The 57278-nt window shown below is 64.5% G+C and carries 50 protein-coding genes (1 of these 50 running past the window's edge); 20 read left to right on the plus strand and 30 right to left on the minus strand.

Annotated features, from left to right (window positions below):
* Positions 1-10: 10 nt before the first annotated feature.
* The 3 genes from secA to SAS01S_RS05850 form a co-directional block, all read right to left on the minus strand.
* Positions 11-2752, minus strand: a complete 2742-nt coding sequence (secA, locus tag SAS01S_RS05840; RefSeq protein ID WP_066806152.1) for a preprotein translocase subunit SecA — start codon at positions 2750-2752, stop codon at positions 11-13.
* A gap of 81 nt (positions 2753-2833) precedes the next feature.
* A complete protein-coding gene (locus SAS01S_RS05845) occupies positions 2834-3091 on the minus strand; it encodes a hypothetical protein (RefSeq protein ID WP_066806153.1) in 258 nt (85 codons plus the stop codon).
* Positions 3092-3256: 165 nt separating this feature from the next.
* Positions 3257-3973 carry a TonB family protein gene (locus SAS01S_RS05850; protein ID WP_084238566.1) on the minus strand — a complete coding sequence of 239 codons (717 nt, stop codon included), beginning with the start codon at positions 3971-3973 and terminating at the stop codon, positions 3257-3259.
* 95 nt (positions 3974-4068) lie between these two features.
* On the opposite strand from SAS01S_RS05850, the gene argJ reads away from it, so the two are divergent.
* The 3 genes from argJ (at position 4069) to SAS01S_RS23320 (ending at position 6244) form a co-directional block, all read left to right on the plus strand.
* Positions 4069-5295, plus strand: coding sequence for a bifunctional glutamate N-acetyltransferase/amino-acid acetyltransferase ArgJ (gene argJ / locus SAS01S_RS05855; RefSeq protein WP_066806155.1), 1227 nt, complete (start codon positions 4069-4071; stop codon positions 5293-5295).
* A gap of 19 nt (positions 5296-5314) precedes the next feature.
* Positions 5315-5926, plus strand: coding sequence for a glutathione S-transferase family protein (locus SAS01S_RS05860; protein WP_066806265.1), 612 nt, complete (start codon positions 5315-5317; stop codon positions 5924-5926).
* Between the two features lie 153 nt (positions 5927-6079).
* Positions 6080-6244 carry an SEC-C metal-binding domain-containing protein gene (locus tag SAS01S_RS23320; RefSeq protein ID WP_218016253.1) on the plus strand — a complete coding sequence of 55 codons (165 nt, stop codon included), beginning with the start codon at positions 6080-6082 and terminating at the stop codon, positions 6242-6244.
* A 35-nt stretch (positions 6245-6279) separates the two neighbouring features.
* Here SAS01S_RS23320 and SAS01S_RS05865 read toward each other — a convergent pair whose 3' ends face one another.
* The 12 genes from SAS01S_RS05865 to pdhA form a co-directional block, all read right to left on the minus strand.
* A complete protein-coding gene (locus tag SAS01S_RS05865) occupies positions 6280-6669 on the minus strand; it encodes a hypothetical protein (protein WP_066806156.1) in 390 nt (129 codons plus the stop codon).
* Between the two features lie 67 nt (positions 6670-6736).
* Positions 6737-7060 (minus strand): thioredoxin TrxA, encoded by a 324-nt coding sequence (trxA, locus tag SAS01S_RS05870; protein WP_066806158.1) that lies wholly within the window; start codon positions 7058-7060, stop codon positions 6737-6739.
* Positions 7061-7121: 61 nt separating this feature from the next.
* Entirely contained in the window at positions 7122-10547 is a 3426-nt protein-coding gene (gene addA, locus SAS01S_RS05875; protein WP_066806160.1) for a double-strand break repair helicase AddA, read from the minus strand.
* Entirely contained in the window at positions 10528-13494 is a 2967-nt protein-coding gene (addB, locus tag SAS01S_RS05880) for a double-strand break repair protein AddB (RefSeq protein ID WP_066806162.1), read from the minus strand. Before addB ends, addA begins: the two co-directional genes overlap by 20 nt.
* Positions 13487-14248 (minus strand): nucleotidyltransferase family protein, encoded by a 762-nt coding sequence (locus SAS01S_RS05885; protein WP_066806164.1) that lies wholly within the window; start codon positions 14246-14248, stop codon positions 13487-13489. The genes addB and SAS01S_RS05885 overlap by 8 nt, the downstream gene beginning before the upstream one ends.
* Positions 14245-15216, minus strand: coding sequence for an aminoglycoside phosphotransferase family protein (locus SAS01S_RS05890; RefSeq protein ID WP_174544941.1), 972 nt, complete (start codon positions 15214-15216; stop codon positions 14245-14247). Before SAS01S_RS05890 ends, SAS01S_RS05885 begins: the two co-directional genes overlap by 4 nt.
* Positions 15213-15653: a tRNA (adenosine(37)-N6)-threonylcarbamoyltransferase complex ATPase subunit type 1 TsaE gene (tsaE, locus tag SAS01S_RS05895; protein WP_066806168.1), complete on the minus strand. Its 441-nt coding sequence runs from the start codon at positions 15651-15653 to the stop codon at positions 15213-15215. The genes SAS01S_RS05890 and tsaE overlap by 4 nt, the downstream gene beginning before the upstream one ends.
* Positions 15653-16009: a CcdB family protein gene (locus SAS01S_RS05900; RefSeq protein ID WP_369405715.1), complete on the minus strand. Its 357-nt coding sequence runs from the start codon at positions 16007-16009 to the stop codon at positions 15653-15655. Before SAS01S_RS05900 ends, tsaE begins: the two co-directional genes overlap by 1 nt.
* Complete coding sequence (locus SAS01S_RS05905; RefSeq protein ID WP_066806171.1) at positions 15952-16200, minus strand: type II toxin-antitoxin system CcdA family antitoxin; 249 nt, start codon at positions 16198-16200, stop codon at positions 15952-15954. Before SAS01S_RS05905 ends, SAS01S_RS05900 begins: the two co-directional genes overlap by 58 nt.
* Before the next feature lie 49 nt (positions 16201-16249).
* Positions 16250-18592 carry a sensor histidine kinase gene (locus SAS01S_RS05910; protein ID WP_066806173.1) on the minus strand — a complete coding sequence of 781 codons (2343 nt, stop codon included), beginning with the start codon at positions 18590-18592 and terminating at the stop codon, positions 16250-16252.
* Between the two features lie 137 nt (positions 18593-18729).
* The gene (locus SAS01S_RS05915) at positions 18730-20148 is read right to left on the minus strand and encodes a pyruvate dehydrogenase complex E1 component subunit beta (RefSeq protein ID WP_066806175.1); all 1419 of its coding nucleotides are present in this window, start codon (positions 20146-20148) and stop codon (positions 18730-18732) included.
* Between the two features lies 1 nt (position 20149).
* Entirely contained in the window at positions 20150-21196 is a 1047-nt protein-coding gene (gene pdhA, locus SAS01S_RS05920; RefSeq protein ID WP_066806177.1) for a pyruvate dehydrogenase (acetyl-transferring) E1 component subunit alpha, read from the minus strand.
* Between the two features lie 166 nt (positions 21197-21362).
* Between pdhA and SAS01S_RS05925 the strand changes: the two genes are divergently transcribed.
* From SAS01S_RS05925 to SAS01S_RS05945, 5 genes are all read left to right on the plus strand, one after another.
* Positions 21363-22667 (plus strand): MFS transporter, encoded by a 1305-nt coding sequence (locus SAS01S_RS05925; protein ID WP_066806179.1) that lies wholly within the window; start codon positions 21363-21365, stop codon positions 22665-22667.
* Positions 22664-23584, plus strand: coding sequence for a cysteine synthase A (gene cysK / locus SAS01S_RS05930; RefSeq protein WP_066806180.1), 921 nt, complete (start codon positions 22664-22666; stop codon positions 23582-23584). The genes SAS01S_RS05925 and cysK overlap by 4 nt, the downstream gene beginning before the upstream one ends.
* Before the next feature lie 138 nt (positions 23585-23722).
* Positions 23723-25126, plus strand: a complete 1404-nt coding sequence (locus SAS01S_RS05935; protein WP_245656763.1) for a cell wall hydrolase — start codon at positions 23723-23725, stop codon at positions 25124-25126.
* A 273-nt stretch (positions 25127-25399) separates the two neighbouring features.
* Positions 25400-26899, plus strand: a complete 1500-nt coding sequence (locus SAS01S_RS05940; RefSeq protein ID WP_169804901.1) for an ArnT family glycosyltransferase — start codon at positions 25400-25402, stop codon at positions 26897-26899.
* 626 nt (positions 26900-27525) lie between these two features.
* Positions 27526-28593 (plus strand): hypothetical protein, encoded by a 1068-nt coding sequence (locus SAS01S_RS05945; protein WP_169804902.1) that lies wholly within the window; start codon positions 27526-27528, stop codon positions 28591-28593.
* Here SAS01S_RS05945 and SAS01S_RS05950 read toward each other — a convergent pair.
* The 4 genes from SAS01S_RS05950 to hisI all read right to left on the minus strand — a co-directional run bounded on the left by SAS01S_RS05950 (position 28488) and on the right by hisI (position 31742).
* The gene (locus SAS01S_RS05950) at positions 28488-30302 is read right to left on the minus strand and encodes an acyl-CoA dehydrogenase C-terminal domain-containing protein (protein ID WP_066806184.1); all 1815 of its coding nucleotides are present in this window, start codon (positions 30300-30302) and stop codon (positions 28488-28490) included. The two genes, SAS01S_RS05945 and SAS01S_RS05950, sit on opposite strands and share 106 nt — an antisense overlap.
* A gap of 2 nt (positions 30303-30304) precedes the next feature.
* Positions 30305-30733 (minus strand): MerR family transcriptional regulator, encoded by a 429-nt coding sequence (locus SAS01S_RS05955; protein ID WP_066806185.1) that lies wholly within the window; start codon positions 30731-30733, stop codon positions 30305-30307.
* Between the two features lie 47 nt (positions 30734-30780).
* Entirely contained in the window at positions 30781-31275 is a 495-nt protein-coding gene (locus tag SAS01S_RS05960; RefSeq protein WP_245656764.1) for a hypothetical protein, read from the minus strand.
* A 104-nt stretch (positions 31276-31379) separates the two neighbouring features.
* Positions 31380-31742 (minus strand): phosphoribosyl-AMP cyclohydrolase, encoded by a 363-nt coding sequence (hisI, locus tag SAS01S_RS05965; protein WP_066806187.1) that lies wholly within the window; start codon positions 31740-31742, stop codon positions 31380-31382.
* A gap of 142 nt (positions 31743-31884) precedes the next feature.
* Here hisI and purF point away from each other — a divergent pair, with 142 nt between their 5' ends.
* The 3 genes from purF to SAS01S_RS05980 all read left to right on the plus strand — a co-directional run bounded on the left by purF (position 31885) and on the right by SAS01S_RS05980 (position 34455).
* Positions 31885-33342 carry an amidophosphoribosyltransferase gene (purF, locus tag SAS01S_RS05970; protein ID WP_066806188.1) on the plus strand — a complete coding sequence of 486 codons (1458 nt, stop codon included), beginning with the start codon at positions 31885-31887 and terminating at the stop codon, positions 33340-33342.
* 1 nt (position 33343) lies between these two features.
* Positions 33344-34051, plus strand: coding sequence for an SDR family NAD(P)-dependent oxidoreductase (locus tag SAS01S_RS05975; protein ID WP_066806190.1), 708 nt, complete (start codon positions 33344-33346; stop codon positions 34049-34051).
* Positions 34052-34134: 83 nt separating this feature from the next.
* The gene (locus SAS01S_RS05980; protein WP_066806192.1) at positions 34135-34455 is read left to right on the plus strand and encodes a GIY-YIG nuclease family protein; all 321 of its coding nucleotides are present in this window, start codon (positions 34135-34137) and stop codon (positions 34453-34455) included.
* Positions 34456-34565: 110 nt separating this feature from the next.
* Here SAS01S_RS05980 and SAS01S_RS05985 read toward each other — a convergent pair whose 3' ends face one another.
* The 5 genes from SAS01S_RS05985 to SAS01S_RS06005 all read right to left on the minus strand — a co-directional run bounded on the left by SAS01S_RS05985 (position 34566) and on the right by SAS01S_RS06005 (position 41334).
* Positions 34566-35792, minus strand: a complete 1227-nt coding sequence (locus SAS01S_RS05985; RefSeq protein ID WP_066806193.1) for a class I SAM-dependent methyltransferase — start codon at positions 35790-35792, stop codon at positions 34566-34568.
* A 50-nt stretch (positions 35793-35842) separates the two neighbouring features.
* Complete coding sequence (locus SAS01S_RS05990; RefSeq protein ID WP_066806195.1) at positions 35843-37216, minus strand: cryptochrome/photolyase family protein; 1374 nt, start codon at positions 37214-37216, stop codon at positions 35843-35845.
* A 175-nt stretch (positions 37217-37391) separates the two neighbouring features.
* Positions 37392-38429 (minus strand): 2-oxoacid:ferredoxin oxidoreductase subunit beta, encoded by a 1038-nt coding sequence (locus tag SAS01S_RS05995; RefSeq protein WP_066806196.1) that lies wholly within the window; start codon positions 38427-38429, stop codon positions 37392-37394.
* Complete coding sequence (locus tag SAS01S_RS06000; protein WP_066806199.1) at positions 38426-40294, minus strand: 2-oxoacid:acceptor oxidoreductase subunit alpha; 1869 nt, start codon at positions 40292-40294, stop codon at positions 38426-38428. The genes SAS01S_RS05995 and SAS01S_RS06000 overlap by 4 nt, the downstream gene beginning before the upstream one ends.
* Before the next feature lie 128 nt (positions 40295-40422).
* The gene (locus tag SAS01S_RS06005; protein WP_066806207.1) at positions 40423-41334 is read right to left on the minus strand and encodes a histone deacetylase family protein; all 912 of its coding nucleotides are present in this window, start codon (positions 41332-41334) and stop codon (positions 40423-40425) included.
* A gap of 52 nt (positions 41335-41386) precedes the next feature.
* On the opposite strand from SAS01S_RS06005, the gene SAS01S_RS06010 reads away from it, so the two are divergent.
* The 6 genes from SAS01S_RS06010 (at position 41387) to SAS01S_RS06035 (ending at position 47540) form a co-directional block, all read left to right on the plus strand.
* On the plus strand, positions 41387-42361 hold the full coding sequence (locus tag SAS01S_RS06010) for an alpha/beta hydrolase (protein ID WP_066806208.1): 975 nt from the start codon (positions 41387-41389) through the stop codon (positions 42359-42361).
* Positions 42362-42542: 181 nt separating this feature from the next.
* Positions 42543-43025: an RNA pyrophosphohydrolase gene (locus SAS01S_RS06015; RefSeq protein WP_066806209.1), complete on the plus strand. Its 483-nt coding sequence runs from the start codon at positions 42543-42545 to the stop codon at positions 43023-43025.
* 79 nt (positions 43026-43104) lie between these two features.
* Positions 43105-44001, plus strand: coding sequence for a DUF481 domain-containing protein (locus SAS01S_RS06020; protein WP_066806210.1), 897 nt, complete (start codon positions 43105-43107; stop codon positions 43999-44001).
* 61 nt (positions 44002-44062) lie between these two features.
* A complete protein-coding gene (locus SAS01S_RS06025) occupies positions 44063-45265 on the plus strand; it encodes a hydrolase (protein ID WP_066806211.1) in 1203 nt (400 codons plus the stop codon).
* Positions 45262-46278, plus strand: a complete 1017-nt coding sequence (locus tag SAS01S_RS06030; RefSeq protein ID WP_066806213.1) for an arginine N-succinyltransferase — start codon at positions 45262-45264, stop codon at positions 46276-46278. The genes SAS01S_RS06025 and SAS01S_RS06030 overlap by 4 nt, the downstream gene beginning before the upstream one ends.
* Positions 46278-47540: an N-succinylarginine dihydrolase gene (locus SAS01S_RS06035; protein WP_066806215.1), complete on the plus strand. Its 1263-nt coding sequence runs from the start codon at positions 46278-46280 to the stop codon at positions 47538-47540. Before SAS01S_RS06030 ends, SAS01S_RS06035 begins: the two co-directional genes overlap by 1 nt.
* 15 nt (positions 47541-47555) lie before the next feature.
* Here SAS01S_RS06035 and SAS01S_RS06040 read toward each other — a convergent pair whose 3' ends face one another.
* Entirely contained in the window at positions 47556-49784 is a 2229-nt protein-coding gene (locus SAS01S_RS06040) for a S9 family peptidase (protein WP_066806217.1), read from the minus strand.
* A 195-nt stretch (positions 49785-49979) separates the two neighbouring features.
* Between SAS01S_RS06040 and SAS01S_RS06045 the strand changes: the two genes are divergently transcribed.
* Entirely contained in the window at positions 49980-50360 is a 381-nt protein-coding gene (locus tag SAS01S_RS06045) for a VOC family protein (protein ID WP_066806219.1), read from the plus strand.
* 18 nt (positions 50361-50378) lie between these two features.
* Here SAS01S_RS06045 and SAS01S_RS06050 read toward each other — a convergent pair whose 3' ends face one another.
* A complete protein-coding gene (locus tag SAS01S_RS06050; RefSeq protein ID WP_066806221.1) occupies positions 50379-50927 on the minus strand; it encodes a DNA-3-methyladenine glycosylase I in 549 nt (182 codons plus the stop codon).
* A 136-nt stretch (positions 50928-51063) separates the two neighbouring features.
* Between SAS01S_RS06050 and SAS01S_RS06055 the strand changes: the two genes are divergently transcribed.
* Entirely contained in the window at positions 51064-52266 is a 1203-nt protein-coding gene (locus tag SAS01S_RS06055; protein ID WP_066806223.1) for a serine hydrolase domain-containing protein, read from the plus strand.
* 30 nt (positions 52267-52296) lie between these two features.
* On the opposite strand, the gene SAS01S_RS06060 is transcribed toward SAS01S_RS06055, so the two are convergent.
* From SAS01S_RS06060 to SAS01S_RS06075, 4 genes are all read right to left on the minus strand, one after another.
* On the minus strand, positions 52297-53844 hold the full coding sequence (locus tag SAS01S_RS06060) for an N-acyl-D-amino-acid deacylase family protein (protein ID WP_066806224.1): 1548 nt from the start codon (positions 53842-53844) through the stop codon (positions 52297-52299).
* A gap of 193 nt (positions 53845-54037) precedes the next feature.
* Entirely contained in the window at positions 54038-54418 is a 381-nt protein-coding gene (gene rplS / locus SAS01S_RS06065; RefSeq protein WP_066806226.1) for a 50S ribosomal protein L19, read from the minus strand.
* A 1-nt stretch (position 54419) separates the two neighbouring features.
* Positions 54420-55151: a tRNA (guanosine(37)-N1)-methyltransferase TrmD gene (trmD, locus tag SAS01S_RS06070; protein WP_066806227.1), complete on the minus strand. Its 732-nt coding sequence runs from the start codon at positions 55149-55151 to the stop codon at positions 54420-54422.
* The gene (locus SAS01S_RS06075; RefSeq protein WP_066806228.1) at positions 55148-55876 is read right to left on the minus strand and encodes a metallophosphoesterase family protein; all 729 of its coding nucleotides are present in this window, start codon (positions 55874-55876) and stop codon (positions 55148-55150) included. Before SAS01S_RS06075 ends, trmD begins: the two co-directional genes overlap by 4 nt.
* A 199-nt stretch (positions 55877-56075) precedes the next feature.
* Between SAS01S_RS06075 and SAS01S_RS06080 the strand changes: the two genes are divergently transcribed.
* Positions 56076-57278, plus strand: the 5' portion of a protein-coding gene (locus tag SAS01S_RS06080) for an Hsp70 family protein (protein ID WP_066806229.1). The gene runs 93 nt beyond the window's last position; only the first 1203 of its 1296 coding nucleotides appear in the window; it begins with the start codon at positions 56076-56078; the stop codon falls past the right edge of the window.

A 57278-nucleotide genomic window follows, 5' to 3' on the forward strand; every position in this document is an offset into this window, starting at 1 on the left:
TTGACCCCCACTACGCGATCTGGCCGTGGCAGTGCTTGTACTTGAGCCCCGAGCCGCACGGACACGGGGCGTTGCGGCTGACCTTGCCTTCCCAATCCTTCGGATCCTCGCCCAGATCGGGCTGTTCGGGCCGAACGATCGACAGCGGCGGCAGACCGAGATCGCCCAGCGCACGCGACGCGCCGTCGATATCCGCACTGTCGTCATCGCCCGAGAACGGGTCGAAATGCTGGGTGATGAAATCGGGCAGTTCGGGAAGTTCGGGCGGCGGCTGGAAGCGGAATTCGGCGGTCGCCAGCACCTTGGTCACGTCCTCGCGGATCGATCCCAGCATGCGCTCGAACAACGCGAACGCTTCCTGCTTATATTCGTTGATCGGCGTCTTCTGGGCATAAGCGCGCAAATGGATGACCTGGCGCAGCGCATCGAGCGTCGCGAGATGCTCTTTCCAGTGATGATCGAGATTCTGGATCAGGATCGATTTTTCGATCGTCGTCCAGGTTTCGGGCTCGATCTCGGCTGCCTTGGCATCGACCAATGCCGCCGCCGCCTCGTTCAGCCGCTCCTCGACCATCTCGACATCGACCGCTTCTTCCTTGAGCCAGTCGTCGATCGGCGGTTCTATCCCGAGCATTTCGGAGACCTTGGCCTTCATCCCCTCGACATCCCATTGCTCGGGATAGGAATTGGGCGGGCAATGATCGCTGACGATCGTGTTGATCGTCTCCGTCCGCATGTCGACCACCACGTCGCCGACGGTTTCGGCATCCATGATGTCGTTGCGCTGCTCGTAGATGACCTTGCGCTGGTCGTTCATGACGTCGTCATATTCGACGACCTGCTTGCGGACGTCGTAGTTGCGCGCTTCGACCTTCTTCTGCGCGGTCTCGATCGCCTTGGACATCCAGCGCGACGGCGGCAATGCTTCGCCGTCTTCCAGGCTCGATCGCATCATCTTGGCGAACAAGGTGTTCGGACCGAAGATGCGCAGCAGATCGTCGTCGAGGCTGAGGTAGAAACGCGACAAACCGGGGTCGCCCTGGCGGCCCGAACGACCGCGCAACTGGTTGTCGATGCGCCGGCTCTCATGCCGCTCCGTGCCGAGCACGAACAGGCCGCCCGCCGCCAGCACTTCCTGCTTCTCGACCGCGATCTCCTGACGAATGCGCTCGATCGCGGCGTCGCGCTCAGGCCCTTCGGGGACATCGTTCAATTCGTCCTCGATCCGGAAATCGAGATTGCCGCCCAGCTGAATATCGGTGCCGCGGCCGGCCATGTTGGTCGCGATGGTGACCGCGCCCTTGCGGCCCGCCTGGGCAACGATATGCGCTTCCATCTCGTGATAGCGCGCGTTCAGCACCTTGTGCTCGACCTGTTCCTCATGGAGGAATTCGGACAGCATTTCGGACTTCTCGATCGACACGGTACCGACCAGCACCGGCTGGCCCAGTTCAGCCTGGACCTTGATCGCCTTGGCGATACCCCGAAACTTGTCGTGGATATCCTTGTAGAACGTGTCTTCCTCGTCAATGCGGCGCACCGGCACGTTGGTCGGGATCGACACGACGTTCATCTTGTAGATGTCGTAGAATTCCGCCGCCTCGGTCGCGGCGGTGCCGGTCATGCCCGCCAGTTTGGGATACATGCGGAAATAATTCTGGAAGGTGATCGAGGCCATCGTCTGGTTCTCAGGCTCGATCTCGACACCTTCCTTGGCCTCGACCGCCTGGTGCAGGCCGTCCGACCAGCGCCGGCCGTCCATCATGCGCCCGGTAAACTCGTCGATGATGATGACCTTGCCGTCCTTGACGATGTAATCGATGTCGCGCTTGAACATCATGTTGGCGCGCAGCGACTGGTTCAAATGGTGAACCACCTGGGTATTCTCGAAATCATAGAGATTGGTGCCTTCGAGCAGCCCGGCGGTCTCGAGCATTCGCTCCACCGTTTCGGTCCCCTCCTCGGTCAGGATGATCGATTTCTGCTTCTCGTCCTTTTCGTAGAGCTCGGGCGCGAGCTGTTTCACCACCGCATCGACGCTCTTGTACAGTTCGGACTTGTCGTCGGTCGGCCCGGAAATGATCAGCGGCGTGCGCGCTTCGTCGATCAACACCGAATCAACCTCGTCGACGATCGCCATCGAGAATGGGCGCTGGACCATCTGGTCGCGCTCGTACTTCATATTGTCGCGCAGATAGTCGAAGCCGAATTCGTTGTTGGTGCCGTAAGTGATGTCGGCGGCGTAGGCTTCCTTACGCTGATGGTCGGTCAAGTTCGGGATGATAACCCCGACGGTCAGACCCAGGAAGGTATACACCTGCCCCATCCACTCAGCGTCGCGCTTGGCCAGATAGTCGTTGACCGTGATGACATGGACGCCGGCGCCCGGCAGCGCATTGAGGTACACCGCCAGCGTCGCCACCAGCGTCTTGCCCTCACCCGTCCGCATCTCGGCGATCTCGCCGCGATGGAGGACGATACCACCGACCATCTGGACGTCATAATGGCGCTGGCCGAGGACCCGACTGGCCGCCTCACGCACCGTGGCAAACGCCTCGGGCAAAAGGTCGTCGAGCTTCTCGCCATTGGCCAGGCGCTCACGGAACAGCACGGTCTGATTGGCGAGGGTCGCGTCGTCCATCGCCTGGAGCGCGGGCTCGAAACTCGCGATCGTGTTGACGATGCCGCCGAGCGACTTGACGTACCGGTCGTTGGACGACCCGAAAATGGATTTGGCGAGTCCGCCGAGCATGATGATTTCCTGTTATATGGAGTGCGCGCGAGCCCGCGGGGCCGCGCTGATTAGATAGAAAAGGACGTGGTTGCGCGGGCGCTATTCGCGCCGACGGCTCGCAAAGGCGGGAATCGCGTCCGACAGAGCGAAAACCGGCAGCGCCGAAATCACGGCATGGACCGGCCCGGCGATCGCCTGGATCGGCCGCGCCGCGACCTGACGCCGCACCTCGGCGGTCGCCTTGACCGCCGTCGCCACCACCGCGCTGCTGAGCGTGGTCGGCACCTGCGCCGCACGGGCGCCGGCCGTGCCGCTGAATGCGGACAACAAGGCAGACAGGAGCAGGATCAGGTTCAAGCGAGCGCTACTTCATCGATTATGACGGACGGTGACATAGGGTCGCGTCTGGCAAAGGTCTATCAAATACTCTCCACGTTTTCGCGGTTGCGTCTGTCTTGTCGGACCCGTGGCATGGTTTTTCTGCGCACCTTGGCGATCGCCGGCGCGCCGAATGGCTGCCTGTCAAAAGGTGTAATGAATTCCAGGCACCGTGTAGGTCGAGGCAATCGCCTTGCCGGATGCGTCGCGCGCGGGCTTGAATCGGCCGTTGCGGGTGAACATCGCACACGTCGCTACATTAAGGGCAGGCGACGCGTCGCTCTTGATGATTGAACAGCCAGAGACCATTCCGCTGGGTGCCACGTCAAGGCGCACGGAGACGGTCCCACTTCCCTTCCTAGCCGACGCCGGAACCTCGGAGTCGCGGACCCAACTGCCCGGATTTTGGAGCGGAGTTACCGGACTGCCTCCCTGCGGTGCAGCAGCGGTTACCGGTGTGATCGCGCCGTTGGGCGCCGGTTCGGGCGGTGGCGTTTCCAGCTTCCACATCATCGACGAGCTCCATTTGCTCGGCGTCGGCTTGTTCTTCTTGTTTCGTGGCACTTCGAACCGGCCATTGGCGGTCATGAAATTGCACGTCGTTTCGTCGAGCAGCGGCGATTCGGAGCTCTTGGTGACCTTGCAATCGGTCACGCGTCCGGTGTCGTCGATCGACAAAGTGAAGCTGACCCGTCCCTGCTCGCCGGTCGCGCGCGCCGCTGGAGGATAGCCGTCTTGGGGAATCCAGCTGCCCGGATTGCCGATCGGCTTCGCGGTCGGGATCGGCTCGTCGTCATCCTGCGCCTGAGCAACGCTAGGAAACGCAAAAGCGGCCAATGCCAGAACAATGGCAATACGCATGTTTTTCTCCCCAATTGGCGTCACGCTAGCCCAACCCGACCCGACTTGTCACCGCCGCCTTTGCCTGTCCGGCACACGGCTCTATGAGGGCCGCCATGACCGATCGCTCCCCCCTCGCCCCCGCCGCCTTTCCCGACCTGCCCGACGTTGCGGGGATCACTCGCCGCGTCGCGAAAGCGCAGTACAAGACCTGGGATCGCTGCGACCTGACCTATGTCGAGCTGGCGTCCGGGACGGCGGTCGCCGGCGTGTTGACCAAGAGCCGCTGCGCGTCGCCCGAGGTAGATTGGTGCCGCGCTGCGCTCGTCCTGGGCCGCGCCCGCGCGCTTGTCGTCAACGCCGGCAATTCGAATGCCTTTACCGGCGATCGCGGACGCCACGCGGTAGAAGGGCTGGTCGCCAGCGTCGCGCGCCATTTGGAGTGCCAGCCGTCAGACGTGTTTGTCGCTTCGACCGGTGTGATCGGCGTGCCATTGCCGCTGGACAAGGCCGAAGCCGGGCTCGCCGCCGCCTTCGCCGCAGAACCGTGTGGTTGGGAAGACGCGGCCGCTACGATCATGACCACCGATACCTTCGCCAAGGCGGCGGTGACGCGCGCGGTGGTCGACGGCAAGCCGGTCAGCCTGGTCGGGATCATCAAGGGGTCGGGCATGATCGCGCCTGACATGGCGACGATGCTCGGCTTCATCTTCACCGACGCTGCGGTCGATCCCGCCTGGCTGCAGGCAGCGCTCGCCCGCGCCAATACGCGCAGTTTCTCGTGCATCACGGTCGATGGCGACACCTCGACCAGCGATACCGTGCTTGCCTTCGCGACGGGCGCCGCCGGCAATGTCGCGATCGCGCATGACGACGATCCTGGGGCCGACGCGTTCGCCGCGGCGCTCAACGACCTCTGTCTGCAACTCGCGCACCTCGTCGTACGGGACGGCGAAGGCGCCACCAAGTTCATCGCGATCGAAGTGACTGGCGCCGAAAGCGACGCCAGCGCGCATCGCATCGGAATGAGCATCGCCAACTCGCCTTTGGTCAAGACAGCAATCGCCGGAGAGGACGCCAATTGGGGCCGTGTCGTCATGGCGGTGGGCAAAGCCGGCGAGCGCGCCGAGCGCGACCGCGTGGCGATCCGCTTCGGCGAGACCCAGGTCGCCCTGAACGGTCTCGCGGTCGAAGGATATGACGAGGCGCCGGTCGCCGCGCATCTCAACGGCAAGGAGATTAATATCGGAGTCGATCTCGGCCTGGGCGATGGGCGAGCCACGGTGTGGACCTGCGATCTCACGCACGGCTACATCTCGATCAATGCCGATTACCGTAGTTGATTTGGCGGAGCAGAACGACATGTTGACGATCTGGGGCCGGCTCAACTCGCATAATGTCAAGAAAGTCGCCTGGTTCGCCGAGGAACTGGGACTGTCCTTCGTCCGCCACGATATCGGCGGGCAATTCGGCATGAGCGACGCCTATCTGGCGATGAATCCCAATGCGCTGATCCCGACCATCGACGATAACGGCTTCATCCTGTGGGAATCGAACGCGATCCTGCGCTATCTCGCCCCGCGCCACGGCGGCGCGCGCTGGTGGCCCGACGAACCGCAATTGCGCGCGCTCGGCGATCGCTGGATGGAGTGGCAGAACGGCTATGCGCCGGTACAACTCGACGCGTTCGTCAATCTCGTGCGCACTGCGCCCGACAAACGCGACATGGCAGCAGTCGCGCGCTCGGCGCAGCGTTGCGGCGAGCTGATGGCGATCCTCGACCGCTATCTCGCGCAGACGCCGTGGCTGTCGGGCGAGGATTTCGGCGTCGGCGACGTGCCGATGGGCGTCTATGTCCACACCTGGTTCACGCTCGATATCGAGCGGCCCGACCTCCCCAACCTCGCCGACTGGTACAACCGCCTGCAATCGCGGCCCGGTTATGCCAGCCAGGTGATGATCCCGCTCACTTGACGGCGTCGCCGAGCGCGGCCACAGGGGCCGCCCGCCGCGATCCCGTGGCGCGACCAAGGGAGGCCATCATGCATCGCATCGACCAACTCGCCGACCTGCCCTGCTTTCGAGGTCAGCTCGAAACGGCGTAAGGGCTATCCGTCCGAAACACGCGTGAAGCGCGGCCTGCGCTTCGTTCATGGCGACATAGAACTCGTCGAAAAACTCGGGCGCAACGATCCGTGCCCGTGCGGGTCCGGCCGTCGGTTTCAAGTCGTGTTGCCTGACCAGCGGCCGCTTTCGATGGCGCTGAGCGCCACGATTATTACCGGTAGATAGATGGGGCCGCGTCCGCGAGGGCGCGGTTCCCTCGCTCAAATGCCCTGCGCTCTGCGTCGTGTCAGTTCCTGTTCGACATAGATTCGCACGCGGATGTTGTGCTCGCGATCGATGCCATCGGCGAAGGCTTCCAGATCGTCGTCCGACGACCGCAATACGCTGCTCACGAGGCCGTCGAACTCGTCCTGATCGACCGGTGGATTGCCACGGATCATCGACCGCTGCAGCACCGTATGCGCGATCACCGCCAGCATCGCGCGCCGGTAGGAATCGTCCAGCAGGATAGCGAGGTCTTTGGGGGTGATGTCGAACGAGAAATCCGAGGTGGCGATACTGGAATCGACCGGCAGCGAGTATATCAGTCGGCCGCCGACATCGTCGACGTGCGGCTCGTAACCATCACCCATGCGGCGAATCGAAGTCATCGGTCTCCCTTCGAAAAAGGCCGCACCCTATGGATGCGGCCCCTTTTTCGTTACGATGACGGCAGGCTCAGGCAAGTTCGCCTTCCAGCCAGGCCTTGATCCGACCCTTGGGCTCGGCGCCGATCTTGGTCGCTGCCGGGCTGCCGCCCTTGAACAGGATCATCGTCGGGATGCCGCGCACGCCATACTTCGCCGGGGCGTCGGGATGATCGTCGATATTGAGCTTGGCGATGGTCACCTGCTCGCCGAGCTCTTCCGAAATCTCTTCCAGGCTCGGCCCGATCATCTTGCACGGGCCGCACCATTCGGCCCAGAAATCGACCAGCACCGGCTTGTCGGACTCGAGCACGTCCGCCTGGAAACTGTCGTCGCTGATATGCTTGGTTGCCATTGGGGAATCTCCTTTGGTGTAAATGTAGGCGCGGCGTGGCCCATGCTCAACGGGTGGCGTGCTAGCTTTGCTCCGTGATGACAAAGCCAGGCTTGTGTCCCGCCAGCACGTCATCGGGCAGATCGAACAGGCGCGGCGCCGCGGTGTAGAGCAACGCCGCTTCGATCCGTCGCCCGGGGAAGATGACGCGCAGCGCCTCGGCATAGGCCGCCATCTGGCGCAGGTGGAAAACCGGCACTTCGTCCAGCCCCAGCGGTACACGCCGGCCGGTCTTGAAATCGATCACACGGACGCGATCCGGTTCGACCAACAGCCGGTCGACGGTGCCGGCGATGACGTATCCGCCGGGTACCACCGCCGAAATAGGCGCCTCCCCCAGTGAATTGGCGCCGAACAGATCGCCATGCGCGGGATCGTCGAGCACCGCGAGCACCGTTGAGATCAAGTCGCTCCGGATGGCGGCATCGGCGACCTGACCGACGTTAGCCAGCCAGCGTTCGGCGGCCGCTGTGCGACGATCGGGTGCCAGTGCCGGCAATCGTTCGAACAGCGCATGGATCAGCCGTCCGCGTTCAGCCGCGGTGCGCATGGCCACCGACGGCGGCGGATCGGACACATCGTCCTCGCCGACCGACGAGGGCGCGAGCGGGCGTGGCGGCCGCGCTTCGATCGGCGCGGGCAGGAATGCCCAATCCGGCAAGGCGACGCTGCGCGTCTCCGCGACGCGCGATGGCCGCGCGCGCACGGGAGGCTGCGGATCGTGCCCGGCAAAGGAACGGCGTGGACCCTCGCTTTCGCGCTCGGCCGCCCCCAGCGCCGTGAGCGCCGCTTCCGCCGCCGCATACCAGCTGTTGGTCGACGGCACCCCTTTCGACCGTGGCCCGAGTGACCCTGCGATCTCCAGCCGCTCCTCGGCGCGCGTCGCCGCGACATAGAACAGCCGCCAATGCTCGGCGAGTTCGCGCGCGTCCGCCGTCGCGATCGCCTCCGCCAATGCCCCAGAGCGCTGTTCCTTGCGCGGACGGAACACGGGCAGTTTGGTATCCTGGTCGGCTTGCCAGTCGAGCGTCGAGCGCGGCCGCGCCTCCGGATCGGCGGTGGCGTCGGCCAGGATCACCAGCGGGGCCTGCAGCCCCTTGGCGCCGTGCGCGGTCATCACGCGAACCGCGTCGAGCGGCTGCGACGGATCGCGCACGATCTCGACATCGCCGCGGTCGAACCAGTCGAGGAAGCGTTGCAGCGAGGGGATCGCGACGCGTTCGAATTCGAGCGCGGCATTGAGCAACTCGTCGATTGGATCGCGTGCCTCCTGCCCCAGGCGGCGGATCAGCTTGCGCCGCCCGTCGAGGGCCCCCGTCAGCATTTCCTCGAGGAAGACATAGGGCGTAGTGAAGTCCGCGCGTCGCAGCATCGCAGCGAGCGGCGCTATGCGCTCTGCTGACTGCGTCGCCTGGAGATGCGCCCACAAGCCGCCGCGACGCTTCATCGCCGCATGCATCAGCTCGTCCTGTGTCCAGCCGATCAGTGGCGAGACGAGCAGGCTGGCGAGCGCTAGATCGTCCTGCGGCTGCAGCACGAAACGGATCGCCGCGAGCAGATCCTGCACCGCCAGCGGCGCGGTCAGCCGCAAGCGGTCGACACCCGCGACCGCTACGCCCTCGGCATAGAGCCGCGCCACGATCAACGAGGCAAGTTCGCCGCGGCGCTTAACCAGGATCATCACATCCTCGGGGCGGAGCGGCCGGCCCTTGCTCTCGAGGATCAGCGGATCGTTGGGGTCGAGCCATGCCTTGACCTGAGCCGCGATACGCGTTGCATGTGCGCGCACCGCATCGGCGACCCAGCCCTCCTCGCCTTCATCCTCTTCGCCGGCCAGGGTCGGCGCCCACAGATTGACCTGACCCGGACCCTCGACCTTGCTCGAATGCCGTTGATTGTCGTCCACGCCCAGCCCGCCGCCGGGCAGCACGCCGATCGCGGCATCGATGAAATCGAGGATCGGCTGGGTCGAGCGGAACGATGAAGTCAGCGCGAGCTGCTCGAATGGCGTCGGCTCGATCTCGCTAATGTCGCTCGTCACCTCGGCGAGGTCGCGGAAATGGCGTTCGGCCCAGCGGAAATTGAGCGGGTCGGTGCCCTGGAAGCCGAAGATCGCCTGTTTATAATCGCCGACGGTGAACAATGTCCGCCGCCGGTCGCCGCGGCTTCCCAGGCCGGAGAAAAAATCGCTCGCGATCGCGTCGACGATTTCCCATTGGCGCAGATTGGTATCCTGCGCCTCATCGATCAGGACATGATCGGTCGCCTGATCGAGCTTGAAGCGGACCCAATCGCCCATTCCGTCCTGGCGCAACAAGGCGACCGCGGCGTCGATCAGGTCGTCGAAATCGACCGCGCCGATCCGGCGCTTGGCGGCGCGATAAGCGAAGGCGTAATCGCGCCCGACGGCGAGACCAGCCGCGAGCAGATCGGCATAGTTCGCCAGATGGCGCATCTGGATCAAGCGCGAGACTTGCTCATGGAAGTCGGTCGCGATCGGCGCGTAATCCTCATCCTGCGGCGCCTGCCCCTTGGCGAACGACCGCAGCTCACCGTCTTGCCGCGCCCAGACGCTATGTAATTCGCCGAGTGTCGCCGTCCGCTGCTCCGCGTTCCTCGCCAGCCACGTGGCGATGATGTCCGCACGGGCCAGCCCATTCTTGGTGCCCCACGCCTGATTGAGCTCGCGCAAATGCTCGAGCAGGTCATCGTCCAACTCGTCACAGCCAGCCGCGATCGCCGCCTCGACATCGTCGACTCCAATCAGTGCACGGCGGACATAGGGGCCGACTCCCTCGCCCATCGGCAGCGCCGCCATCGCCGCCGGCGCGCGCGCGCAGGCGCGGAGGAAAGCTTCCGCCCCTTCCTCGCCAAGCCGCAGGCTCAGCGCGCCAACAGCGCGCACCGCGCCGTCGCGCCCCTCCCGCTCGGCATCGACCAGCAGTTGCGCCAGCGTCTCCCGCGCCAGCGCCGATTCCTCGCGCGCCTCGAGCGGACGGAAGCCCGGCGTCAGTCCCGCTTCGACCGGGAAAGCGGCGAGCAGTGACTGGCAGAAACCGTGGATCGTCTGGATGCGCAGCCCGCCGCCCGGTGCGTCGAGCACCTTGGCGAACAAGGTCCGCGCCCGGGCGATCAGCGCCGGGGTCGCGCGCTCGCCCAGCGAGGCGAGGTCGGCCCGGATGTCAGCCTCGGACGCGCGCACCCAGCGCGCCAGCCGCTGGTTGATCCGCCCGGCCATTTCCGCGGCGCCAGCTTTGGTGAAGGTCAGGCACAGGATCGCGCCAGGATCGGTCCCGCCGAGCAGCAGACGATAGACGCGTGCCGCCAGCACCTGGGTCTTGCCCGTGCCTGCCGACGCCGCGAGCCAGACGTGCGATGACGGATCGCTCGCGTGCGCCTGCTCGTCGACCAGCCGCGGCAGGATCGAGTCAGCGCTGCTCACGGCCATACCATTCGTCGCGGCGCATCAACTGGTCGTAATCGCCGAACGGCGCGAATTCGGGTTTCAATTTGGCGGTGAACGGCGCCCCGCCGGTCAGCCAAGCTTCAGCCGCCTCGGTGAAATTGCGCCGCGCCTCGGCGACGAATTCGTCGACCGGGATAGGATCCTTCTTCTTCGGGTCGCACGGCGAATCAACGTAGCCGAACGCGCCCGATCGATTGCGGGCGAGCGACCAATATTCAAACCCTTGCGCTTTGCCCGAGACCCCGGCGAACTTGCCTGCCTCGGCAATCATCCCGAGCAAGCCGAGCTGCAGGCTGAACCCCGCGCGCACGGCTGCGGTCGAGGGCGGCTGTCCGGTCTTGTAGTCGACCACCACCAGCCCGCCGTCATTGAGACGGTCGATCCGGTCGAATCTGCCCGACAGCTCCACTCCGGCCAATTGCAAAACGCCCTTACCCTCGACCGCGAGGATGGTCCGTTCACCCGCGCGGTCGGTCACTTCGCGCGCGATCCAGTCGACCGCTTCGATCAGCCGCGGCCCCCACAAGGCACGGATCATCGGATGCGTGCGAACGTCGCCCAGCAAGGCCTCGGCGCGCGGGCGCAGCGTGTCGGGATTGGCGCCGTCCTCGCGAAACCAGCTTTCCAGGATCGCGTGGACCTGATTGCCGCGCCAGGCAGGGCTTGGTTCGGCGTCGACCGGATCGATCGCGCCCAGCCGCAGCATCCGCCGTGCGTAAAAGGCAAAGGGGTCAGCCTTGAGCCGATCGACTTCGGTAACCGAGATCTGGCGCGGCCGGTCCTCGACCGCCGGCGATGGCTCGGGCCGCGACGCCGGCTCGTATACGCCCGGATTGTCGATCGACGCCGCCCATGCCGCCAGATCGGGGTCGCGGACGAAGCGATCCCCCGCCAGAGCTTCGAGCCGAAGCCAGAATCGCGAGGCCAGCGTCGGCGACCGCCCGTCGCGGCGCGCGCGCGTGATCAGCACTTCCGGCGCGCCCAGTGCATTGGCGAAATCGTGCGCGGCAACACCGATGCTACGATCGAGCCCCGGCAACCCCAGTTCGGCGCGGATGCGCGGCGCCAGCCACGGATCCGGCGCGGCGATCGCCGGCCACGTTCCCTCATTCAAACTGCCCAGGATCGTCAGGTCCGCGGTCTGTAATCGCGCCTCGATCAGGCCGTAGATCGCAAGGCGCGGATGCCCGCCCTGGGGCGGACGGATTGCGGCTTCCTCCATCAGCGTACGCAACAGCGGCGCGACGCTGGCAGGATCGACCAAGGCCGGCCCATCCACCGCGCGCAGTTCGAGGTCGGCGAGCAATTCGGCCGCGGCGCGGCCCGCCGGCCCCGCCCACACCGCGAAACCGCACAGGGCTTCGGCCGTTTCGCGCAATGTAGCGATCATCGCCGCCAGCGGTTGCTCGCCATTGCCGAAGCAGTGCGCCAGGGGTTCGAGCAACCCCCGCATTTCCGGCCAGACATGGCGCGCCGCCGCGCGGATCGACGCCTCGCGCTCGTCACCGTCGAGCAGATGCGCATCGACGCCCGCCAGCCCCGGCGCAGGACGCGGCCCACGCAGCGCACGGTCGAGCGCCCGCACGCCATCGAGCCACAAGGTGCGCGGTTCGCCGCTCTGGACGAGCGGGTGCTTGAGCAGTGCCAGCAACGCGAGCGGCGCAAAGTCCTGAGAGGCGGCCTCGGCCAGCATCGTCAGTAACGTCCCCGGCGCCCGCGTTGCGAGCGGGCGGCCGGCGGTATCGTCGACATCGATCCCCCAGCGCGCGCAATGCGCCGCAACGCGCTCGGCCAGCGTGCGATCGGGCGTGACCAGGGCAGCGGTACGCCCCTCGACTTCCAAGGCACCGCGCAACGCCAGCGCGATCGCTTGCGCTTCGTCAGCAGGCGTCGCCAGCTCGACCGCGCGAATCCCGGTCAGCCGTCGGTCGGGCGCCTCCAGATCGGTCCACTTGCCGGTGAAATCAGCGGGCGCGAAGGCGTTGGCGATTGCTTTGCCGCGCGCCACCGACGCGTCGTGATCGCTGCCTTCGCGCCAGATACTCACTTCACCGCGTCCCACGCTCATCCGCTCGAGCAGCAGCTTCAACTGGAATTGCGGATGGGTCTCGATCGACCGCGCCTTGAACCCGCTGGCATCCGGCTCGTGCGGCCCGAGCGCGTCCCATTCCTCGGCCGGCATCGCGGTGGCGAGGTCCTGGAACACGACCAGTGCCTCGTCGAGTTCGGCGACACGTCGCAACAGGGTCGCCACGGCCGGCGCCGGGTCGGTGATCCCGGCGGCACAGATGAAACCTGCGGGCGGCGTCTCTTTCCACCGCGCCGCCAACCGACGCAGCATGATCGCGCGGCGCGTTGCCGCATCCATTGCGCCCAGCCGCGCCAACTCCGCCGGCCAGCGGTCGATCACGATACGGAACAGGTCGAGCGCACGCTCCCAATGGCTGGTCAATTCGCGCCCAACGTCGAGCTCGGCGAGTTTCGTCGCTGCGACTTCCTCGACCAGCAACTGGTCGAGCGTCCGCGCCAGCGCACCGGCCAGCCGCACGGCCTCGTCGGCGGCCACTGGCTCGCGCTGCCGCGCACGCTCTTCGCTAACCAACCGCGCCAGGATCATCCGCCGCGCCAACGGATCGACCGGCGGCGGCAACGGCTCCAAGTCGTCGGCCGGATCGAGCATCGCGCCCGCCGCTTCATCGAGTGCTGGATCGCCGATCGTCACCAGCCGGGGCAACAACAGCCCGCCGCCGCTCGCACGCACGAACGCGTCCTGGACCGCGCGCCGCCCGCGGTTGTTCGGCAGGAGGACGAGACCCCGCGCAAGTCGCATCGGGTCACCGCCGAACCGCTTCATCAGCCCGGCGACGAGCGCATCCGCGAATGCGCGCTGCGCAGGGATCGTATAGAGCGCGAGGCCGCGCTCAGGCATCGATCAATAAAGCCTCGGTCTTGGCGATGGCCGGTGGCGTTCCAACGTCGAACCACAGCCCTTGATGGACAAAGCCATAAGCGCGACCCGCCTCGATCGCGCGGTTCCAGAACAGGTTGGTCGAGAACGGCCCCTCCGGCCAGTCATGGATCAACCGCGGCGAGAGGATCTGGACGCCGGTGTAGACGAATGGCGCCACCCTGCCCGGCTTGCGGCGACCGGTGATGCGGCCATTGGCGTCGAGGTGAAAATCACCCAGCCCGCCATGATTGTGCGCGCGCGCCAGCGGCACCATGAGCAGCAGCGCATCCATTGCATCGTCATCCCAGCGCGATGCCAGCAACTTGATCGTGTCCGCCGGGCCATCCACCCATAGATTGTCGGCATTGGCGACGACGAACGGCTTATCGCCGATCAGGTAGCGTGCCTTGACGATGCCGCCGCCGGTTTCCATCAGCTGATCGCGTTCGTCGGAGACGATGATGTCGACGCCCTTCACGCGGTTCTTGAGGTGCGCTTCGAGCGCATCGGCGAGATAATGGACGTTGACGACCGCGCGCTTGATCCCCGCCGCGCGCAAGCGATCGAACACGTGATCGAGCAAGGGCTGGCCGGCAACCTGGATCAGCGGCTTGGGTCGCGTCGCGGTCAGCGGACGCATGCGTTTGCCGATCCCCGCCGCCATCACCATTGCGGTTTCGGGGACCGTGCCGCCCGGGTCCGGCCGCAGCGACAAGGTGCGTTTCGCGGTCATACGCGAGCGATCTCCATCGGGTCGCCGCGCTGGTCGGCAGGGATATTGGCATCGAACCACGTCTTTACCGGCGCCAGTGCCGGATGGTCGAGGTCGCGGTTGAGATAGCGCCAGACGCGCGGGCACATCGCCGGATAGCGCGGCTTGCCGTCGCGCCGCCACAAGCGGGTGAAGATGCCGACGATCTTCGCGTTCCGCTGCGCGCCGAGGATGTGATAGGCGGCGTCGAAATCGTCCCCGGCACCGGTCACGCGGCGATAACGATCGAGCATCGCCGCCTCGATCTCGGGCTCGACGTCGCGCCGCGCGTCCTGCAGCAGCGACACCAAATCATAGGCCGGATGGCCGGCCAAAGCGTCCTGAAAATCGAGCAGCCCGAGCGCTTCCGTCCCGCCGATCAGCATCAGATTCTCGGCATGGTAATCGCGCAGCACGGTCACGGGCTCAGCCGCCAGTGCATGGTCGAACACCTCGCCCCAGGCTTTGGCGTAGCCCTCGGTATCGACCGTCACGCCGATCGCGGGGCAGTACCATTCGGTCAGCAGATCGGCTTCGCGCTGCAGTTCCTTGCGATCATAGGGGCGCCACGGGCCGGCGGGTTCGTCGCGCAAGCGGATCAGGATGTCCACCGCCGCCTCGTACATCCGCAGCAGACTTTCGGGCGCGGCATCGACCGTCTCGCGCATGCGGGCGTCGCCGAAATCTTCGATCAGGACCAGTCCCTGCTCCAGGTCGGTGCCTAAGATCACCGGCGCAGGGAAACCGCGCGCGACCAGCCATTGCGCGACTTGGATGAACGGGCGCGGATCCTCGTGCGGCGGCGGCGCGTCCATCAGGATCGCGCTGCGGCCGTGGTCGGCGACCCGGAAATAGCGGCGGAACGAGGCGTCGCCGGCAAGCGGCAGCACGTCACCCTCTCCCCAGCCCAGCTTGGCGAGGAAATCGGCGGTCCCCGCCGGTGGATTCATGTCAAGGGCCATCGGCCCTCCCATGCCGTGGGCACCGTTGCTGTCAAGCGGCGTCCGCCATCGGGTGCGAAGTCCAGGGTCAACGCCAAGGCATCGGGCCATCGGCCAGGCGCACGCTCGGGCCATTCGATCAACAGCACTGACTCCTCGGGCGCTTCGTCGAGCCCGAGTTCGTCGAGTTCGTCGACATGCTCGATGCGATAGAGGTCGACATGCATCACCGGCAGCCGCGTCTCGGGCGGCGCGTACGGCTGAACGATCGCGAAAGTCGGCGACGGCGCGTCCTCTTCCAGTCCGAGCGCTGCGAGCAGACCCCGCGCAATGCTCGTCTTGCCCGCCCCGAGAGGACCGGCAAGAGTGATCACGTCGCCCGGGCGGACCGTAGCGGCGAGAAGGGCGCCGAATTCCTCGCTCGCGGCTGCGTCGACGAGCTGCATCAAAAGCCGCTGATAAGCATGTCGAGCGCGCCGACGATTACGTGATGATCTTCGGCCAGCGACGCTACGCGCGTCCCGATCATCCTGGCTGGGATTGTCGCCGCACCCTGGGTCGCCATAAAAAATTCCCTGCCGTCGATCTCGAAGCGCGGATTCAGCTTGGCGATCCGTATCGGCATATCCCCGGGGCTCAGGAGCGGGACGACGAAACGCGTCTGCAGCCGGTCAAGGAAATTGCACTGGCAGTCGAGCAGCAACTCCTCCCCATCCCTGGGTCGAAAGACATCAAATTGCGCCATTAGAATTGGCGGAAGCGCTCGAGCGGTAGCCCATTCTTCTCGACGAACCTGTTCCATTCCTCGAATGCCTCGGCATTCTCTTCCTTGAAGCGCCGCTCGCGCTCCGCCTTGACCTCACGCGCCAGCCCTTCCTCGCTCGCGCGCGAAACGTTGATGCCGAGTTCCTTGGCTTCTTCGACCAGGCGTGCGTCGAGCGACACATTGGTCGGCCGGCGGAACGGCGCCCGATCTTCACGCACTCTAGCCATCACAATCTCCTATGCGCATAGATTATGCGCATCGAATTGGCGACGCAAGCTATCGCGGTAGCTCGACAATCAGCAATGTTCCCTCGCCAGGCTCCGAAAGCAACTGGATCGTCCCGCCATGCGCTTCGGCGAATTGCCGCGCGATTGGCAGGCCCAGCCCCAAGGCGCGGTCGTCGTCTGGCCGCTCATGTCCGCCAAAGCGATCGAAGGCATGCTCGATTGCGTCGGGTGTCATTCCCGGACCATCATCGGATACGACGATCCGCGCTGTCCGAGCATCGCCATCGGTATGGAGCAGCACGCGCCCGCCCTCCCCGATCCCACCCACGGCATTGCGCAGGAGGTGCTCGATCATCTGGCGCAATTTCTTGGCGTCGCCTTTCACCATCCCGGTCGACGGCACGACCTCAATCGCGAAATCGACCTTCTTGCGCTTGGCGATCGGCGCGATCGTCTCCGCGGCATTATAGGCGGTGGTTTCCAGATCGACGGCCAATCGCTCGATCTTGTTTTGATCGGCCTCAGTCAAATCGAGCACGTCGTCGACCAGTGCCGCCAGCCGCGCGACCGATTCGAGGATCGCGTCGACATAGCCGTCGGCCTGCTTGGTGAGCTTGCCGGCATAACCCTCGCCCAGCATTTCGGCGAAACCCTGGATCGAGGTCAGCGGAGTGCGCAATTCATAGCTCATATTGGCGACGAACGCAGTCTTGACCTGATCGGCCGCCTCCAGCGCTTCGTTGCGGTCACGCAGCGCCTGTTCGATGTGCCGGCTGTCGGAAATGTCGAGCATGGTGAATAATGCGTTGCCGTCGGGCAGCGGCACGCCGGCGAATTCGAAATGGCGGCCGTCGGCGAACGCGACCCGGCCGCCGCGCTGTTGCCGCCCAACCGCCGCCGAGCGCACGATCTCGGCGATTACGCTTGCCCGGGCCGGTTGCGCGAGCCGCGCGGCGCCCTTTTCGACCAGCGCATCGATCCGCGGATGGCTGGTCAGGAACTCCTCGTCGAATTCCCACAACTGGCGGAATTTGTTGTTCCAGATCTGCAACCGGCCATCGCCCGCGAATACACCCAGGGCTTCGAACAAATTATCGAACGTGGCGGTGCGGACGCGAAGCAAGGTATCGCGCGCGCTGGCGAGCTGAACCTGCTCCGTGCGATCCTCGAAAATCAGCAAGAGCCCGCCGTCGGGCAACGGATTGCCGACCAAACGCAGATGTACGCCGCCCGGCAAGGTCCAGGTTTCCTCGATCGCGCCGGTCGCCGCCAGGAACCAGTCGCGGCGCTCCGCTTTCCAACCTGGGAAATCGCGGACTTCCGGCAGTCGATTCGCCTCACGCATCCGTTCGAGCACGCGATCGAACTCCGGACGGTCGGCGAGCCATTCGCTGCGCATCGCGAACATGCGCTGGAACGACTGATTGCAGAAAGCGAGGCTGCGATCGGCGGCGAATTGCGCGACGCCCGCGGACAGGCGATCGAGCATCGCGCGCTGCGCGTCAGAGAACCGCTTCAGCCCTCCCCGCGCTTGCTCGAGATCCTCGATATCGATGGCGAATCCGGCGACGCCTCCCGGCGGCGCCGGCAGCGGTACGTCGTGGATACGGAGCATGCGCCGCGCGCCGCCGATCGTCGCGGGCATCGATTGGACGTTGGGGCGATCGGTATCGCGGGCAACGAGCGCGCTGGCCAGCGGACCGCCGATTCCCGATCCCTCGATCAACTCGACCTGGCGCGCCACGACATCCTTGGCGTCGCTCGCCTCGACTGCGCGGACATAGGCCGAATTGACCATCGCAAGCCGCATGTCGGGTCCGCGATACCACATGGGCAGCGGCGCCGCCTCGATCAGCCCGCGCAGGGCCGCGAACGCCTGGCCGAGGTCGGCGGCTTCGCCGCGCAACTGGCCAATCTGCGCCTGGCTTTCGGTCGCGTCGAAGAACCAGACGATCACGCCGCCCGGCGACCCCACTTCGCGAGGCGCGCGCTGGCCACGAGCCGAGAGCATGCGCGTCGAGCCCTGCGGGCGTATCGTCAGCGTGAATGGCTCGCCTGCCTTTTGCGCCGCCGTGACCGCGTCGCCAAGCAGCACCGCGTCCTCGCTGGTCAGGCCGGTACCCGGCGACACCAGTTCCGCCAGATACTTGGGCGGGGGCACCACTCCCAGCCAGTCGGCCAGCCGATCGGGCAATTCGAGCCGGCCATCGGCGCGCACTACCATCGCCAACGCCGGGGCGGACGCCAACAGCGCGTTCAATTTGTCGTTGCCCGCCAGCGTCGCTGCCGCGGCGGCGCGGGCGCGCAATCCGGTGTATAGGATCCAGCACGTCGCAACGATCGCCAGAGCGAGAGCCGCCCCGACAAGGCCGAGGGTCGTTGTCGACACCATCAGAAACGGCCCCCGATCATCACCAGTCCGACTAATCCCGTTCGCGCTTCACCTGTCGAGCGCCTGCATCTTCGTAGAGAGAAGTGCAGGCATTCGACAAGCGGGACCCGAACGGGATCGGGCCGATCACAGCGATATCAGCGATAACAGACCTTCTTGACCATCTCGACGACCTTGGCGGCAGAGATCAGCGCGAGCTTTTCGAGGTTCGCGGCATAAGGCAGCGGCACGTCCTCGTTAGCGACGCGCAGCACCGGCGCGTCGAGGTCGTCGAACCCCTCCTCCATGACGAACGCCGCCACTTCGGACGCGATCGAACAAGTCGGCCAGCCTTCCTCGACCACGACGATGCGGTTGGTCTTGGCCAGGCTCTTGAGCACCGTCTGGCGATCGAGCGGGCGGAGGGTGCGCAGGTCGACCACTTCAGCCTCGATGCCTTCCTTGGCGAGTTCGTCGGCAGCTTCCAGGCTGATGCCAACACCGATCGAATAGCTGACGATCGTGACGTCCTTGCCTTCGCGCATGATCCGCGCCTTGCCGATCGGCAGCACCCAATCCTCAACCTGCGGGACTTCGAACGAGCGGCCGTAGAGCAACTCATTTTCGAGGAAGACGACCGGGTCTTCGCTGCGGATCGCGGCCTTGAGCAAGCCCTTGGCATCGGCCGCATCGTACGGCGCGATCACGATCAGCCCCGGAACGCTGGCGTACCAGGGGCCGTAATTCTGCGAATGCTGCGCGCCGACGCGACTCGCCGCGCCATTGGGGCCGCGGAACACGATCGGGCAGCGCATCTGGCCGCCCGACATGTAATTGGTCTTGGCGGCCGAATTGATGATGTGGTCGATCGCCTGCATCGCGAAGTTGAACGTCATGAACTCGACGATCGGACGCAGGCCGCCCATCGCAGCACCCGTGCCGACGCCGGCAAAGCCATATTCGGTAATCGGTGTGTCGATCACCCGTGTCTCGCCGAATTCGTCGAGCAGGCCCTGGGTGACCTTGTAGGCGCCCTGATATTGCGCAACTTCCTCGCCCATCACGAAGACGCGGTCGTCCTTGCGCATTTCCTCGGCCATCGCGTCGCGCAGCGCCTCGCGCAGCGTCAGCTTGACCATCTCGGTGCCGGCGGGGACCTCAGGGTCGGCGACCTCGGCGTCGTGCTTGGCCGCCTCGAACATCTGGCGCGCGCCAGTCTCAACCAGATGTGGCTCTGGCGTGCCGCTCTCGGCCGCTTCCTGCGCGACTTCCGGGTCCTCGACCTTTGCACCAGGCGCCGGAGCAGGTGCGGGCGCTGCCTTGGATACTTCTTCGCCCTCGGCGGCCAGCGTTGCGATGACGGTGCCGACCTTCACATTGTCAGTGCCCTCGGCGACCAGGATTTGCGCGATCGTGCCTTCGTCGACCGCCTCGAATTCCATCGTCGCCTTGTCGGTTTCGATCTCGGCCATGATGTCGCCGGACTTGACCGTGTCGCCTTCCTTGACGAGCCACTTGGCGAGCGTGCCTTCTTCCATCGTCGGCGACAGTGCCGGCATCTTGATCTCGATCGCCATCTCAGTACGACTCCACCAGCACGTCGGTATAAAGCTCGCCCGGTTCGGGCTCCGGCGTCTGCTCGGCGAAGTCCGCCGCCTCGTTCACCTGCTTCCTGATCGCGGCTTCCGCTGCTTTCAGTTCGTCTTCCTTGACGCCCAGTTTCTCGAGCAAGGCCTTGGCGTGCTCGATCGGGTCGGACTTGTCGCGCACCGCCTGGACTTCCTCACGGCTGCGATACTTCGCCGGGTCGGACATCGAGTGGCCGCGATAGCGATAGGTCTTCATCTCGAGGATGAGCGGCCCCTTGCCCGCGCGGACCCAGGCCAGCGCTTCCTCGGCCGCCCCGCGGCACGCCAGCACGTCCATCCCGTCGACTTGGATACCCGGGATGCGGAAGCTCTCACCGCGGCGATAAAGCTGGTCCTCGGCGCTGGCGCGGTTGACGCTGGTGCCCATGGCATATTGGTTGTTCTCGATCACATAGATGATCGGGAGTTTCCACAGCTCGGCCATGTTGAACGATTCGTAGACCTGGCCCTGATTGGCCGCACCATCGCCGAAATAGGCGAGACAGACCCCGCCATCGTTCGAATATTTGTGTTTGAAGGCGAGACCGGTGCCCAGCGACACCTGCGCGCCGACGATGCCATGCCCGCCGTAGAACTTCTTCTCGGTCGAGAACATGTGCATCGAGCCGCCCTTGCCCTTCGAGATGCCGGCGGCACGACCGGTCAACTCGGCCATGATCAGCTTGGGATCGATGCCGTAAGCGAGCATGTGACCGTGATCGCGATACCCGGTGATCACGCTGTCCTTCTCGCCGTCGAGTGCCGACTGCAACCCGACGGCGACCGCTTCCTGGCCGATATAGAGGTGGCAGAAGCCGCCGATGAAGCCGAGGCCGTAGAGCTGGCCCGCTTTCTCCTCGAAGCGGCGGATCAGCAGCATCTGCTTGTACAGTTCGAGCAGTTCCTCCTTCGACGCCTGATAGGGGTGCGGCTCGTCGGGCCGCGGACGGTTGGTAACTGGGGGCTCGCTCTTGGCGCGCGCTGGGGCTTTTGCCACGATGGGGAAACCTCGTTTCCGTAGGGGAGAAAGGGCGGCCTATAGGCCGGGTGTGCTGACGTTTTCAATCGTGCGCTGCGCGATTGTCGATCCGTACGATAACTTCATAACCAACAAGCAACGCCACGGTTGCGGAATACGGCGCGCTCCGCCTAAGGCGAGCCAGATGTTCCCCGCCGACCATCCCTTCCGCATCGCCAATTTTCGCGCCTATTGGTTGTCGCGTTTCGCCGGCACCGTCGCGCTTTCGGCCATGTCGATCATCATTGGCTGGCAGGTTTATAGCATCGCGCGAGACGTTCATCACCTGAGCATCAAGGACGCAACTTTCCTGCTCGGCATGATCGGGGTGGCGCAGTTTGTGCCGCTGTTCCTGCTGACGCCGATCGTCGGCCTGGTCGCCGATACGTTCGACCGCCGCTGGATCGTGCGGCTCACCACGGCGCTGCTGGTGATGACGACTGTGATGCTCGGCACGTTGACGTGGCTTCACGCGCTGAGCCTGCCGATGCTGTTCCTCGCCGCCGTGATGATCGGCTTGGCGCGTGCCTTCTCTGGTCCGGCTTATTCCGCCCTCGCCCCCAACCTGGTCCCGCGCGAGGTGCTCCCGACCGCGATCGCGGTAAGCTCGATCGCCTGGCAGGTCGGCGTGATAATCGGCCCGAGCTTGGGCGGCTTCCTCTACGCGATTCACCCTGATGCCGCCTACGGCACGTCGACCGCACTCTTTCTCATCGCGCTGGCGATGATTTTCCTGATCGGCAAGGTGCCCCAGCCGCAAGCGCAAGCCGATCATCGCCCGCTTCACCGCATCGTCGAGGGGTTCCGCTACGTCCGCAACAACCGCCTAGTGCTCGCATCGATCACGCTCGACCTCTTCGCGGTCATGCTTGCCGGCGCGACTGCCCTGCTACCAGTGTTCGCGCGCGACATTCTGCATGTTGGCAGTCAAGGATTGGGATTGCTCGCGGCTGGTATGGGAATCGGCGCGACCTCGACCGCATTGTTCTTCTCCTTCCGTCCGATGAAGACCAATGTCGGGCTCAAGATGCTGATCGCGGTCGTGGTATTCGGGCTCGGTATCCTGACCTTCGGCACCGCGCATCTGACCCTGCCGAGCCACGCTTTCTATCTTGCACTCGCTGGTCTGATCGTCGCGGGCTGCGCCGATATGGTATCGGTCTATGTCCGCTCGTCGTTGATCCAGCTCCACACGCCCGACGCGATGCGGGGACGCGTCTCCGCGGTATCGCAGCTGACCATCTCGGCATCCAACGAACTTGGCGACGCGGAGAGCGGCCTGCTTGGCTCGCTTTTGGGGCCGGTCGGCGCAGTGGCGTTCGGCGGCGTCGGCGCGATCGTCATTACCATCCTCTGGGCGCGCGTCTTTCCCGAACTCAGGCTTGCAAAGTCGTTCGACCCGCCCGAAATCCTCGAAAGTGCCCCCGAACACGGAGTGATACAGCCATGAAGGCCAACACCATCCTGGAAACGATCGGCAACACCCCGCACATCCGCGTCCAGCGACTGTTCCCGGATAGCGAAGTGTGGATCAAATCCGAGCGCTCCAACCCCGGCGGGTCAATCAAGGACCGCATCGCCCTGAGCATGGTCGAGGCGGCCGAACGCGACGGCAAGCTCAAGCCCGGTGGCACGATCATCGAGCCGACCAGCGGCAATACCGGTGTCGGCCTGGCAATGGTCGCCGCGGTCAAGGGCTACAAGATCGTCCTGGTGATGCCCGAATCGATGTCGATCGAGCGCCGCCGCCTGATGCTCGCTTATGGCGCGACCTTCGACCTCACGCCGCGCGAAAAGGGCATGAAGGGTGCGATCGAGCGCGCGCTCGAACTGATCGAGCAGACGCCCAATTCATGGATGCCGCAACAATTCGAAAACCCTGCGAACATCGACGTGCACGTCCATACAACAGCCCAGGAAATCCTCAACGATTTCGCCGATTCGCCGATCGATGTGCTGATCACCGGGGTCGGTACCGGCGGACACATTACCGGCGTCGCCGAGACGCTGAAAAAGAGCTGGCCGAACCTCAAAGTCTATGCGGTCGAACCCGACGCCTCGCCGGTCATTTCGGGCGGTCAGCCGGGACCGCACCCGATCCAGGGGATCGGCGCGGGCTTCATCCCTGCCAATCTCCATACCCAGGCACTCGACGGTGTGATCAAAGTGGATGCTGGTGTCGCCAAGGACATGGCGCGCCGCGCGGCGCGGGAGGAAGGCATGCTGGTCGGGATCAGTTCGGGCGCGACGCTCGCCGCGATCCTGCAGAAACTGCCCGACCTTCCCGCCGGCACGCGCGTGCTCGGGTTCAATTACGACACCGGCGAACGCTATCTGTCGGTGCCGGATTTCCTGCCCGAAAGCTGAGCGGTTTGGAGCAAGAAAGACCCGTTTCGGGGGAACAAATCCGGCCTTCGGGGTTTTGGCAGCGAACGCTTTGCGCTAAAGGCCTGCGCCCGCGCGGTTTCGCGCAGGTGCGTGCGCGCCTCCTCCACAGGTAGAAATTTGATCGATTCGCCGACCCGTTCCCCCTCGCTCGCGCTGCGCCTGACCCTGGGCGTGGTGGCGATCCTGCTGGTCGCGGTTCCGGTCGCGATCGTCACGATGATGCCACACGTGCGCCCGGTTCCGAAAGGCGTGACTGTCTTGCCGCAGCGCGTCGTCCCCCCGACCGAATTGCCGCCGGTCGAGCCCGTCCAGTTCCAGTCGGTCGATCCCAATGACGCCAAGGCGTTCAACGCCAACGTCCCCTTCTCGGCATTGCCCAATCCCGCCGCCCGCCCGTTCATCTTTTCCGGTTCGACCGATGCACGGCTGCGCGCGGTCGATTGTCTGGCCGTCGCCCAACTCTACGAAGCGGGCGACGATACCGAGGGCGAACGCGCGGTGGCGCAGGTTGTACTCAACCGCGTCCGCCATCCGGCCTTCCCCAAATCGGTGTGCGGCGTGGTGTTCCAGGGATCTGACCGCAGCACCGGGTGTCAGTTCAGTTTTTCATGCGACGGCGCGCTGACCCGCTGGCGCCCCAGCCCTGCAGCCTGGAAGCGCGCGCGCGACGTGGCTATCGCGGCATTGAACGGCTCGGTTTACGCCAAGGTCGGCTACGCAACGCATTACCACACCGATTGGGTCGTGCCCTATTGGAGCGCGAGCCTCGACAAGATCGCGGCGGTCAAGACGCATCTGTTCTTCCGCTGGACTGGCTGGTGGGGAACGCCCGCTGCCTTCCTCAAGACGGTTTCGGGATCCGAGCCGAACATCGCCGCCTTGGGCGGCCTATCGAGCGCGCATGTCGGCGAGGTCGATGTCGCCAACGTCAATCCCGCCGAGATAGAAGGCGCCCCGACCGTCGGCGAAGCGACCGGCTCGCCCTTGTCGATCGATCCCAACAGCTTCCTCGTCACGCTTGATGCCCGCGCCGGTGCGGATTCCTTTCCGGCGGTGGCGACCAAGGCGTGCGGCGCGCGCGATTATTGCAAGCTGATGGCGTGGACCGACAAGGCGCACACCCCGGCCAATTTGCCGCTTGGTCAGGCGCAGATCGCGACGATGTCGTTCAGCTATCTGCGCGACAAGGCGCACGGCTATGAAAAGGCGTTGTGGAACTGCGCGCAATTCAAGCGCGCGTCCAAGGGCGAGTGCATGAAGCTGCAGGTGCTGGGCTTGCCGCAGACGACGGCGCCAGCGCCGGGCACGCGCCCTCTCACCCCGCCGCCAGTGACCGGCACGACGCCGGGCAAGCCGGGCGCGGCGCCGTCGACCATGACCTTCTCGGTGAAACCGACTGCGGCGACCGTGCCTGATGGGTTGAACGGTGTCCGCCGCAAGCCGACCGATGCTGCTCCGGCGCCCAAAGCGGCCGCGACGCCGGCACCACGCCCGACCGCCTCGCTTCCCGAGCGGCCCTAACCCTTACCCTCGCCAGTGCTGCCCGATCGCGGCCGCGCATTGAATCGCCTCGCTTATCGATGAACGCGCGGCGGCTGGCCCCTCGCCCGGAACATCGAGCACCTCCCAGCCATTTCACCCCGAGAATGATGTTGGACGCGATCCGCTACGTCATTCCTGTTGGGGCGTCATGAACGACGCGGCGATGGAGCAGGCATCGCCGTGGGCGCAAGTTGCTTATGTCAGGGCCCATTGGGAATGCATGATCTAACGTCGACCATAGAATCGTTTCGCGTGCGGCCGATAAAAGCCGATCGAAGCTATGCGGCTCTGTTCATTGCCTTCGCCATCGTTCTGGCCGAATTATCGTTATTCTATCGTCCGGCCGGGTTCGCCGGCGGTCCGAGCGACGATCAGCAATATCTCGACATTGCACTAAGCTGGTACGCGCACGGCCCGCAGATCGGCACTTCGCATTGGGCTCTGCGTCACCCGCTGATCCTATCGATCACCGGCATCTTCCAGTTATTCGGCCCGTCGATCGACTCGCTACTGCTTGTGCCACAATTGTTCTACGCGTTGTTCGTTGGCGTCACGGTGTCGACGATATTGCGACTGGCTGGACCACGCGCAGCGGCGCTCTGGCTGGTGCTGGTGATCCTGTCGCCCGTGATCCACGCCATGGGCACCAGTTGCTATCCCGAAATGCTCGAACTCGCGTTCGGCGCGACATCGATCTGGGCGTTCCTCAATGCTCGGCGTTCGGCCGGCGGCTCCATGCTTGGTTGGGCGATGCTCTCAGGCCTGATGCTTGGCTGCGCAGTGCTGACGCGAGAGACGGCGGCGTTCGTGCTGTTGTTCTATATTTGGGCGTTCCTGCGTGACCCGGCAATGCCGCGCCGTGCCTATCTCTTGCTCGCCCTCGGCGTCGCTTTGCCGCTGCTGGTCGACAATGCCTGGTTATGGGCGATGACGGGCGATCCGCTCTATCGCCTGCACGTCGACAAGCATCACGTCCTCATCGCCAGCGATCATATGGTCGGCAAGACCTATAATGGCAGTCCGTTCTTCAACCCCGATCTGGCCAGCCGCTGGATCCCGGCGGGGCCGACCCGCCTGCATTGGGCGATCAATCCGCTGGGCGACTTCCTGATCGATCCGGCGTTCGGCTTCGTCGTCCTGGGATGGGCCTTGAGCGCGCTGCCGTTCTTTCGCGATCGAGCGATTCCCCGGCCCCCGATATCGACCCTGTTGCTATTGCTGCTCGCCGTCGCCAGCTATGTGATCGTCACCTGGGTGTTCACGCTCAGGCCCCAGCCACGCTATTATCTGTTCGTAATAGCCGCCGCGACGATCGGCTTCGCGCTCTATCTCGACGCGGCGCTCGCGATCCCCAGGCTGCGACGGCGCGTATCGATCTTGCTCGGCCTGGTGCTGCTGGGCGGAGGCGTAACCATCGCGGTCGCGCCCGACCAAGGCTGGCAAGCTAAGCTTGTCGTGCCCTATATGGCTGCGCATCCCGGACAATATAGTGCAGAGGATCATATCGTCGGTAGAGCATCCTATCCGCTGGCGCGGCTGGGTATGGCCGGCAAATTGACCACGGTCGAACCGATGGTGGGCGGATATCGTTTCCGCCAGATCAGCAGCGCGATGTTCGACGGCTCTGCGCCGTTCCCGCATGATCCCGGTTATCGCGAGATCGCCTTTCTCGACCGTCCCTCGCCATGGCTGCTGTTGCTGATACGCCCGCATTTCCGCACCGCACTTCTGGTCGAGCAACGGGTCCGCTAGCGAACTACCTTCTCTCGCGTGGGGTCGAGGGTTGAACAGACGAAACGCACCCGCAACCGCAAGCGATCGCTGGACAAGTCGCGCTGACTATGCTGCCCATGGGCTCATCTCCCTGGCGGACATGGACACCTTAGTTGCAGGCGAAATTCGATCGGCGATCCTTTGTCGCGATGACCGGAATGTTAGCGCTCCCTGTGCGGGGATGGGCAGCGCAGCAATCGACAATCACCATCGGCGCGCCCGGGTTCGAGGGTGTAACGGTCCCGGAGGATTTCCTCGGCCTGAGCTACGAGACACCACAGCTCTACAACAGTGCATTTTTCGCGCCCGGTAACGGCGCGCTGATCGACGCATTCCGCGGGATCGCACCGCACGGCGTGCTACGTTTTGGCGGTTCGCTTAGCGCCTATAGCCGGTGGCGGCGACCCGGTGTCGATTTCGGTAGCGTGAAGGAGGAAGCTGCGATCGCCGCTCAAGGCAATTGGGAATGGAAGCTGCTCGATCCGCCGCTCGCGCGTCCCTTCGCTGGCGCGATCACACCCAAAACGCTGTGGGCGCTGAGGGGATTTCTCGACGCGACCGGTTGGCAATGCATTTACGGTCTCAATTTTGGCTCCGGCACGATTGTGCGCGCCGTCGACGAAGCCGACCATGTCCATCGCATTCTCGGCCAGCGTCTGCTGTGCTTCCAGCTGGGCAATGAGGCCGATTTCTGGGCCGGCAATCCCCTTCTGCGCAGCAAGGATTATTCCTTGGACATTTATTGGGACGAGTATCGGTCCTTTGTCCGGGCAATCCGCGCGCGGGTTCCGAACGCGCCCTTTGCCGGCCCGGACGTGGCGATCAATCTTGAGTGGCTGGCGCGGTTCGCGGAGCTTGCGCGTGGCGATGCGCTATTCTGCAGCGCCCATTATTACGGCATGGGACCGGCTTCGGACCCTCGGATGGATGCCCGAAAGCTTCTCACCAACGGCAATGATAAGCTGGCGCAGGAGATGGCAGCGGTAAAACAGATCGCGACGCGGACAGGGATGCGGTTCCGTATGACGGAAGGTAATTCCTGCTTCGGCGGCGGCAAGGCGGGCGTCAGCGACGCTTTCGCGTCGGCGCTCTGGGGATATGATTACGCTTTGCAGACCGCGAGCGCGGGCTATCTCGGCATCAATCTGCATGGTGGCGGCGAAGGCCTCTATACGCCGATCGCATCGAGCCCGTCGGGCCAAGAGCTGCGCCCCGCTGCATTACGGCATGGCGTCGTTCGCGCCGTTCCTGGGCAAGCGCCTACGAGCTTGCCCGATCGCCGAAGCGCTGAATGCGACCGCCTATCTGGCCGAAAGCGGCGGAACGCGGCTGCTGGCGATCGTCAACAAGTCCGACACGCCTCTTGCGATCCGGCTCGCCGACATGCTGGGCCTCTCGACCATGCCGAGTTCCGGACGCCTGCTTTCGGCGCCTGCATTCGACGACAAGGCGCATACCCGGATCGAACCGATCGCGCAGAACAGCGCGTCCCTGCCGACGGTTCCGCCTTATTCGGCGCTTACGCTGCGCTGGGACCGACCGGTCTGATTAGCCCCACGGCGGCCGCTCAAGCCGCAGCGAACATCTCCGGCGGCAAGGCCATCAGCGCCTCGGCCCCGCTTTCGATCTTGCGCCGCAACGCGCCGGCGTCGGGCATGATGCGCTCGGCATAATAACGCGCGGTCGTCAGCTTGGCGTCGAGGAACGCGGCCCCAAACTGATCTGGGCCTTCCCCCGCCGCCTTCAGCTTCACCGCTGCTGCCGCCATCCGCAACCACATCAGGCCGACTGCGACGATGCCCATCAGATGCATGTAGCTGTGCGCACCCGCGCCGACATTGTTGGGGTTGGTCATGCCGTTCTGCAGGAACCACATCGTTGCGGCCTGGAGTTCGCCATTGGCCTTTTCCAGTCGCGCCGCGAAATCGGCGGTTGCCGGATCGCTCTTCGCTGCCGCGACTTCCTCGCCAACCACCCTGAACAGCGTCTGCACCGCACGACCACCATTGGCGGCGAGCTTGCGGCCAACCAGGTCCATCGCCTGCACGCCGTTGGTGCCTTCGTAGATCATCGCGATGCGGGCATCGCGGACATATTGCTCCATCCCCCATTCGCGGATGTAGCCGTGCCCGCCATAGACCTGCTGCGCGTTGGTCGCGATGTCGTAACCCTTGTCGGTGCCATAGCCCTTGATCACCGGGGTCAACAGCCCGACCAGATCGGCGGCGAGCAGCCTTTCCTCCTCGCCCACCGCGGCATGTTCGAGATCGACCTGAAGCGCGCCCCATAGACAGAGCGCGCGCAAACCCTCGGTCAGCGCCTTGGCGTCCATCAGCATGCGACGGACGTCGGCGTGAACGAACAACGGATCGGCCTTTTCGCCGGGTTCGGCCGGGCCAGTCAGCGCCCGGCCCTGACGGCGATCATGCGCATATTGGACGGCGTTCTGATAGGCGGTCTCGGCGACGGCGAGGCCCTGTAGTCCAACACCCAGCCGTGCGGCGTTCATCATGATGAACATCGCGGCCAGGCCCTTCATCTCGTCGCCGACCAGCCAGCTCTTCGCGCCGTCATAATTCATCACGCAGGTCGAATTGCCGTGAATACCCATTTTGTGTTCGATCGACCCACAGCTGACCGCATTACGCTCGCCGAGCGAGCCATCCTCGTTGACGAGAATCTTCGGCACCACGAACAGCGAAATGCCCTTCGAACTGTCAGGCGCGCCCGGCGTCTTGGCCAGCACCAGGTGGATGATGTTGCTGGTCAGATCGTGCTCGCCACCGGAAATGAAGATCTTGGTCCCGGTGATCGCATAAGAGCCGTCGGCCTGCGGTTCCGCCTTGGTGCGGATCAGCCCCAGATCGGTACCGCATTGCGGCTCGGTGAGGTTCATCGTGGCGCCCCACTCGCCTGACACCATCTTCGGCAGATATTTCTGCTGCTGCTCGGGGCTTCCCTTGGTCAGGAGAGCAGCGATCGCGCCATGAGTCAGACCGGGATACATGGCGAATGCCATATTCGACGAGATCATGAACTCCTGAAACGCGGTGGACACGACATGCGGCATTTCCTGCCCGCCGAACGCCGCCGGAGCGCTAAGCGTGCCCCAGCCCGATTCAACGAACTGCTGATAGGCTTCCTTGAACCCCTTGGGCGTCGTCACGCTGCCGTCGTCGTGGCGAGTACAGCCCTCGAGATCGCCCGACTGGTTGAGCGGGAACAGTACCTCGGCAACGAACCGCCCACCTTCTTCGAGCACCGCGTCGACCGTCTCGGGCGTCGCGTTCTCGAACCCCGGTAAATTGGCGTAGCGCTCAATCCCGAGCACATGATCGAGCACGAAGCGCGTATCGCGCACCGGGGGCGTGTATTGCGGCATGGTCAGTCCTTCTGATGATCGGCGCGCGAGCCTTGTTCGAGCAGCGCGATGAAGTCGTTGAGTTCGGCGATGGCGGCGTCGATGTCGCGCTTTTGCTGGTGGAGCAGGCCAACCCGGTCCCTGCAGCGGTCGATCGTGCGCTCGCGCTGGGTGCGGCGGCCGTCGCCGACGTCGTACAAATCGATCAGTTCGCGGATCTCGATCAGCGAAAAGCCGACCCGCTTGCCGCGCAGGATCCAGGCCAGCCGGGCGCGATCGCGATGCGAATAGATGCGCTGGGTGCCGCGCCGCTCGGGCGAGATCAGCCCTTCATCCTCATAGAAACGCAGCGCGCGCGCCGTGACGCCGAATTCGGCGGACAGATCGGAAATGGTGAAGCTATGCCGGTCGTGGAGCGGCTCGATCGGGGCATAGGACGGGACCCAGGGCATGACCCTTTTTACTCCCGCTTGACGTTAACGTCAAAGGGGTCGTGCGGTCATTTGCCGGGCGCGCAGAGCATCCTGCCCTTGCCGTCGCGCAAGGCCCCGGCCTCGGACGGCGAATCGCTCATCCGTTCAACGTTGAGGCCTGTCAGCGACGCGCGCGAGGAGCATGCTTTCTGGCAGGCATCGGGCAAGCGACCGGGGAAGAGAATGCGATCGCCCTCGAACCTCGCGTCGAAATCGCAGCCGGGAGCGTTGGCGAGTTCGACATGCAGCGTCTCGCCGGCGCGGGTCGCCTCGCCCTGCCCGCTGCAATAATAGGTCTCGCCGTAATCGACATAGATGCCGATGCGGAACGCGGTCGCGCTTGGCACCACGCAGATGCGGTCGCGATCGCGCGTGTAGAGCCCGGTGGGATCGGTATTGGCGGGATCGGCGATGATACCGGCTTCGATCGCGGCAGCTTCGAGACTGGTGGGAGTTGAGGATGCCTGTGGCAGCGGCTTGCTAGCGGAACACGCACTCAACAGCGCTACAAGCAAAACCATCATCCCGGCCCTGTGCCGGGATCCGCGTCTCCACTCGCGACGGTGTTGGTTGTTGCTCGACAGACCCCGGCATAAGGCCGAAGTGACGGCGGATAGGGCCAAGCTCACTCCAGTCGCTCCAGCCCATCCTTCGTAACCCGCCGATAAAAACACGATTGCTCGCCGGTATGACACGCCGGCCCCGCCGGATCGACGATCAGCCATACCGCATCCTGGTCGCAATCGATCCGGATGTCGCGCACCCGCATCACGTTCCCCGACGTCGCGCCCTTGCGCCACAATTCGCCGCGGCTGCGCGACCAGAACACCGCCTCGCCGCCGTCGACCGTCGCCGCCAGTGCCTCGGCGTTCATATGCGCGAGCATCAATACTTCGCCCGAATCGCCATCGGTGACCAATGCGGTGATCAGCCCATCGGCACCCCATTTCGGATCGAGCGTCAGCCCGGTTTCGCGCGAGTCGGTCATGCCCCTCCCCTAGCGCGGCGCCGCGATCCGACAAAATCGGCACAAGGCGTATGACAAATACGCGACAAACCCGGCAGGCGTCACTATATGGCCGAGCGCCACAGCAGCACGGATCCTAGGGTCCGCACTGAGTACGGACACCATGCTGACCACGAATCCTTTCGACGACGACAAGCTCCGCGAGGAGTGCGGCATTTTCGGCGTGTCCGATGCGGACGGCGCAGCCGCGCTCGTTGCGCTGGGCCTCCATGCCCTCCAGCATCGCGGGCAGGAAGCCGCCGGCATCACCAGTTGGGACGGCAAGCATTTCCACAGCCACCGCGCGATGGGACATGTCGCGGGCAATTTCGACAAGGACGAGATCATGGGCGGGCTGCGCGGGCAAACCGCCTGCGGCCATGTCCGCTACTCGACCACCGGCGAAACCGCACTCAGGAACGTCCAGCCGCTTTATGCGGAACTCGCCAGCGGCGGCTTCGCGGTCGCACATAACGGCAACATTTCCAACGCCTTCCGGCTGCGCAACGACCTTGTCCAGCGCGGCGCGATCTTCCAATCGACCAGCGATACCGAAGTCATCATCCACCTTGTCGCGACCAGCTCGTACCGCGACCCGCTCGACAAGTTCGTCGACGCCTTGCGCCGCGTCGAGGGTGCCTATTCGCTGATCGTATTGACCCCGACCGGTATGATGGCGTGCCGCGACCCGCTCGGCATCCGCCCGCTGGTGATGGGCAAATTGGGCGAGTCGATCATTTTCGCGTCGGAGACAGTGGCGCTCGACGTGGTCGGGGCGGAATTCGTCCGCTCGGTCGATCCGGGCGAGCTGATCATCATCGAGGACGGCAAGCTGCGCTCGCTGCGCCCTTTCGGCCAGACCGCGCCGCGCCCGTGCATCTTCGAATGGGTCTATTTCTCGCGCCCCGATTCGATCGCCGGCGACCAATCGGTCTATTCCGTCAGGAAAGCGATCGGCGCGCAGCTCGCGATCGAATCGCCGGTCGAGGCCGATCTGGTCATTCCGGTGCCCGATTCGGGCGTCCCCGCGGCGATCGGCTACGCCCAGCAATCGGGTATCCCGTTCGAGCTCGGCATCATCCGGTCGCATTATGTCGGCCGCACCTTCATCCAACCGGGCGCCGAAGTTCGTCGCCTGGGCGTGAAGCTCAAGCACAATGCCAACCGCGCGCTGATCAAGGACAAGTCGGTCATCCTGGTCGACGATTCGATCGTCCGCGGCACCACCAGCCTCAAGATCGTCGAGATGATGCGCGAGGCTGGCGCGCGTGAAGTGCATATGCGCATCGCCTCTCCGCCGACCACGCATTCCTGCTTCTACGGCGTCGATACGCCCGAGCGGGAGAAACTGCTCGCGTCGCGCTATTCGGTGCCCGGCATGACCGACTTCATCCATGCGGACAGCCTGGCCTTCGTGTCGATCGACGGCCTGTATAAAGCGCTGGGCGAGACCGGGCGCAACGGCCCCGCGCCCAAATATTGCGACGCCTGCTTTACCGGCGATTATCCGACGGTGCTGACCGATTACAGCGACGCGCATATGGACGAGCAACTCGCTCTTCACCCCGAAGCCGCGGAATAACATGACGAAAAGATTTGACGGCCAGCTCGCGCTGGTGACCGGCGCGAGCCGTGGGATCGGCGCCGCCACCGCCAAGGCGCTCGCCGCGGAAGGCGCGCACGTGATCCTGACCGCGCGGACCCCCGGCGCGCTCGAACAAGTCGAGGAAGCGATCCACGCCGCCGGCGGCACCGCGACGATCGCGCCGCTCGACCTGATCGAGACCGACAGCATCGCCCGCCTGGCAAGCGCGGTTGCGGAACGCTGGGGCACGCTCGACATTCTCGTGCTCAATGCCGCGACCCTCGGTTCGCTGTCGGCCGTGCAAGCGATCGACGCCAAGGAATTCGCCAAGGTGATGACGCTCAACGTCAGCGCGCAACAGGCATTGCTCGCCGCGTTCGACGCGCCACTGCGCAAATCGGAGCGTGCGCGCGTAATCGGGATCACGTCGAAGGTGGGCCGCCAGCCGCGCGCCTTCTGGGGCGCATACGGTGCGTCCAAGGCGGCGTTCGAGACCTTGCTCCAGGCTTATGGCGAGGAAGTCGAGGGGATCAGCAACATCCGCGTCGCCCTGCTCGACCCCGGCGCCACCCGAACCGCGATGCGCGAGCGGGCCTATCCTGGTGAGGATCCAGCCAGCGTCAAGCTGCCAGAGGTGGTGGCGGGCAAGATCGTGGAGCTTGTCGCGAGCGACTTCACGTCTGGGCATATCGAGCGGGTCGACTGACCACCGCCTTCAAAATTCGGACAAAATACCCCTTCCAACACCGTCACCCCGGCCTTGTGCCGGGGTCCGCCGAGCGGCAATCTATGCCGGTGCAGATCGAGCGAACACCCTGCGTCTACCTTCTGGCGAAGGCTTATCACAGCACGCTCTACACGGGCGTGACCTCAAACCTCGTCGGGCGGATTATACATCATCGCGAAGGCGCGTTCGACGGCTTCACCAAACGTTACGGCATCTATCGACTGGTCTGGTATCTGACTGACGATACGATGGAGGCTGTCATCAAGCGCGAGAAACAAATCAAACGGTGGCGACGCGAATATAAATATAATCTAATCGAAGAGCTCAATCCGACCTGGAATGACCTTGCGGTTGGGCTCGGCCTTCCACCTCTGGCGCCATGAGGTGCTGCCCGGCAGACCCCGGCACAAGGCCGGGGTGACGGTGTAGTGGTGGCTGTCTTCATCCCAACCTCAGCTCTCAATGGCGGACGCGAGGACGCGAGACCTTTTCATCACCCCTCCTTGACCAGCGTCACCTGCGCCACGTCGATGCCCCCGCCGCGAAATCCACCCTCACAGTACATTAAATAAAAACGCCACAAGCCGATGAAATGCTTGTCGAACCTTTCTGGCAATTTGCCCGCCGCGACAACTGCGTCGAAGGCCTCGCGCCAGCGCTTCAAGGTCTCGGCATAATCCAGCCCGAAAGCATGGCGGTCACGCCACGCCAGCCCTAGTTTCTCCGCCAAAGCGCGGAACCGGCTTTCGGACAACAGCATCCCGCCCGGAAAGACGTAGCGCTGGATGAAATCGACGTTGCGGGCATAGCCTTCGTACATCGCATCATCGATCGCGATATATTGGATGGCGGCACGTCCCCCCGCCTTCAGCGCACGCGCGATTGCGGCGAGATAGTCGGGCCAATATTCCTCGCCGACCGCCTCGACCATCTCTATGCTCGCGACACCGTCGAACGTTCCGCTGACGTCGCGATAGTCGATCAGTTCGACCTCGACCCCGTCGAGCCCCTGCCGCGCCATCCGCGCTTCGGCATAGGTCTTCTGCTCGGTTGACAGCGTGATGCCGTGAACGCCGATGCCCGCTTTCGCCGCGGTCTCGGCGAACGATCCCCAGCCGCACCCGATCTCGAGGATGCGGTCGCCGGGATTGGTCGCGGTGCGATCGAGAATGGCCTTGAGCTTGACGTGTTGTGCGTTCTCGAGGCTTTGGCCAGGCGCGTCGAACATCGCGCTCGAATAGGTCATCGTCGGGTCGAGCCACAATGCGTAGAACTCGTTGCCCAGATCGTAATGCTCGTGGATGTTCCGCCGCGCGCCAGCGCGATCGTTGCGATGTGCCTTGTGCCACAGCCGGCGAAGCAGCCGCGACAGGCCGTGCGCGCGCCCTGTGCCGGCAAGGCCATGGCGATTGAGCGAAAAGACCTCGAATAGCGCCACCGGGTCGGGGCTTTCCCATTCGCCGGCCGCCCAAGCCTCGTACCAGCCCGACGACCCGCCGGTCACCAGCCGCCATAGCGCCCGCCAGCTCGTGAGGATGACGACCGCCTCGGGGCCTGGCCTGCGGCCGCCAAGCCGCGTGGGCGCCCCGCCTTCGGGCAGCGAAACGGTGATAGCGCCCTGATCGAGGCACTTGTCGATATGCGCTAGCAAGGGCCGCCCGATCAAAGAGAACGGTTCCCTGCGGCTGCGCTGCCCCCGGTCAATTGTCGGCGCATCCATAGGCTATCTCAAAGCACGTCATGCGCGGTTCGCCAAGCGATTCGGGCAGATCATCGCACCTTTTTTCCCGCCGCCAAGGCCCGATCGCGCGCCTCGCGATGACCGATTAGCTTTGGGGGATAGCCGTTGGGACGGCAGCCCGCCGCTTGGGGATCGTGGACAACGGGATCGGGGATGCCGGTCAATTCGGGCACCCATTCGCGGATATAGGCGCCCGCGTCGAACTTCTCCGATTGCGCGAGCGGCGCCATGATCCGCCCCCACATATTGGCGTCGATGCCGGTACCGGCGACCCATTGCCAGTTGACCGAATTGTTGCCGTAATCGGCGTCGACCAGCGTGTCCCAAAACCAGCGCTCGCCTTCTCGCCAGTCGATCAGCAGGTGCTTGATCAGGAACGACGCCGCGATCATCCGCACGCGATTGTGCATCCAGCCGGTCGCCCAGAGCTGGCGCATGCCGGCATCCACGATCGGATAGCCGGTCTCGCCGCGCTGCCATGCCCGCAAATCGTCCTTGGCCGCCCTCCCCGAGCGCCAGGGAAGATCATCGAAACGCTCACGACCGTTCTTGGCACCATAATCGGGCAATTGCAGAATCACGTTCTGGGCATAATCGCGCCAGGCAAGCTCGCTTAGGAAGACCTGGGTCGAGCCACCCCTCCCTGCCATGCGATGCCAGACATAGCCTGGCGACACCTCGCCGAAATGGAGATGCGGCGACAAGCGCGAACTGCCCTCAATCGACGGCAGGTTGCGCGTGTCGTCGTAGCGCGCGACGTCATCGACGAAATCGTCGACCCGGTCATGCGCGCCCGCCTCGCCCGGTGTCCATTCCTTCGCAAAACCCGTTGCCCAATCGGGCTTGGTCGGCAGCAGATGCCAATCGACTAGGTCATCGCTTGCCGGCCAGGAGGCAGGCGCCGGAATTTCGTCAGGCCGGTGCAGCGGATGTGGCGGCGGCATGACGTCACGCAACGCGCGCCAGAACGGCGTGTAGATCTTGTAAGGCGCGCCGCTCCCGCTCGTGATCGATCCGGGCGGCGCGAGATAATTGCCGTTGTGGCAGACGAGATCGAGCTGCCGCGCCACCGCGCGCTCGGCGTTGCGCCACCATGGCTCGTAATGGCGAATAGCGTGAACGGTGCCGGCGCCGACCTCTTGCGCGACCTTGGCCAGCTCCTCATCGCATTTCCCGCGTCGCAGGATCAGCCGCGATCCCATCTCGCGCAGTGATTGGTCGAGCATCTTCAAACTGTGATGCAACCACCAGCGTGAGGCGGCACCCATTTTGCGATGCTTGGGCGTCTCGTCGTCGAGCACGTAGACCGGAACGACCGGTCCGTCGTGTATCGCCGCGGCCAGCGCCGGCTGATCGGCAAGCCTGAGGTCCTGGCGAAGCCAGATGATGGTTGGCGCGGTCATGCCGGCGAAGTCAGGATATAGTTGTTCACACGGAGGCGCGGAGGCGCGAAGTGAGTTTCCCAGCGTGGCATGACGCTACAACGCCATCTTTCTAGCCCTGCGCCGGAATGGCAAACTAGAAGTGCGCGGCCCGCAAACCTCTTCGCGCCTCCGCGCCTCCGCGTGAATCAACAAATCACTCCGGTCGCGGTTCTTTCTCGACCTGCCAGGTCTGTCCCTGGCTAAGCAGCTTTTGCAAATCGGGCTTCTTGCCCTCGCTGGCGTGCTTGTTCTGCGCGATGACCGCGCTGTCGAAGGTCGGGGCGGGATCGTCGTAGAGGACACCGAGCGCCATCGGGAACGGCCCGAACGGCATTTCGACCAGCATATGCGCCAAGCCGCGATTGGTCTGGTCGTGCACCGCGACGTGCGCGCCTTGCCAGTCGCCATCGACGACATCGACCACCTTGAGCACCAACCGGTCGATATCCATCGTCAGGCCCTTGGTCCCGCCGGCGAACAGCAATGGCTGGCCGTGCTCGACCCACAATTGGTTGCCCGAGGCATTGGCCTTTTCGGTGAACGAGGCGAACACGTCGTCATTATAGACGATGCAATTCTGGAAGATCTCGACGAACGCCGCGCCCTGGTGCGCATAGGCCGCCTTGAACACCGACGGCAGGTTCTTGTGCACGTCGATCCCGCGCGCGACGAACCGCGCGCCCGATCCCAGGGCGAAGGCGCAGGGTTGCGCCGGGCGATCGACCGAGCCGAACGGAGTCGAGGGGCTGCGCGTCCCGACACGGCTGGTCGGCGAATATTGACCCTTGGTCAGGCCGTAAATCTCGTTGTTGAACAGCAGCACCTGGCAATTCAGGTTACGCCTGAGCAGGTGCATTGTATGGTTGCCGCCGATCGACAACGCGTCGCCGTCGCCGGTGATGATCCACACGTCGAGCTCGGGATTGGCGAGCTTAACCCCGGTCGCCACCGCCGGCGCACGCCCGTGGATGGTGTGGAAGCCATAGGTTTCCATGTAATAGGGAAAGCGCGACGAGCAGCCGATGCCGCTGACGAACACGGTGTTTTCGGGCCGCGCGCCGATTTCCGGCATGGTCCGTTGCACTGCCTTCAGGATCGCATAGTCGCCGCAACCCGGACACCAGCGCACTTCCTGGTCGGTTTCCCAATCCTTGGGGGTGCTCTTCACCACCGCAGGCGTCATGTCGTTCATGCGAGAATTCCTTCGATCGCCGCCTCGATCTCCGCGATGCGGAAAGGCTGGCCCGACACTTTGTTGAGGGGCTTGGCATCGACCAGATATTGGTCGCGCAGCACCGTCTTGAGCTGGCCGGTGTTCATCTCTGGTACGAGGATCTTCTCGTAACCCTTGAGCAACGCGCCAAGATTGCCGGGCATCGGCCAGATATGACGCAGATGGATATGGCTGACGTCGAGCCCCTTGCGGCGCGCGCGCCTCACCGCCTGGTGGATCGGGCCGAAGGTCGAACCCCAGCCGACCACGACCAGCTTGCCGCCCGGATCGCCGAGCTCGATCGCCTGGTCGGGGATATTGATCCCGTCGACCTTGGCCTTGCGGATATCGGTCATCGCCTGATGGTTGGCGGGACCGTAATCGATATTACCGGTGCCCTGCTGTTTCTCGATCCCGCCGATGCGGTGAAGCAGTCCCGGCGTGCCCGGCTTGACCCAGGGGCGCGCGAGCTTCTCGTCGCGGGCATAGGCCTGGAATCCGCCCTCCGGCACCGTGTCGAGATAGTGGACCGGGAACGGCGCATAATCGCTGACCTCGGGCACTTTCCACGGCTCGGCGGCATTGGCGATATAGCCGTCGGTCAGCACCATGACCGGCGTCATATATTGCGTGGCGATGCGCACCGCCTCGATCGCGACCTCGAACGCGTCCGACGGGCTGCGTGCCGCGATCACCGGCATCGGCGCGTCGCCGTTGCGGCCATAAACCGCCTGATAAAGATCCGATTGCTCGGTCTTGGTCGGCAGTCCGGTCGATGGCCCGCCGCGCTGCGAATTGATGATCACCAGCGGCAGCTCGGTCATGATCGCGAGTCCCATCGCCTCGCCCTTGAGCGCGATACCCGGCCCTGACGACGACGTGACGCCAAGCTGACCGGCATAGGAGGCGCCGATCGCGCTTGCGATCGCGGCGATCTCATCCTCCGCTTGGAAGGTGGTGATGCCGAACTCCTTGAGCCGGCTGAGGTGATGCAGGATCGCCGAGGCAGGTGTGATCGGGTAGCCGCCGAAGAACATCGGGATATTCGCCAATTGCGCACCCGCGACGAGCCCCATCGAGATCGCTTCGGCACCCGTCACGGTGCGGTACAGGCCTGGTTCGGCGGGGGCGGCAGGGACATGATGCTGCTTGAGCGGGCCCGAAATCTCGGCGGTCTCGCCATAAGCATGCCCGGCGTTGAGCGCGGCGATATTTGCCTCTGCCAATGCCGGCGCCTTGGCGAATTTGGCCTTCAGCCAGTCGACCAACGGCTGGCGATCACGGTCGAACATCCAGAGCGCGAGCCCCAGGGTCCACATGTTCTTGCAGCGCAACGCTTCCTTGTTGCCGAGCCCGAACGGCTTCACCGCCGCGACCGTCAGCGCCGAAATGTCGAACGCCAGCACTTGCCATTTGGCGAGGCTGCCATCGTCGATCGGGTTGGACTCGTACTTCGCCTTGGCAAGATTGCGCTCGGTGAACTCGCCAGTGTCGGCGATGATCAACCCGCCGGCCTTGAGCTCGTTGACGTTGGTTTTGAGCGCCGCCGGGTTCATCGCCACCAGCACGTCGAGCGCGTCGCCCGCGGTCTCGATCGAGGTCGAGCCGAAATTGATCTGGAACGCCGACACACCGAACAGCGTGCCTAGCGGCGCGCGGATCTCGGCCGGGAAATCGGGGAAAGTGGACAGATCGTTGCCGGCCAGCGCGGTGGACAGCGTGAACTGCCCCCCGGTCAGCTGCATGCCATCGCCGGAATCCCCGGCGAAACGGACAACAATCGATTCTGCTTGTGGGTGGGCCGACGCCTCGGTGGGCGTCACTTCGTGGACGGCGGTCGCCATGTCAGCACTAAATCCTGCGGTCGTGTTCGGAGGTCTCTCTAGGCGCGGGGACCCCTTATGACCAACGTAGATCGGTTACGCTTCCGTGAAAACCGTTCTTTACTGCACAGCTGAAACGAAATGCGCGGTTAGCGGCGCCTGGAAGCCGCGCCAGCAAAGGTCTCGCCCAAGGTGAGGATCGCGGCGACATGACGTCGCGCGATGGCCAGCACATCGTCACCATAGCCGCCACCGACCGTGCTCGCGAGCGGCAGACCGCGTTCGATCGCCAGTCGCGCGACCAGCCGTTCGCGGCGCGCCAGCCCCTCGTCGCTCAGGTCGAGCCGGCCGAGCCGGTCGCCGCCGAACGGATCGACACCGGCCTGATAGAGGATCAGATCTGGCCGCTCGGCATCGAGCATCGGCGCTAGCGTCTCTTCCAGCGCCGCCAGATAGGCATCGTCCCCCATGCCGTCAGCGAGTGCCACGTCGAGCGTCGAGCGCGCCTTGCGAGCCGGGAAATTCTTCTCGGCGTGGATCGAATAGGTCGCGATGTCCGGATGACCGGCGGTCAACGCGGCGGTGCCATCACCCTGATGCACGTCGCAATCGACGATCAGCAGGCGAAACCCCTCCTCCGCCAGCCGGATCGCCGCAATGGCGAGATCGTTGAACACGCAATAGCCCGCGCCGGTATCCGCCAGCGCATGATGGCTGCCGCCCGCGCTATTGGCGGCGAACCCGCGTTCGAGTGCGAGCCGCGCGGCGAGATAGGTGCCGCCCGGCACGATCTGCGCGCGACGCGCGACGGTCGTGTTGACCGGAAAGCCGATCCGCCGCTCCTTGGCGCGTGGTACGCGCGCTTCGATCACCTCGGCGACGTAATCGGGGTCGTGCGCCGCCTCGATCCAGCGGCGCGGCATCGCATCCGGCTCGAACCAGGCGATTGCGTCGCCGACCTCACGGAGCAAGTCCCGGATCGCGCCGTTCTTGTTCCACTGATAACCCGATTTGGGCTGACCCGGCGCTACATAGTCGGGGTGATGGACGACGGCGATCATCGGTTTTAGTTAAGGACTGAAATCGCCCAAGACCAGTGAGAGGAAAATCTGAATGACCGAGCCCTTCGTCCGCCCAGACGTTCGCGGATTCCTCGATTTTCTCAACAATATGCCCGGGCCGAAAATGCACGAGCTCGACGCGCCGACCGCGCGCCAGATGTTCCTGGCGATGAAGGATCTCGGCGATCCGCCCGTGGGCGAGCTTGGTACACTGCTCGATCTCTCCATTCCCGGCCCGGCCGGCGATATTCCGGCACGCCTCTATGACCCGCGCGCCAGCCGCGAGCCCGGCCCGGCGGTGGTCTTCTTCCATGGCGGCGGGTTCGTGATCGGCGATCTCGAGAGCCATGGCAGCTTCACTGCCGAGATGGCGCGCGTGCTCGACTTGCCGGTGATAGCGGTCGACTATCGCCTCGCGCCCGAATTCGCTTGGCCCGCCGCGCCGGACGATTGCGAAGCGGCGGCGCGCTGGGTCGCAGACAGCCCCGCCGAGCTCGGCCGTTCGGTCACCTCGCTGATCTTGTCTGGCGACAGCGCCGGCGGCAATCTCACCATCGTCGCTGCCGCGGCGCTGCGCGACCAGCCCGCCAAAGTGCCGGTGATCGCCCAATTGCCCTTCTATCCGGCGACCGACGCCAGCAAGGAATATCCGTCCTACGCCCAATTCTCGGACGGCTATCTGCTTACGCGGGACAGTATGGAATGGTTCATGGCGGCGTATAAGAGCGAGGCCGACCATATCCGCAGCTCGCCGTTGCTCGGTGATCTGGCTGGCATGCCGCCCGCGGTGGTGGTGACGGCCAGCCTCGACCCGATCCGCGACCAGGGCCGCGCTTATGCCGCCGCGCTGGCGCTGGCCGGCGTGCCCGTGGTGTTCCGCGAGGCCAAGGGCAATATCCACGGCTTCATCACCCTGCGGAAAGCGATTCCGTCAAGCGTTGGCGACGTGATGGGCGCATTCGCGGCGTTAAAGGATATAATCACGGAAGCCGAAGGCGATCGCGTCATGGCGCAGGCGGCGGAATGAATGATCGAAGCCGTGCGGTGAGCAATTCCTCCCCGGCACGGGGAGGAGGACCGCGCGCCGCTAGCCGCGTGGTGGAGGGGGCCCTCGATGCCCTAGCCTCCCTGCTTGTTGCTCGTGAGTCGTGGGGCCCCTCCACCATCGCTGACGCGATGGTCCCCCTCCCCGTTCCGGGGAGGAATTGATGACCGCAAAGACCAACCTCCCCTACCGCCCCTGCGCAGGTGTCATGCTGCTGAACCGCGATGGCCTGGCGTTCGCGGGCCAGCGCATCGATACCACGATGGAAGCCTGGCAGATGCCGCAAGGCGGGATCGATCCCGGCGAGACCGCCGGCCAGGCGGCGATACGCGAACTCGGCGAGGAGATCGGCGTCGGACACGACAAGGTCGAACTGATCGCCCAGGCGCTTGGCGACTTCCATTACGATCTGCCCGACGATCTGATCGGGAAGGTGTGGAAAGGCAAATGGCGCGGGCAACGCCAAACCTGGTTCCTCTATCGCTTCCTCGGCGAGGATCTCGATATCAACCTCGCCACCGACCATCCCGAATTCAGCACCTGGCGCTGGGTCGACCCGCACGAGCTTCCCGCGCTGATCGTGCCATTCAAACGCAAGCTGTACGAGGACGTGATTGCCGCATTCTCGCCCTATCTGAAGCGCTAGAGACCGTCTCGCAACAATCCGTCAACGGATCGTCGCGTAACGGTTTTAATGGCAGGATTGCTGTATTATGGCCCGCGCCATGCGCCTCCCCCTGCTTCTCGCCACAGCAGCGCCGATTCTGCTCGCCAACACCGATCCGGGATCGATTCCCCCGCAGATCAAGACGATGGTCGATGCGGCGATCGCATCGGGGAACGAGAGCGAAATCGCGACGATCGTCAAATATGCCGGCAATGCCGCTCCCGACAGCAAGGACGCGATCGCCAAGCTGGTCAATGACTGGAAAAGAAAGCGCACCGAGGAAAAGACCGCCAAGCTCCAGGATGCCAGCTTCTTCGATCTATGGTCGGGGCGTGCCGAGCTTGGCGGGTACATCTCCACCGGCAACAGCAATAGCCAGGGCATCTCGGCTTCGCTTGCGCTGACCCGCGATGGGCTCGATTGGCGTCAGAAATTCAAGGCCCAGCTCGATTATCAACGCAGCCTGGGCGTCACGTCGCGCGAGCATTATCTGGCTGCGTGGGAGCCCAATTGGAAAGTCGACGATCGATCGTACGTCTACGGATCGGCGCAGTTCGAAAGCGACCGCTTCCTCGGCTATACCACGCGCTATTCGGTATCGACCGGTGCGGGCTACAGCGCGCTCAAGGGCAGCAGGCTGAAGCTCGACCTCGAACTCGGGCCGGCCTATCGTGCAACCAGCTTCACCGACGGTGAGACCGAACGCAGCCTCGCCGCCCGCGGCAGTGTTGATTTCGCGTTGAAGCTCTCCAAAGGCCTTCAGTTGACACAGAACGCCTCGGCCTATGTCGAGCGCTACAATTCGACCGTCACCGGCACGACCGCGCTCAACGCCAAGGTGCTGGGCCCGCTATCTGCGCAGTTTTCCTATAACGTCCAGTATGAAAGCATGCCGCCGGAAGGCCGCGTGACGACCGACCAGATCAGCCGGGCCGGATTGGTCTACGCTTTCTAATCCATTTCCTGCGACCGGGTCCCGGCTTCACCAATCGATCGCGACCGCCTAGAGCGGTGCCATGACGGAGATGACAGAGGCCGCGATCCTCGAGCGCGTGCGCGACGAGCCGATGCTCGACAACACGCGCGCTTGGGCCGCGATCAATAGCGGGACGCGTAATCTCGCAGGCCTGAAGACGATGGCGGCGACACTGGCCGACGCATATTCGGCGCTGCCCGGGGAGGTGGCGTTAATCGAACCCGCTCCCGCCACCAACGTCGCTTCGGACGGCAAGGTCAGCACGCTCGACCATGGCCGGCATCTCGTCGTCCGCGTACGGCCCGATGCGGCTGTGCGCATGCTATTCACCGGCCATATGGATACGGTCTATCCGGTCGATCATCCGTTCCAGGACCAGACGTTCCTCGATCCCAACACGCTCAACGGTCCCGGTGTAGCCGACATGAAGGGCGGGTTGGCATTGCTGCTCGCGGCATTGAAGGCGGTCGAGGCCTCGCCGCTGGCGAGCCGCATCGGCTATGACGTGATGATCAATTCGGACGAGGAAACCGGTTCGTTCTCGTCCTCCGCGCTGATCGCCGAGCTGGCGCGCGGCAAGGTCGCCGCATTGACCTACGAGCCCGCACTTGCCGACGGCACGCTGGCCGGCGCGCGCGGCGGCACCGGCAATTTCTCGCTCGTCGTTCATGGCAAGAGCGCGCATGCCGGGCGCAATCCCGACGATGGCCGCAACGCGATCGTCGCGGCGAGCGACCTCGCCGTGCGCTTGTTCGCCGCGAAGGAAGAAGGGCTGGCGGTCAACCCGGCTCGGATCGAGGGTGGTGGACCCAACAATGTCGTCCCCGATCTCGCCATCCTGCGGATCAATTTCCGGCCGTCCTCGCCCGAGGCGATCGCCCGCGCGCAGGCCGCGATCGACGACGCAGTCGCCGACATCGCCGCCACGCGCGACGTGTGGATCGAGGCACATGGCAGCTTCAATCGCCCGCCCAAACCGATCGACGCCGGCGCCGCCAGATTGTTCGATCTGGTCAAACAGGTCGGTGCCGGGCTCGGCCTCGCGATCGGCTGGAAAGCGACCGGCGGCGTGTGCGACGGCAACAACATCGCCGCCGCCGGGGTGCCCGTGATCGACACGATGGGCGCACGCGGTGGCGCGATCCACTCGGCGGACGAGTTCCTGCTGGTCGACAGCCTGCCAGAACGTGCGGCCTTGTCCGCGCTCACCATCATGCGCATCGCCGAAAAGGGGGGATTGTGAATTTCCGTATCCGTGCCGCGAACGACGAGGATCTCGACCATCTCTATGAGATGGCGAAACTGACCGGCGGCGGGTTCACCAACCTGCCTGCCGACCGCCGCGCGCTGCGCCGTCGTCTCGCCCAGAGCAGCGCTGCCTTTAGTCGCGCCGATGAGACGCTGGGCGACGACATTTTCGTGTTGATGCTAGAAAATGTCGAGACCGGCGAGGTCCGCGGCACGTGCCAGATGTTCAGCCAGGTCGGGCAGCATCACCCCTTTTACAGCTATCGTATCGGCACGCTGTCGCAGAAGAGCGAGGAGCTCGACCGCACCTTCCGCGCCGAAATGCTGACGCTCTCTACCGACCTGGAAGGCGCCAGCGAAGTCGGCGGGCTGTTCCTCCACCCCGGCGAACGCGCCGGCGGGCTCGGCATGCTGCTCGCGCGCAGCCGCTATCTGTTCATCGCGATGCACCGCCCGCGCTTCGCCGACCGCATCCTGGCCGAATTGCGCGGGATCATCGACGAGGCGGGCGGATCGCCCTTCTGGGACGGTCTTGCGGGGCGCTTCTTCGGGATGAATTTCCAGGACGCCGACCGCTTCAACGCGACCCACGGCCACCAGTTCATCGCTGATCTGTTCCCCAAGCATCCGATCTATGTCGCGATGCTGACCGAGAGCGCACGAAGCGTCATCGGCCTGCCTCATCCATCGGGCCGAGCGGCGATGCGAATGCTGGAAAATGAAGGCTTTGCGTTCGAGAATTACATCGACATCTTCGATGGCGGTCCGACCATGACCGCACGCACCGACAAGGTGCGGAGCATCGCCGAAGCGGTGACGAGCAAAGTAGTCGCGGTCGACGACGATGGCGGCGAACGCGCGCTCGCGGCGGCCGGGCAGTTGTCGAGCTTTCGCTGCGCCTTCGCCCAATTGCGCACCGCCGCCGGCGGAATCGTGATCGACCGCGCCGGCGCTGCAGCGCTTGGCGTCGGCGAAGGCGACGACGTCACGCATATCGGCCGTTTCTGATGCCGCTGGTCGAGATCAATTTCGATGGCGTGGTCGGCCCGAGCCACAATTATGCCGGCTTGAGCCTGGGCAATCTGGCCGCGACCGGCAATGCCGGCCTGACCTCGCGACCGCGCGAAGCGGCGCTCGAAGGCGTCGAGAAGATGCGCGCCAATCTCCGGCTCGGTTTGACCCAGGGTCTTCTGCCGCCGCACGACCGGCCGGACGATCGCTGGCTCGCCGCGCTGGCGACCGATTATGCGACGGCGCCAACGCATCTGAAGGCGCAGGCATTGTCGGCCTCGCCGATGTGGGCAGCCAATGCGGCGACGGTTTCGCCATCCCCCGACGCCGCCGACGGCGCCTGCCATCTGACCGTTGCCAATCTGGTGACCATGGCGCATCGCAGCCACGAATGGCCCGAGACGCTGGCGCAGCTTCGCCTGGCCTTCGCCGATACGGTGTTCGCGGTGCATCCGCCCGTCCCCGCCCCGTTCGGTGATGAGGGCGCGGCCAATCATATGCGGCTGTGCGAACGCCACGGCGAGCCCGGGGTCGAGATCTTCGTCTATGGCGAGAGCGGCGGCCCCTTCCCCGCCCGCCAGCGCCGCGAAGCATCCGAAGCGGTCGCGCGCGCCCATCGCCTCGATCCGGCGCGGACGATCTTCGCCCAGCAATCGGTCGAGGCGATCGCTGCCGGCGCCTTTCATAACGACGTCGTCGCCGTCGCCAACGAACGCGTGCTGTTCGCGCACGAACTCGCCTTCGAGGACAAGGCCGGGCTGTACGCGGAGATCGCGGCAAAGGCGCCCTGGGCCGAGATCGTCGAAGTGCCGGCGCATCGGGTAAGCCTTTCCGACGCCATCCAATCCTATCTGTTCAACGCGCAATTGGTGACGCTGCCCGATGCCACGATGGCGCTGATCCTGCCTGGCGAAGCGCGCCGCAATGGGGCGGTCTGGTCCTGGCTCGGCGAGATGATCGCCGGCAACGGGCCCATCCGTCGGCTCGAAGTGGTCGACGTCCGTCAGTCGATGCGCAATGGCGGTGGTCCGGCGTGCCTCAGGCTGCGCGTGGTGTGCGACCCCGCGACCGTCGATCCCCGCTTCCTGGTCGATGAAGCAAAGCTCGATCGGATCGCCGCGATGATCGAAGCCCATTGGCCCGAGGAGATCGCCATCGCCGAAATCGGCGACCCGGCCTTGCTTGATCGCATTCGTACTGCGCGCCGTGCCTTGCTCGACGCTCTCGGCCTGGTCGAGCTGATCGACCGCCGAGGCTGAGCGCGGGCCGGCCGCCTATCGAGCCGGCCGGTTCTTCACTACTCGATCGAAATAATTGAAGATCGTCGTCCAGACATGAATGTCGCGCGCCGCGGCGTGCGTCTTGCCGGGATAGAACATCATCTCGAACGGGCGATTGGTGGCCTGCATCTTCGCCGCGAACGCAGTCGAGTTTTCGAACACGACATTGTCGTCGGCCATGCCGTGAACCAGCAGCAGCGGATCGTCGATCTTCGCCGCGTCGGTGATCGCGTCCGACTTCTCATAGGCTTTCGCGTCGACCTTGGGATTGCCCATGTAGCGCTCGGTATAATGGGTGTCGTAGAGTTCCCACTTCGTCACCGGTGCGCCGGCGACGCCGCCGGCATAGATGCCCGGATTGGCCTCGAGCATCTTCAACGTCATGTAGCCGCCATACGACCAGCCATAGATGCCGATCCGATCGGGATCGACATAGGCCTGCTGCTTGAGCCACTTCGCACCGGCCAGTTGGTCCTGGACCTCGATCGATCCCATCGCGCGATAGATCTTGTCCTCGAAAGCCTTCCCGCGATTGGGCGAGCCGCGATTATCGAGCTGGAAGAAGATATAGCCCTTGCTCACGATCAATTGCTCGAGCGGGCTTTCCCAGCCGCGCGTCACGGTCTGGCTGTGCGGGCCGCCATAGTGCTGAAAGAACACCGGATAGCGTTTGCCCGGCTCCATTTGCGGGGTGATCATCTCGTAGTAGAGGTCGGTGCCGTCGGCCGCCTTGATCGTGCCGAACGTCCGCTGCCGGTGCTGGCCGAGATACGGGTAATAAGGATGCCCCGGCTTGACCGCATTCTCGTTGATCCAGCCAAGCTTCTTGCCGCTCGTATCGGCGAGATAGGTCTGCGGCGGCTGGTTAGGGCTGGAGCGTGTGACGATCAGGCGCGTCGCGGCATCGTCCATTACCGCCTTGTTGGTCCAGCCACGCTCGGTCAGCCGGCTCACGGCATTCGGATGGGCGATGTCGACCGTGTAGAGCTGCTGCTCCAGCACGTCATCCTTGTTCGCCATGAAATAGAGGCGCCCGCGCGCCTCATCGACGCCGACCAGATCGGTGACTTGCCACAGCCCCTTGGTCAGCTGCGTCCACTTGCCCTTGGCGAAGCGATAGAGATGGCCAAAGCCGTCACGCTCGGACCACCAGATCAGGCTACCGTCCTTCATTGGGTGGTAATTGTCGCTGAGGTTGACCCAGGAGTCCTGCCTGGACTTCTCGCTGAACCAGGTTTTGGCCTTGCCCGTCGCCGGATCAACCGCGAGCATGTCGAGTTCAGTCTGCGCGCGATTCTCGCGCTGGACGAGCAAGGTCTTGCCGTCGGGCGTCCAGTCCACGCGGGTGAGGTAGATGTCGGGATCGCTGCCCAGGTCGACCTTGACCTTGCCGCCCGTCGCAGGATCGACGACGTAGAGTTCGACCTTGACGTTGGGCGTGCCGGCGGACGGATAGCGCTGGTCGAACACCTTGGTACCCTCGGCGCCGATCGCGGCGCGGGTGACGATCCCGACCGGCGCCTCGTCGAACCGCTCGACCGCGACCAGCCGGTCGTTGGGCGCCCACCAATAGCCAGTGCGGCGGTCCATTTCCTCCTGCGCGACGAACTCGGCCTCGCCCCAATGGACGGTACCGCCGCCGTCCGTGGTCAACGCCTTGGCGGCACCGCCGCCGAGCGGCTGGACGAACAGATTCTGGTCGCGAACGAAACTGACGAAACCGCCCGCCGGGCTGATCGCCGGGTTGAGCTCACCACCCGGGGTGTTGGTCAGGCGGTCGACCTTGCCGTCGAGATGCGCGAGGTAGAGATCGCCATCGAGCGGGACGAGGATCGACCTGCCGTCGGGCGCCCAGTCATACCTGACGATGCCCTTGTCCCCGGCGATACGCGCGCGCTCACGCTGCATCTTCTCGGCCTCGGACAGTTCGGCGCCGGTGCCCACCTTCTTCGAATCGACCAGCATCCGTTCCTCGCCGGTCGCGGTGTCGCGCGCCCACAGGTCGAACCGGCTCTTCTCGTCGGCGCGCGGCTTGAGCAGGGTCAGCAATTTGCCGTCGGGCGACAGCTTCATCGCGCGCGGCTGCGATCCGGATAGATCCGGGCTGCCGAATACACGATCGAGCGTCAGCGTCCGCTGCGCATCGTCAGCAGCCACGGCATGCGTCCCGATCGCGAGCGCCGCCGCCAGCCCGATCATTCCACCGGTCAACCATGTCCGCATGTCCTTCGCGACTCCCGCATCGCCCGGCTGATCGCGGGCGTTGCTGCGGCTTATCGCGGGGCCGGAACGTTCCGTAAAGGGCTACGCGCCCGTCTCGCAATGGGCAGGCCGCCGATCGATTTTGCCTCTTGACCTCAACTATAGTTGAGGAACTATCTGTCTGCGCACGGACCGATTTCATCGAAAGGATCATCCATGCCCGGCGCTTTCATCGAACACGTCAACCTCACCGTTCGCGATCCGGAGCGCAGCGCCAAGCTGATGCACGACCTATTCGGCTGGCACGTCCGCTGGCGGGGACCGGCGATCAATGGCGGGCGCTCGATCCATGTCGGTGACGATCGCTTCTATCTGGCGCTCTACACGCACGATGGCGCCGATACCCCCGACGACGCCTTTCAGAAAGGCCGTCCGCTCAATCATGTCGGCATCGTTGTCGACGATCTGGATGACGCCGAACGCCGCGTTGAAGCGGCTGGGATCGAGCCGTTCAACCACGGCGATTACGAACCCGGCCGCCGGTTCTATTTTTTCGACTTCGACGGCACCGAGTTCGAGCTGGTCAGTTACGCCTAGCGGTGCGGAATACGGAGATCACGCGGCCCGCCTGAAGCAGCCGATCACGTGATCGTCGACCAGCCCGCACGCTTCCATCCAGGCATAGACGATCACCGGCCCAACGAACTTGAATCCGCGTTTGCGGAGTTGCTTCGAAACTTCCTCGGATAAGTCCGTCTTGGCCGGCAGGTGTACGCCGTCGCCCTTGAGCGGCGCGCCATCGACGAAGCCCCAGCAGAAATCGGCGAAGTCCTCGCCGGCGTCGCGCATCGCCAGATAGGCGCGCGCATTGCCGATCGTCGCTTCGATCTTCGCGCGCGAGCGGATGATCCGCGCATCGCCGAGCAGCCGTTCGACATCGGATGCGTCAAACCGGGCGACTTTCTCCGGGTCGAACCCAGCGAACACTTCGCGAAACGCATCGCGCTTTTTCAGGATCGTCGACCAGGAAAGGCCGGCCTGGAATCCGTCGAGCTGCAGCTTTTCCCACAAGGCTCGCCCGTCGCGCTCAGGGACACCCCATTCGGTATCGTGATAGGCTTCCATCTGCGGGTCGGCGCCCGCCCAGGGACAACGGTTGGTCATTCACGCGAGATAGCGCGCGATTACGCGCTTAGCGATCCCGCAAGCTATACCGATCGCAACCCATTTGCATTGCGCGACCGACGAGCGGCCAGCAGGATCGACATTCGTTCTCGCAAAAAGAGCAAGGAAGATCGCCATGTCCCGTTGGATCGCCGCCTGCCTCCTGCTCACCATCTCCCAAGTCGCCAGCCCCGCGACCGCTAGCGAACGCGCGTTCGACAAAGCGTTGACCGACTTTCGCGCGCTCCACCGCGCCGAGATCAGGCGCGCGGGCATCGTCGGCAGCAGCTTCTACCTCGTGCGCGACGGCCGCGTTGTCGTCGCCGACCATCTCGGCGATCAGGATGCCGACAACAGGGTGCCGGTCGACGCGCAGACCATCTATCATTGGGCGTCGATCACCAAGACGATGACCGGCATCGCGATCATGCAGCTGCGCGATCGCGGCCTCCTCAAGCTCGACGATCCGATCGTCCGCTACGTGCCCGAGCTCGCAGGGGTGCACAATCCGTTCGGCGATACCGGCGAGATCACCATCCGCGAGCTGATGAGCCACAGCGCCGGTTTTGCCGGCGCGACTTGGCGCTGGCGCGACCGCGACTGGCAACCGTTCGAGCCGCCGAGCTGGGAACAGCTCAAGGCGATGATCCCGTACACCGAAGTGAAGTACAAACCCGGCAGCCGTTTCAGCTATTCCAACCCCGGCATCGTCTATCTCGGCCAGGTGATCGAGCGGCTCTCGGGCGAGGATTTCGAAGTCTATATCGACAAGAATATCCTTCGGCCGCTCGGCATGTATTCGAGTTATTTCGACCGGACGCCGCCCTATTTGCTGCCGCACCGGACGCACAGTTATTACATCCGCGACGGCAAGCGCATCGAGGCACCGTTCGATGTCGATACTGGCGTGACGGTGTCGAATGGCGGTCTCAATTCGCCGCTGCCGGATATGGCTAAATACGTCGCCTTCCTGCTCGGCGATCCGGCGCGGCAGGCCGAGTATGACGTGGTGCTCAAGCGGTCATCGCTCGAGGAGATGTGGAAGCCGCAAATTTCCGCCGGCGAGGATTATACGCAAGGCCGGATGGCCAAGACGACGTGGAGCGGACTGTCCTTCTTCCTCGACCAGACCGACGGCATCCGCATCGTCGGCCATAATGGCGACCAGAACGGCTTCCGCGCCTATCTGAGCCTATGTCCGGACCAGCACATGGGCAGCCTGCTCACGTTCAATACGGAGACGCGTGAGGTGGAGAACGATCCCGGCAATCGCGACATGCCGGAGTCGCGGATCGCGCTTGCGACCGATAGTTTATGCAAAGCGGTGGCGGGGAAGTAATTCCTCCCCGGTACGGGGAGTATTTTTTGATTACCGTGCCCTGAGCAGCTTCCCCGAAAACCCAACCCTTTTCCCGCCTCCAAAGGCAGGCTGACCATTCACCATCACCAGGTCGAACCCCTCGGCCATCGCGAAGGGATCGACATAGGTCGAGCGCGCCCTGACCTTCTTCGGATCGAACAGGACGAGGTCGGCCTTGGCCCCGGCGCGGATCACGCCGCGATCGGACAGGCGCAGCGTCTGTGCGGGGAAGCCGGTCGCCTTGCGGACCATTTCCTCGATCGTCAGCTTCCTGTCGCGCACGACATATTCCTCGACCAGTTTGGCATAGGTACCGGTCGCGCGCGGATGCCGCATGCCCGGACCGCCGTCGGTCGAGAACGAGACGCTGGGATCGACCAACAAGGTGTCCTGCAACACCTTGTCCATCGTGAAATGCGCGCCCGAGCCGCCGTCCGGCCCTAGCTTGATGAGCAGGTCGGCATAATCCATCCCCTCCTGCTGCGCCGCCTGGGCCAGGGTCTTGCCGGCATAAGGCGCGGTCCCGATCAGCAACGCCTCCGGTCCGCCGCGCCGCGTCATCCGGGCGATCAGATAGTCGCGCAGTTCCTGCCGCCGCTCCGCCAAGACCGCGGCGTAATCGGTCGGCGGCAGCGCCCATTTCGGAAAGAGGATCGCGATTCCGGTATAGCCGGCCTCATATGGATATTCGTCGGCGGTGAGATCGATTCCGCGACGGCGGAAGTCGGCGACGAAGGCGAGCAATTCGCGGCCGCGCTTCTCGCCTTTGCCGAACACCGACTTGAAGTGCGAGATATGCGGTCGCGCCGGCAGCGACGAGGTCACCAGTTCGTTGATCGACGCCTCGATCTCGTCGTCATTCTCCGAGCGCATATGGCTCATGCAGACGCCGCCATAGCGCGCGACGACCTTGCCGATGTTGCTCAGCTCGGGCGTCTCCGAATAAATGCCGGGGACGTATTCGAGGCCATAGGAAATACCGAACGCGCCCATCCGCAGTTCGGAATCGAGCTGCGCCGCCATCCGCTCAAGTCCGGCCGCATTGGGGCGGTGCACCGAATCCGCCACGCCGGCCGCACGTCGCAACGTGCCGTGGCCGGCCAGCAGCGCGACGTTGATGTCGATCCGCGCGCGGTCGACCGCCTGCATCCAGCTTCTGGGGTCGAGGTCATTGCCGACCCTGGGGCCTTCGCCGTCCTGGCCGAGCGTGACGGTGGTGACGCCCATCGCCAGAAACGTTTCATAGGAATCGTGCAACGGATCGCCATGGCTGTGCATGTCGATGAAGCCGGGGGCGAGCACCCTGCCCTCTCCGGCGACCATCCGCGCGGTCGACCCGGACGTCTTGCCGCTCGCCGGCATGATCCGCGCGATCCGGTCGCCCGCGACGAGCACGTTGGCGAGCCGCCCTGGCGTGCCAGTCCCGTCGACCAGCATGACCTCGCGAAACAACGTCGAGGGCTCGCCCAGCGCGCCGGCACGAACCGCCCAGCTCGCCAATCCTCCGGCCGCTACCGCTCCCCCGATCAGCTGCCGCCGCGTCAGGCGCTGGGCCATGGGCTCTCCCTCTCTCATTCTCGATCCCGAGAGGGCAGACTAATCGCGGTCTCCTCGTTCCCGCCATAGATTGAAAGGGGACAGCCATAGACGGCCGGCATGGGCGCCAGATCGGACGCCGCGGCACACCAGCACGAAAAAGGACGCGGAGGTCCCCCTCCGCGCCCCTTCTATTCTCGCGAGACGACGCTGTTTAGGCGGCGTTATCGCCACGCGTGTCGCGACGCTCGGCGATACGCGCCGACTTGCCGGTGCGACCACGCAGATAATAGAGCTTGGCACGACGCACAGCGCCCTTGCGGACGACTTCGATGCTGTCGATGTTCGGCGAATAGAGCGGGAAGACGCGCTCGACGCCCTCACCGAACGAAATCTTGCGCACGGTGAAGTTGCTGCCCATGCCCTTGTTCGACCGCGCGATGCACACGCCCTCGTAATTCTGCACGCGGGTGCGTTCGCCTTCGACCACCTTCACGCCAACGCGCAGCGTGTCGCCCGGGCGGAATTCGGGAATCTTCTTGGCCTCTACGAACTTCGCAATGTTCTCGGCCTCGAGTTGCTGGATGATGTTCATCTCAGTCGTCCTTCTTTCGTCGCCGCGCGCCAGAGGGAGGCTGGACCCGAGCACCCTCATGGCGCTCCCAAAGATCCGGTCTCCGTAACCGTGTATCTGTCTCGGCCATCGACTTTCGCCAGGCCGCGATCTTCGCATGATCCCCCGATCGCAGCACTTCGGGGATCGTGCGCCCTTCCCATTCGACAGGTCGGGTATAATGCGGATATTCGAGAAGGCCGCTTTCGAAGCTCTCTTCATCTCCGCTGGAAGGCGCGCCCATTACGCCGGGAAGCAGCCGAATGCAAGCGTCCAGCAACACCAGCGCGCCCATCTCTCCGCCCGACAGAACATAGTCGCCGATCGACACCTGTTCGATCGGCCGCGCGTCGAACAATCGTTCGTCGAATCCCTCGAACCGGCCGCACAAAATGATCGCGCCGGAACCGGTCGCGAGATCGCGAACACGCTCTTGAGTGAGGGGTCGTCCGCGCGGCGTCATCGCCAGGATAGGACGGCCATCCGCGACACTATCGAGCGCGTTCGCCACCACATCGACGCGGAGCACCATGCCCGCGCCGCCACCGGCCGGTGTTTCGTCCACCGTGCGATGCTTGTCGATCGCGAAGTCGCGGATATTGACCGCGTCGAGGCTCCATTTGCCCTCGCCCAGGGCGCGCCCCGCCAGCGACGTGCCGAGCGGGCCGGGGAACATGTCGGGATAGAGGGTGAGGACGGTCGCGGCGAAGGTCATGCCATCCGCCCGGACTTGAGGGCGATCGCCCAATCGTCGCGGCCGTTCATTTCCGCCCGCCGGATGGCGGCCTTCTGATCATAGTCGATCGCGCGGAACGTAACTGCCGTGCCATCGACAATGGCGTAACGCGCGCTGGGATCGCTGACTTCCACGCGATAAGCGACGGGGTGGTCGTCATCATAGGCCTGCAATCCGACCGAGCCGGGATTGGCGATGGTGCGGCCGTCTTCCAAGGTCACCAAGCGCGGCAGATGCGTATGCCCGCACAGGATCAGCGCCTCGCTGCGATCCCCCGCCCGCTCGCGAATCTCGACATCGGTCGCCTCGCGGGCAGCGCCGCCATCGACGGTATGGAGGAAATGCTCGAGATCGTCGGTCGGCGTGCCGTGACACAGCAGCACGTTCGGCGACAAGTGCAGCGTCGGCGGCAGGCTCGCCAGCCACTGGAGGTGATGGTCGCCCAAGGCATCGCTGGCAAAAGCGTCGCTCGCGCCCATCCGCGCGCGGTCGATGGTCAGCAATTGGCGCTCATGGTTGCCCGCGATCGTTGGCCAATCGAGATCGATCAACAGATCGGCAGTTTCCGCTGGCCAGAGCGGACCCGACAACGAATCGCCGAGATTGACGAATCCGGTGCAGCCTTGCGTCTCGGCATCGGCGATCACTGCTTCCAACGCGGGCAGATTGCCATGGATGTCGGTTAGGATCGCGATCCGAGTCATGCCCGGCACTGCACGAGTGAGGCGGATGGCCTGGAAAGGGAGAGATCGGCGTTCGTCATCATTCGACCATTGCCTGCACCGCAGGAGACGGCAAGTGGCGCCTCGTTCTACAGAGCGAAAACGGTCACGAAACGCGAATGACCGACCGCAATCTTCGGTTTTTGCCGCTGGCCGACATTCCGGCTAGAGGCGCGCCGCCATGAGTGACGCTGCCTCTTCCGCGCTGGGATTCGATTTCGGTACCACCAATACTGTGGTCGCCACGGCGAGCGGTGATACCGCCGACCTCGTCATGCTCGGCGGACCGGAAGGCAAAGATGCCGTCTTCCGCTCGGCTTTGTGCTTTTGGGAGGAAGGCGATGCTCGGGTCGCGCTCGGCGCCGATGCCGGTCCCTGGGCGATCCGCGACTATCTCGATTTCCCGCAAGGCAGCCGCTTCATCCAGTCTTTCAAGTCGGTCGCCGCCAGCTCGAGCTTCGAACATGCCACCATCTTCGAACGCCGCATGCGGTTCGAGGATCTCGGCCAATTGTTCCTGCGCAAGCTGATCGCCCGGTCGGACGGGCGATTGGGCCACACTGCATCGCGTATCGTCGTCGGGCGTCCGGTCGAATTCGCCGGCGGCCGCCCCGACGAGGCCCTCGCCAGGCAGCGTTACGACCTGATGTTCGCCGCCCTCGGCACCGATATCCATTATGTCTACGAGCCGCTCGGCGCCGCCTTCAGTTACGCCTCGCGCATCACGGACGCGGCAACGATCCTGGTCGCCGATTTCGGCGGCGGGACCAGCGATTTCTCGGTGGTGCGGATAGAAGCGCCGGGCGCGCCGCGCCGCTGCACGCCGCTAGGCCATGCCGGCGTCGGCATTGCCGGCGACCGGTTCGACGCGCGGATCATCGACAATCTGGTGATGCCGTTGCTCGGCAAGGGCGGGTCGTATCGATCGTTCGACAAAATACTCGATATTCCCGGTGGTTATTTCAGCGACTTCGCGGATTGGTCGAAACTGGCACTGATGCGCAATCGGCGCACCTTGGCGGATCTCGAAAAGCTCCGCCGCGCCGCGCTCGATCCCGCCGCGATCGGCCGAATGATTGCGGTGATCGACCAGGAACTCGGCTATCAATTGTACGACGCTGTCGGCCAGCTCAAGCGTGCGCTGTCGGCGTCCGATCACGCCCATTTCCATTTCGCCGGCGCGGGTCTCGCGATCGAAGCGGATGTCACGCGCGATGCGTTCGAAGCCTGGATCGCACCCGATATCGCGCGGATCGAGGCCGCGGCCGATCGCGCGCTCGCCGCTGCCGGCATTGCCGCGGGCGCCATCGATCGCGTCTTTCTGACTGGCGGCACCTCGCTGACCCCGCGCATCCGGCGCATGTTCGCGGAGCGTTTTGGCGAG

It is taken from the genome of Sphingomonas asaccharolytica NBRC 15499, assembly GCF_001598355.1.
Classification (GTDB): domain Bacteria; phylum Pseudomonadota; class Alphaproteobacteria; order Sphingomonadales; family Sphingomonadaceae; genus Sphingomonas; species Sphingomonas asaccharolytica.

Bases quoted from the DNA above. Each gene is read 5' to 3' on its own strand.
- SAS01S_RS06025 (WP_066806211.1), top strand. From the start codon at position 44,063: ATGACGGAGATGACAGAGGCCGCGATCCTCGAGCGCGTGCGCGACGAG.
- secA (WP_066806152.1), bottom strand. From the start codon at position 2,752: ATGCTCGGCGGACTCGCCAAATCCATTTTCGGGTCGTCCAACGACCGG.
- tsaE (WP_066806168.1), bottom strand. From the start codon at position 15,653: ATGCAGCTCGTCGACGCAGCCGCGAGCGAGGAATTCGGCGCCCTTCTC.
- SAS01S_RS05910 (WP_066806173.1), bottom strand. From the start codon at position 18,592: ATGGTGTCGACAACGACCCTCGGCCTTGTCGGGGCGGCTCTCGCTCTG.
- rplS (WP_066806226.1), bottom strand. From the start codon at position 54,418: ATGAACATCATCCAGCAACTCGAGGCCGAGAACATTGCGAAGTTCGTA.
- cysK (WP_066806180.1), top strand. From the start codon at position 22,664: ATGAAGGCCAACACCATCCTGGAAACGATCGGCAACACCCCGCACATC.
- SAS01S_RS06055 (WP_066806223.1), top strand. From the start codon at position 51,064: ATGTCCCGTTGGATCGCCGCCTGCCTCCTGCTCACCATCTCCCAAGTC.
- argJ (WP_066806155.1), top strand. From the start codon at position 4,069: ATGACCGATCGCTCCCCCCTCGCCCCCGCCGCCTTTCCCGACCTGCCC.
- SAS01S_RS05955 (WP_066806185.1), bottom strand. From the start codon at position 30,733: ATGCCCTGGGTCCCGTCCTATGCCCCGATCGAGCCGCTCCACGACCGG.
- SAS01S_RS05860 (WP_066806265.1), top strand. From the start codon at position 5,315: ATGTTGACGATCTGGGGCCGGCTCAACTCGCATAATGTCAAGAAAGTC.
- SAS01S_RS06035 (WP_066806215.1), top strand. From the start codon at position 46,278: ATGCCGCTGGTCGAGATCAATTTCGATGGCGTGGTCGGCCCGAGCCAC.
- addB (WP_066806162.1), bottom strand. From the start codon at position 13,494: ATGCCTGAGCGCGGCCTCGCGCTCTATACGATCCCTGCGCAGCGCGCA.
- SAS01S_RS06075 (WP_066806228.1), bottom strand. From the start codon at position 55,876: ATGACTCGGATCGCGATCCTAACCGACATCCATGGCAATCTGCCCGCG.
- trxA (WP_066806158.1), bottom strand. From the start codon at position 7,060: ATGGCAACCAAGCATATCAGCGACGACAGTTTCCAGGCGGACGTGCTC.
- SAS01S_RS05915 (WP_066806175.1), bottom strand. From the start codon at position 20,148: ATGGCGATCGAGATCAAGATGCCGGCACTGTCGCCGACGATGGAAGAA.
- SAS01S_RS06040 (WP_066806217.1), bottom strand. From the start codon at position 49,784: ATGCGGACATGGTTGACCGGTGGAATGATCGGGCTGGCGGCGGCGCTC.
- SAS01S_RS06060 (WP_066806224.1), bottom strand. From the start codon at position 53,844: ATGGCCCAGCGCCTGACGCGGCGGCAGCTGATCGGGGGAGCGGTAGCG.
- SAS01S_RS05900 (WP_369405715.1), bottom strand. From the start codon at position 16,009: ATGGAACAGGTTCGTCGAGAAGAATGGGCTACCGCTCGAGCGCTTCCG.
- SAS01S_RS06000 (WP_066806199.1), bottom strand. From the start codon at position 40,294: ATGGCGACCGCCGTCCACGAAGTGACGCCCACCGAGGCGTCGGCCCAC.
- SAS01S_RS06045 (WP_066806219.1), top strand. From the start codon at position 49,980: ATGCCCGGCGCTTTCATCGAACACGTCAACCTCACCGTTCGCGATCCG.
- SAS01S_RS05850 (WP_084238566.1), bottom strand. From the start codon at position 3,973: ATGCGTATTGCCATTGTTCTGGCATTGGCCGCTTTTGCGTTTCCTAGC.
- SAS01S_RS06015 (WP_066806209.1), top strand. From the start codon at position 42,543: ATGACCGCAAAGACCAACCTCCCCTACCGCCCCTGCGCAGGTGTCATG.
- purF (WP_066806188.1), top strand. From the start codon at position 31,885: ATGCTGACCACGAATCCTTTCGACGACGACAAGCTCCGCGAGGAGTGC.
- SAS01S_RS05865 (WP_066806156.1), bottom strand. From the start codon at position 6,669: ATGACTTCGATTCGCCGCATGGGTGATGGTTACGAGCCGCACGTCGAC.
- SAS01S_RS05975 (WP_066806190.1), top strand. From the start codon at position 33,344: ATGACGAAAAGATTTGACGGCCAGCTCGCGCTGGTGACCGGCGCGAGC.
- SAS01S_RS05960 (WP_245656764.1), bottom strand. From the start codon at position 31,275: ATGGTTTTGCTTGTAGCGCTGTTGAGTGCGTGTTCCGCTAGCAAGCCG.
- SAS01S_RS05925 (WP_066806179.1), top strand. From the start codon at position 21,363: ATGTTCCCCGCCGACCATCCCTTCCGCATCGCCAATTTTCGCGCCTAT.
- SAS01S_RS05990 (WP_066806195.1), bottom strand. From the start codon at position 37,216: ATGACCGCGCCAACCATCATCTGGCTTCGCCAGGACCTCAGGCTTGCC.
- SAS01S_RS05950 (WP_066806184.1), bottom strand. From the start codon at position 30,302: ATGCCGCAATACACGCCCCCGGTGCGCGATACGCGCTTCGTGCTCGAT.
- SAS01S_RS05995 (WP_066806196.1), bottom strand. From the start codon at position 38,429: ATGAACGACATGACGCCTGCGGTGGTGAAGAGCACCCCCAAGGATTGG.
- SAS01S_RS05980 (WP_066806192.1), top strand. From the start codon at position 34,135: ATGCCGGTGCAGATCGAGCGAACACCCTGCGTCTACCTTCTGGCGAAG.
- SAS01S_RS06005 (WP_066806207.1), bottom strand. From the start codon at position 41,334: ATGATCGCCGTCGTCCATCACCCCGACTATGTAGCGCCGGGTCAGCCC.
- addA (WP_066806160.1), bottom strand. From the start codon at position 10,547: ATGGCCGTGAGCAGCGCTGACTCGATCCTGCCGCGGCTGGTCGACGAG.
- SAS01S_RS06020 (WP_066806210.1), top strand. From the start codon at position 43,105: ATGCGCCTCCCCCTGCTTCTCGCCACAGCAGCGCCGATTCTGCTCGCC.
- SAS01S_RS05885 (WP_066806164.1), bottom strand. From the start codon at position 14,248: ATGACCGCGAAACGCACCTTGTCGCTGCGGCCGGACCCGGGCGGCACG.
- SAS01S_RS06010 (WP_066806208.1), top strand. From the start codon at position 41,387: ATGACCGAGCCCTTCGTCCGCCCAGACGTTCGCGGATTCCTCGATTTT.
- SAS01S_RS05985 (WP_066806193.1), bottom strand. From the start codon at position 35,792: ATGGATGCGCCGACAATTGACCGGGGGCAGCGCAGCCGCAGGGAACCG.
- SAS01S_RS06050 (WP_066806221.1), bottom strand. From the start codon at position 50,927: ATGACCAACCGTTGTCCCTGGGCGGGCGCCGACCCGCAGATGGAAGCC.
- SAS01S_RS05890 (WP_174544941.1), bottom strand. From the start codon at position 15,216: ATGAATCCACCGGCGGGGACCGCCGATTTCCTCGCCAAGCTGGGCTGG.
- SAS01S_RS05905 (WP_066806171.1), bottom strand. From the start codon at position 16,200: ATGGCTAGAGTGCGTGAAGATCGGGCGCCGTTCCGCCGGCCGACCAAT.
- trmD (WP_066806227.1), bottom strand. From the start codon at position 55,151: ATGACCTTCGCCGCGACCGTCCTCACCCTCTATCCCGACATGTTCCCC.
- hisI (WP_066806187.1), bottom strand. From the start codon at position 31,742: ATGACCGACTCGCGCGAAACCGGGCTGACGCTCGATCCGAAATGGGGT.